General features: G+C 71.2%; 53 protein-coding genes and 4 tRNA genes (2 of these 57 only partly in view). 38 read left to right on the plus strand and 19 right to left on the minus strand.

Annotated elements, in window-relative coordinates; genetic code table 11:
• The 4 genes in view from K7G61_RS13145 to K7G61_RS13160 are tightly spaced (at most 57 nt apart) and all read right to left on the minus strand, a layout consistent with a single transcriptional unit that may run on beyond the window.
• Window positions 1-529, minus strand: partial view of a serine hydrolase domain-containing protein gene (locus tag K7G61_RS13145; RefSeq protein WP_225846958.1) — the beginning only. The gene continues 581 nt to the left of window position 1, outside the view; 529 of the gene's 1,110 nt are visible here — the first part of the coding sequence; the start codon lies at window positions 527-529; its stop codon lies off the left edge, out of view.
• Window positions 526-1,647: an MAB_1171c family putative transporter gene (locus K7G61_RS13150; RefSeq protein WP_225846959.1), complete on the minus strand. Its 1,122-nt coding sequence runs from the start codon at window positions 1,645-1,647 to the stop codon at window positions 526-528. The genes K7G61_RS13145 and K7G61_RS13150 overlap by 4 nt, the downstream gene beginning before the upstream one ends.
• A 3-nt stretch (window positions 1,648-1,650) precedes the next feature.
• The gene (locus K7G61_RS13155) at window positions 1,651-2,136 is read right to left on the minus strand and encodes a toxin (RefSeq protein WP_225846960.1); all 486 of its coding nucleotides are present in this window, start codon (window positions 2,134-2,136) and stop codon (window positions 1,651-1,653) included.
• A 57-nt stretch (window positions 2,137-2,193) separates the two neighbouring features.
• A complete protein-coding gene (locus tag K7G61_RS13160; protein ID WP_225846961.1) occupies window positions 2,194-2,601 on the minus strand; it encodes a helix-turn-helix domain-containing protein in 408 nt (135 codons plus the stop codon).
• A gap of 430 nt (window positions 2,602-3,031) precedes the next feature.
• Between K7G61_RS13160 and K7G61_RS13165 the strand changes: the two genes are divergently transcribed.
• The 3 genes from K7G61_RS13165 to K7G61_RS13175 all read left to right on the plus strand — a co-directional run bounded on the left by K7G61_RS13165 (window position 3,032) and on the right by K7G61_RS13175 (window position 6,723).
• Window positions 3,032-4,615: a LacI family DNA-binding transcriptional regulator gene (locus tag K7G61_RS13165; protein ID WP_225846962.1), complete on the plus strand. Its 1,584-nt coding sequence runs from the start codon at window positions 3,032-3,034 to the stop codon at window positions 4,613-4,615.
• Between the two features lie 351 nt (window positions 4,616-4,966).
• On the plus strand, window positions 4,967-6,070 hold the full coding sequence (locus K7G61_RS13170) for a DUF262 domain-containing protein (protein WP_225846963.1): 1,104 nt from the start codon (window positions 4,967-4,969) through the stop codon (window positions 6,068-6,070).
• Between the two features lie 11 nt (window positions 6,071-6,081).
• Window positions 6,082-6,723 carry an MAE_28990/MAE_18760 family HEPN-like nuclease gene (locus K7G61_RS13175; protein WP_225846964.1) on the plus strand — a complete coding sequence of 214 codons (642 nt, stop codon included), beginning with the start codon at window positions 6,082-6,084 and terminating at the stop codon, window positions 6,721-6,723.
• On the opposite strand, the gene K7G61_RS13180 is transcribed toward K7G61_RS13175, so the two are convergent.
• The gene (locus K7G61_RS13180; RefSeq protein WP_225846965.1) at window positions 6,720-7,235 is read right to left on the minus strand and encodes a GNAT family N-acetyltransferase; all 516 of its coding nucleotides are present in this window, start codon (window positions 7,233-7,235) and stop codon (window positions 6,720-6,722) included. The two genes, K7G61_RS13175 and K7G61_RS13180, sit on opposite strands and share 4 nt — an antisense overlap.
• Entirely contained in the window at window positions 7,232-8,008 is a 777-nt protein-coding gene (locus K7G61_RS13185; protein ID WP_225846966.1) for a GntR family transcriptional regulator, read from the minus strand. The genes K7G61_RS13180 and K7G61_RS13185 overlap by 4 nt, the downstream gene beginning before the upstream one ends.
• Before the next feature lie 381 nt (window positions 8,009-8,389).
• On the opposite strand from K7G61_RS13185, the gene K7G61_RS13190 reads away from it, so the two are divergent.
• The 14 genes from K7G61_RS13190 (at window position 8,390) to xerC (ending at window position 19,436) form a co-directional block, all read left to right on the plus strand.
• A complete protein-coding gene (locus K7G61_RS13190; protein ID WP_225846967.1) occupies window positions 8,390-8,689 on the plus strand; it encodes a hypothetical protein in 300 nt (99 codons plus the stop codon).
• A complete protein-coding gene (locus K7G61_RS13195; RefSeq protein WP_225846968.1) occupies window positions 8,686-8,976 on the plus strand; it encodes a DUF6303 family protein in 291 nt (96 codons plus the stop codon). The genes K7G61_RS13190 and K7G61_RS13195 overlap by 4 nt, the downstream gene beginning before the upstream one ends.
• A complete protein-coding gene (locus tag K7G61_RS13200) occupies window positions 8,973-9,209 on the plus strand; it encodes a hypothetical protein (protein ID WP_225846969.1) in 237 nt (78 codons plus the stop codon). The genes K7G61_RS13195 and K7G61_RS13200 overlap by 4 nt, the downstream gene beginning before the upstream one ends.
• Window positions 9,209-10,069, plus strand: coding sequence for a DUF2637 domain-containing protein (locus K7G61_RS13205; protein WP_225846970.1), 861 nt, complete (start codon window positions 9,209-9,211; stop codon window positions 10,067-10,069). The genes K7G61_RS13200 and K7G61_RS13205 overlap by 1 nt, the downstream gene beginning before the upstream one ends.
• Window positions 10,070-10,089: 20 nt before the next feature.
• A complete protein-coding gene (locus K7G61_RS13210) occupies window positions 10,090-10,476 on the plus strand; it encodes a DUF6251 family protein (protein WP_225846971.1) in 387 nt (128 codons plus the stop codon).
• Window positions 10,477-10,486: 10 nt separating this feature from the next.
• Window positions 10,487-10,951, plus strand: coding sequence for a hypothetical protein (locus K7G61_RS13215; RefSeq protein WP_225846972.1), 465 nt, complete (start codon window positions 10,487-10,489; stop codon window positions 10,949-10,951).
• Entirely contained in the window at window positions 10,948-11,136 is a 189-nt protein-coding gene (locus K7G61_RS13220) for a DUF6257 family protein (protein WP_225846973.1), read from the plus strand. Before K7G61_RS13215 ends, K7G61_RS13220 begins: the two co-directional genes overlap by 4 nt.
• Before the next feature lie 84 nt (window positions 11,137-11,220).
• Complete coding sequence (locus K7G61_RS13225; protein ID WP_225846974.1) at window positions 11,221-13,416, plus strand: FtsK/SpoIIIE domain-containing protein; 2,196 nt, start codon at window positions 11,221-11,223, stop codon at window positions 13,414-13,416.
• 250 nt (window positions 13,417-13,666) lie between these two features.
• A complete protein-coding gene (locus K7G61_RS13230) occupies window positions 13,667-14,497 on the plus strand; it encodes a phosphoadenosine phosphosulfate reductase (protein WP_225846975.1) in 831 nt (276 codons plus the stop codon).
• 85 nt (window positions 14,498-14,582) lie between these two features.
• Window positions 14,583-15,311, plus strand: a complete 729-nt coding sequence (locus tag K7G61_RS13235; protein ID WP_225846976.1) for a DNA methylase — start codon at window positions 14,583-14,585, stop codon at window positions 15,309-15,311.
• Window positions 15,308-16,201 carry a bifunctional DNA primase/polymerase gene (locus tag K7G61_RS13240; RefSeq protein WP_225846977.1) on the plus strand — a complete coding sequence of 298 codons (894 nt, stop codon included), beginning with the start codon at window positions 15,308-15,310 and terminating at the stop codon, window positions 16,199-16,201. The genes K7G61_RS13235 and K7G61_RS13240 overlap by 4 nt, the downstream gene beginning before the upstream one ends.
• Before the next feature lie 319 nt (window positions 16,202-16,520).
• Window positions 16,521-17,798, plus strand: coding sequence for a DUF3631 domain-containing protein (locus tag K7G61_RS13245; RefSeq protein ID WP_225846978.1), 1,278 nt, complete (start codon window positions 16,521-16,523; stop codon window positions 17,796-17,798).
• Between the two features lie 149 nt (window positions 17,799-17,947).
• Complete coding sequence (locus K7G61_RS13250; protein WP_225846979.1) at window positions 17,948-18,172, plus strand: excisionase family DNA-binding protein; 225 nt, start codon at window positions 17,948-17,950, stop codon at window positions 18,170-18,172.
• Between the two features lie 76 nt (window positions 18,173-18,248).
• A complete protein-coding gene (gene xerC / locus K7G61_RS13255) occupies window positions 18,249-19,436 on the plus strand; it encodes a tyrosine recombinase XerC (RefSeq protein WP_225846980.1) in 1,188 nt (395 codons plus the stop codon).
• A 104-nt stretch (window positions 19,437-19,540) separates the two neighbouring features.
• Here the strand turns inward: xerC and K7G61_RS13260 are convergent.
• A tRNA-Pro gene (locus K7G61_RS13260) sits at window positions 19,541-19,614 on the minus strand.
• 105 nt (window positions 19,615-19,719) lie between these two features.
• A complete protein-coding gene (locus tag K7G61_RS13265; RefSeq protein ID WP_225846981.1) occupies window positions 19,720-20,643 on the minus strand; it encodes a metallophosphoesterase in 924 nt (307 codons plus the stop codon).
• A 150-nt stretch (window positions 20,644-20,793) separates the two neighbouring features.
• Between K7G61_RS13265 and K7G61_RS13270 the strand changes: the two genes are divergently transcribed.
• Window positions 20,794-21,252: a GatB/YqeY domain-containing protein gene (locus K7G61_RS13270; protein ID WP_225846982.1), complete on the plus strand. Its 459-nt coding sequence runs from the start codon at window positions 20,794-20,796 to the stop codon at window positions 21,250-21,252.
• 411 nt (window positions 21,253-21,663) lie between these two features.
• Here the strand turns inward: K7G61_RS13270 and K7G61_RS13275 are convergent, their stop codons facing one another.
• Window positions 21,664-23,982, minus strand: coding sequence for a transglycosylase domain-containing protein (locus K7G61_RS13275; protein ID WP_225846983.1), 2,319 nt, complete (start codon window positions 23,980-23,982; stop codon window positions 21,664-21,666).
• 498 nt (window positions 23,983-24,480) lie between these two features.
• On the opposite strand from K7G61_RS13275, the gene K7G61_RS13280 reads away from it, so the two are divergent.
• Complete coding sequence (locus tag K7G61_RS13280; RefSeq protein WP_225846984.1) at window positions 24,481-24,813, plus strand: WhiB family transcriptional regulator; 333 nt, start codon at window positions 24,481-24,483, stop codon at window positions 24,811-24,813.
• Between the two features lie 21 nt (window positions 24,814-24,834).
• Here K7G61_RS13280 and K7G61_RS13285 read toward each other — a convergent pair whose 3' ends face one another.
• Window positions 24,835-26,196: an ArsA family ATPase gene (locus K7G61_RS13285; RefSeq protein ID WP_225846985.1), complete on the minus strand. Its 1,362-nt coding sequence runs from the start codon at window positions 26,194-26,196 to the stop codon at window positions 24,835-24,837.
• Window positions 26,197-26,223: 27 nt separating this feature from the next.
• Entirely contained in the window at window positions 26,224-27,321 is a 1,098-nt protein-coding gene (locus tag K7G61_RS13290; protein WP_225846986.1) for an ArsA-related P-loop ATPase, read from the minus strand.
• 222 nt (window positions 27,322-27,543) lie between these two features.
• Between K7G61_RS13290 and K7G61_RS13295 the strand changes: the two genes are divergently transcribed.
• The 5 genes from K7G61_RS13295 to K7G61_RS13315 all read left to right on the plus strand — a co-directional run bounded on the left by K7G61_RS13295 (window position 27,544) and on the right by K7G61_RS13315 (window position 31,417).
• A complete protein-coding gene (locus K7G61_RS13295; protein WP_073494871.1) occupies window positions 27,544-27,708 on the plus strand; it encodes a DUF4177 domain-containing protein in 165 nt (54 codons plus the stop codon).
• A complete protein-coding gene (locus K7G61_RS13300; RefSeq protein WP_225846987.1) occupies window positions 27,705-28,178 on the plus strand; it encodes a RidA family protein in 474 nt (157 codons plus the stop codon). The genes K7G61_RS13295 and K7G61_RS13300 overlap by 4 nt, the downstream gene beginning before the upstream one ends.
• Window positions 28,179-28,281: 103 nt before the next feature.
• On the plus strand, window positions 28,282-29,280 hold the full coding sequence (locus K7G61_RS13305) for an NUDIX hydrolase (protein WP_225846988.1): 999 nt from the start codon (window positions 28,282-28,284) through the stop codon (window positions 29,278-29,280).
• Window positions 29,277-30,110 carry an MBL fold metallo-hydrolase gene (locus K7G61_RS13310; RefSeq protein ID WP_225846989.1) on the plus strand — a complete coding sequence of 278 codons (834 nt, stop codon included), beginning with the start codon at window positions 29,277-29,279 and terminating at the stop codon, window positions 30,108-30,110. The genes K7G61_RS13305 and K7G61_RS13310 overlap by 4 nt, the downstream gene beginning before the upstream one ends.
• The gene (locus K7G61_RS13315) at window positions 30,107-31,417 is read left to right on the plus strand and encodes a cytochrome P450 (protein WP_225846990.1); all 1,311 of its coding nucleotides are present in this window, start codon (window positions 30,107-30,109) and stop codon (window positions 31,415-31,417) included. Before K7G61_RS13310 ends, K7G61_RS13315 begins: the two co-directional genes overlap by 4 nt.
• A 144-nt stretch (window positions 31,418-31,561) precedes the next feature.
• Here K7G61_RS13315 and K7G61_RS13320 read toward each other — a convergent pair whose 3' ends face one another.
• On the minus strand, window positions 31,562-32,473 hold the full coding sequence (locus K7G61_RS13320) for an acylglycerol kinase family protein (RefSeq protein WP_225846991.1): 912 nt from the start codon (window positions 32,471-32,473) through the stop codon (window positions 31,562-31,564).
• 134 nt (window positions 32,474-32,607) lie between these two features.
• Here K7G61_RS13320 and K7G61_RS13325 point away from each other — a divergent pair, with 134 nt between their 5' ends.
• On the plus strand, window positions 32,608-33,891 hold the full coding sequence (locus K7G61_RS13325; RefSeq protein WP_225846992.1) for an adenylosuccinate synthase: 1,284 nt from the start codon (window positions 32,608-32,610) through the stop codon (window positions 33,889-33,891).
• 92 nt (window positions 33,892-33,983) lie between these two features.
• On the opposite strand, the gene K7G61_RS13330 is transcribed toward K7G61_RS13325, so the two are convergent.
• The gene (locus K7G61_RS13330) at window positions 33,984-35,777 is read right to left on the minus strand and encodes a serine/threonine-protein kinase (protein WP_225846993.1); all 1,794 of its coding nucleotides are present in this window, start codon (window positions 35,775-35,777) and stop codon (window positions 33,984-33,986) included.
• 210 nt (window positions 35,778-35,987) lie between these two features.
• On the opposite strand from K7G61_RS13330, the gene K7G61_RS13335 reads away from it, so the two are divergent.
• Window positions 35,988-36,674 carry a GntR family transcriptional regulator gene (locus K7G61_RS13335; RefSeq protein WP_225846994.1) on the plus strand — a complete coding sequence of 229 codons (687 nt, stop codon included), beginning with the start codon at window positions 35,988-35,990 and terminating at the stop codon, window positions 36,672-36,674.
• 64 nt (window positions 36,675-36,738) lie between these two features.
• The gene (locus K7G61_RS13340; protein WP_225846995.1) at window positions 36,739-37,395 is read left to right on the plus strand and encodes a hypothetical protein; all 657 of its coding nucleotides are present in this window, start codon (window positions 36,739-36,741) and stop codon (window positions 37,393-37,395) included.
• Between the two features lie 43 nt (window positions 37,396-37,438).
• Here K7G61_RS13340 and K7G61_RS13345 read toward each other — a convergent pair whose 3' ends face one another.
• On the minus strand, window positions 37,439-38,170 hold the full coding sequence (locus K7G61_RS13345) for an SLATT domain-containing protein (protein WP_374204122.1): 732 nt from the start codon (window positions 38,168-38,170) through the stop codon (window positions 37,439-37,441).
• Between the two features lie 223 nt (window positions 38,171-38,393).
• Here K7G61_RS13345 and purD point away from each other — a divergent pair, with 223 nt between their 5' ends.
• From purD to K7G61_RS13370, 5 genes are all read left to right on the plus strand, one after another.
• The gene (purD, locus tag K7G61_RS13350; RefSeq protein WP_225846996.1) at window positions 38,394-39,644 is read left to right on the plus strand and encodes a phosphoribosylamine--glycine ligase; all 1,251 of its coding nucleotides are present in this window, start codon (window positions 38,394-38,396) and stop codon (window positions 39,642-39,644) included.
• 195 nt (window positions 39,645-39,839) lie between these two features.
• Window positions 39,840-41,456: a hypothetical protein gene (locus K7G61_RS13355; protein ID WP_225846997.1), complete on the plus strand. Its 1,617-nt coding sequence runs from the start codon at window positions 39,840-39,842 to the stop codon at window positions 41,454-41,456.
• A gap of 72 nt (window positions 41,457-41,528) precedes the next feature.
• Entirely contained in the window at window positions 41,529-44,972 is a 3,444-nt protein-coding gene (locus tag K7G61_RS13360; protein WP_225846998.1) for an NACHT domain-containing NTPase, read from the plus strand.
• 142 nt (window positions 44,973-45,114) lie between these two features.
• The gene (locus K7G61_RS13365) at window positions 45,115-46,620 is read left to right on the plus strand and encodes a N,N-dimethylformamidase beta subunit family domain-containing protein (RefSeq protein WP_225846999.1); all 1,506 of its coding nucleotides are present in this window, start codon (window positions 45,115-45,117) and stop codon (window positions 46,618-46,620) included.
• Window positions 46,621-46,795: 175 nt separating this feature from the next.
• Window positions 46,796-47,779: a phosphoribosylaminoimidazolesuccinocarboxamide synthase gene (locus tag K7G61_RS13370; protein ID WP_225847000.1), complete on the plus strand. Its 984-nt coding sequence runs from the start codon at window positions 46,796-46,798 to the stop codon at window positions 47,777-47,779.
• A 51-nt stretch (window positions 47,780-47,830) separates the two neighbouring features.
• On the opposite strand, the gene K7G61_RS13375 is transcribed toward K7G61_RS13370, so the two are convergent.
• The 4 genes from K7G61_RS13375 to K7G61_RS13390 all read right to left on the minus strand — a co-directional run bounded on the left by K7G61_RS13375 (window position 47,831) and on the right by K7G61_RS13390 (window position 48,777).
• Window positions 47,831-47,906 (minus strand) — tRNA-Gly (locus K7G61_RS13375).
• Between the two features lie 139 nt (window positions 47,907-48,045).
• Window positions 48,046-48,121: transfer RNA gene (locus tag K7G61_RS13380), tRNA-Gly, on the minus strand.
• 30 nt (window positions 48,122-48,151) lie between these two features.
• Window positions 48,152-48,223, minus strand: a tRNA-Gly gene (locus K7G61_RS13385).
• 236 nt (window positions 48,224-48,459) lie between these two features.
• Window positions 48,460-48,777, minus strand: coding sequence for an Lsr2 family protein (locus tag K7G61_RS13390; RefSeq protein ID WP_225847001.1), 318 nt, complete (start codon window positions 48,775-48,777; stop codon window positions 48,460-48,462).
• Window positions 48,778-49,131: 354 nt separating this feature from the next.
• On the opposite strand from K7G61_RS13390, the gene purS reads away from it, so the two are divergent.
• The 6 genes from purS (at window position 49,132) to purM (ending at window position 56,366) form a co-directional block, all read left to right on the plus strand.
• Window positions 49,132-49,377, plus strand: coding sequence for a phosphoribosylformylglycinamidine synthase subunit PurS (gene purS, locus K7G61_RS13395; RefSeq protein ID WP_225847002.1), 246 nt, complete (start codon window positions 49,132-49,134; stop codon window positions 49,375-49,377).
• Window positions 49,374-50,078 carry a phosphoribosylformylglycinamidine synthase subunit PurQ gene (gene purQ / locus K7G61_RS13400; protein WP_225847003.1) on the plus strand — a complete coding sequence of 235 codons (705 nt, stop codon included), beginning with the start codon at window positions 49,374-49,376 and terminating at the stop codon, window positions 50,076-50,078. The genes purS and purQ overlap by 4 nt, the downstream gene beginning before the upstream one ends.
• Window positions 50,079-50,163: 85 nt before the next feature.
• A complete protein-coding gene (gene purL / locus K7G61_RS13405; protein WP_225847004.1) occupies window positions 50,164-52,413 on the plus strand; it encodes a phosphoribosylformylglycinamidine synthase subunit PurL in 2,250 nt (749 codons plus the stop codon).
• A gap of 315 nt (window positions 52,414-52,728) precedes the next feature.
• Window positions 52,729-53,532, plus strand: a complete 804-nt coding sequence (locus K7G61_RS13410) for a maleylpyruvate isomerase family mycothiol-dependent enzyme (protein ID WP_225847005.1) — start codon at window positions 52,729-52,731, stop codon at window positions 53,530-53,532.
• A gap of 124 nt (window positions 53,533-53,656) precedes the next feature.
• Complete coding sequence (gene purF, locus K7G61_RS13415) at window positions 53,657-55,171, plus strand: amidophosphoribosyltransferase (protein ID WP_225847006.1); 1,515 nt, start codon at window positions 53,657-53,659, stop codon at window positions 55,169-55,171.
• A gap of 115 nt (window positions 55,172-55,286) precedes the next feature.
• Window positions 55,287-56,366 (plus strand): phosphoribosylformylglycinamidine cyclo-ligase, encoded by a 1,080-nt coding sequence (gene purM / locus K7G61_RS13420; protein WP_225847007.1) that lies wholly within the window; start codon window positions 55,287-55,289, stop codon window positions 56,364-56,366.
• Between the two features lie 197 nt (window positions 56,367-56,563).
• On the opposite strand, the gene K7G61_RS13425 is transcribed toward purM, so the two are convergent.
• Window positions 56,564-56,687, minus strand: partial view of a DUF3073 domain-containing protein gene (locus K7G61_RS13425; RefSeq protein ID WP_225847008.1) — the 3' end only. 134 nt of this gene lie beyond the right edge of the window; the window shows 124 of its 258 coding nt (coding positions 135-258); its start codon lies beyond the right edge, outside the window; its stop codon occupies window positions 56,564-56,566.

The raw sequence follows: 56,687 nt of genomic DNA on the forward strand, positions 1-56,687 counted from the left end.
TGCGGCCGGTGATACGGCGGACTACTTCCCCGACAAGCCAGCCGAAGGTTTGGGCGTGATAGCCATGAGCGGTGCCGGGTGTCCAAGCGGGCCGCTGGGCGGCCAGGGCAGTGATCATGGGATGCCAGTCCAGGGCCGCGGCGAGGGGGACGGGGGTGTCCAGAGCGGTCAACCCGGCGCGGTGTGAGAGCAGTGAGCGTACGGGGATCTCGGCTTTCGACTCAGCGGCGAATTCCGCCCAGTACCGCGCGACAGGGGCGTCCAGGTCGAGCAGACCACGCTGGACGAGCAGGTGCGCGCACGTGGCCGTAATGCCTTTGGTGGTGGAGAAGACGTACGTCAGGGTGTCGCTTTGCCAGTGCGCGCCGGAGTCGAGGTCCGCAATGCCGCCCCACAAGTCGACCACTGGGCGACCATGCTGATAGACACACAGGGCGGCGCCGACTTCGCGCTGATGGGCGAAATTAGCGGCGAAGGCATCGCGTACCGGTTCGAAACGCGGTGCTACTTGGCCGTGGACAGGGGTCACGCTGCCTCCTTGAGGTGGAATTCCGCCGTCAGCGCCGTGCCGTGGAACCGGGCTACCCGCATCAGGAAGTCGACGTCCTCCCGAAAGCCGGACCCGTCAGGCCAGGGGGAGGTGCAGACTGTGTCGCAAGGGGCCGATCTGGCGAGCTTGGCTCGCCGGGCGACCTCCAGCCAGCAGGCGCTGGCCGCCGCCTCGAGGTTTCCTGCGGTGACACCCCGGATGGCGGCGAAACGGCGTGCCGCGCTCACCATGGCGGGCGTGGTGTAGGCGTGAAGTGCCAGAACCGCGTCCTGGATCTCGATGATCAGCCGGTAGTGCTGCCACCGCACTGCGGTAGTGCACGTCCAACGGGAGGTCTGACCCGGCAACGCGACGGTGGGAACTGCCTCGGTGAGTGCCTGCCACAGCGGCCACAGGCGCCAGAGGACCCACCGTTGTTCCAGGTGCTGTAGGGCGCTCGCGAGGCCTGGCAAGAGCACGCTGCCGGCTTGCAGGAGCAACTCCATCCCGGTGAGGGGCGGGACGTAGGCCAGCAGGGTGGCGTCATGGGTGAACAGGTACGCCGTGAAAAGGCACCACAGCACGCAGCCGAGAGACTGGCTCATCCCGAAGACGCGCAAGCTCCAGCGCAGCATGCCCCGATCGGCTTCGTCGCTGTGCCGCCAGCACACCGCAGCCGAGATCCCGCCCGCAAGGAGGTAGAAGCCGAACGGTAGAAGCCAGTAGAGCAGCGGAAGTTCCGGGGTGGAGATCGTGCTACGGGCGTGCGGGGGCGCAGCGCGGTACAGCCACACGGTTGATGCCATCACCAGCGTGACGACGCAGACCAGCACGGTGGAGTGACGCCGGCGACCCGTAGCGACCAGCACGAAATAGAGCATCACTCCAGCGGAGGCGGTGTGCGTGAGGCTTCGCGTCAGGTCGATCAGGTTGAGATCGCCGATCAGCGCCCCCAACGAAGAGACCACTGCGTCTTGGTAGAGGGTGCTGGTGGCGGCGATGAGGCAGACACCGAGCCACAGCGGACGGTGCCGGGGATTGCGGACCGCACTCGGTGCGCGAGTGAGCGCTGCTCCCCACAGACTGATCAGCCCGGCGGTCTCTGACCAGGAGTACATGAGCTAACGGAACCCCCATGCCGACTCCAGGCTGCCGAGCACGCCTGATGCGGCCGGCATCGTAGACGTAACGTTGACCAAGTTGGCCGCGAGGAGGCTGCCGGTGATCTCAGCCTCCTCCTCCTGGGCATCCGAATAGCTCGTGCGGTGCAGGAGTTCGCGGACGAGGCCCGGTGCCAGGTCCGGGAACAACAGGCTCACGCTGCGGTCGTCGGGCTGGACGACGCCGTGGTGGCAGCAGACCATGTGCCCGAGCTCGTGGGCGATGATGTGCTCTTGGTGATGACGGCTGGTGTTGGCCTGGTATCCGATGACGTCCACCTCGGCGGTGGCGATCCACAGACCGGAGGGATCGCAGGCCCGCACCGCGATGGGCATCAGGATGATGGGCCGACCGCGTCGACCGCTGAGATGTTCGACAAGCTTGGCGATATCGACTTCGACCGGCAGGTCGAGTTCCTCGAGCCGCTTTCTGCAGGCACGCCGCAAGCCGGCCGACCTCTTTCGTTGACGGCGCCGCTCGCTTCGGGAAGCTCCTACCATGACTCAGTTCATTCCCCCGGGCGTACCCTGCTGCCGCTGCTCCGGGCCGGTGGGCTCGTCGGACCGAGCGGCGTACACCTGCATGACTTCTTGAACGATCCGGACAATCGACTGCCGACTGGTGTCGTCCATGCGCATCATCCGCAGTGCCACGTCGCGCACCCCGGCGTCACGGAGTGCGGTGGCCAACGCCAGTTGGGAGTCGACTCGGGTCGCCACGTCTTCGTCGAAGAAGTAGGCGGGCGGGACGCCGAAGAAGGTGGCGAGTGCCTCCAGGTGCCGTTTGGTGGGATTCTCCCGCTGGCCGGTGCGCAACTGCCAGACGTACGTCTTCGAAAAGGTGCCCTGGCCGGCTTCCGTGCAGCCGCGAGCAACCTCCTCGTACGTGAACTCCCGTCGGAGAGGCTGCACCGTTCTGAACAAAGTGTCCAGCTGCTCTGCCAGCGTCCGGCGTCCGCCCTGTCCGTCCATATCCCACCTGCCGTCCGCTGACGTTAGCTGGACCATCACCGTCGGTACGGTATCAGTTGACAGAGAGTGACTGTGATGCAAGACTTTCCAGGAACTTATGTGAACAAGTTCGTAGATCGGCATCCACCACAGCAAACAACGTGGAGTACGCATGGCTGGTGAGCCTTGCGGTCGTTCGCAGCGCGTTGCAGGAGTCCCGAGGGAAGTCGTTGCCTGGATGGACCACGAGCGGTACCCCAACCTCCTCTTGATCAACGCTGACTGCTTCACGGCGCAAGAAGAAGCGGCGGTGACAGCAGCTCTGACAAGGCGGCAGTACAGCGCCCATCAGCTCATGAATGCCTTGGCCAAAGCAAAGGGGTGAGCGCGCGTGGCATACGCGGAGAAGCGAACTGCCAGGGGCAGGACGTACTTCCGAGCGTGCTACCAGCGGCCGGACCGCAAGGCACAGGACTACGTGAAGGACGCGGACGGCCGGGCCGTCCGCTACCCGACCAAGACCACTGCGCAGAAGGCCGCTGAGAAAGCCGAGGCCGACGCGTTCGAGGCGGCGAAGAAGGGCCGGTACGTCCCACCCGAGAAGGAGGCCGTCGCCGCGCGAATCACCTTCGGTCAGTTCGCCCAGGAGCAGATGCAGGACCTGAGCCTCGCCGACTCCACCATGCAGAACTACCCGCGATCCCTGGCGCACTTGCTGCCGGCCTTCGGGGACAAGTCGATCCGGGAGATCACCGAGGGCATGGTGAGCGCCTGGGAGAGGGACCAACTCAAGCAGTTCGCAGCGAGCAGTGTGCGCACGTACCGCTCCCTGCTCCACCGCCTCCTGGCGGACGCCGTCGATGCCGGCCACGCACCCAAGAACGTCGCCGAGCGCCGCCGCGGCCGAGGGCGCCGGCACGGGCGCGGCGGACATCGCGGTCCGGAGAAGGCAATCACCACCATGCTCGGTGCTCTGCTCATCGCCGAGCGCGCCTCCCTGCTGTCCGGCCGGGACGACGAGTTCGTGGCGCAGATCCACAAGACCTACACCGGCATGCGCTGGGGCGAACTCGTCGGGCTGGAGACGCAGTACGCGCGGCAGGAGTCCCGGGCCTTCCGGATCGAGTGGCAGCTCTACGAGCTGGACACCGGCGAGCTGTCGCGGTGCCCGCCGAAGGACGATAGCTACCGCACCATCGACTCACCGCCGTTCCTGTCCCGGCTCGTCGGCGACCACATCACGCGGAGCAAGCCACAGCCCTGCCCGTGCCACGGGCTGACGTACGTCTACAGCGGCCGCGGCGTGGGCGGCACCCGGCGGCCGGGGCCGACGCTGCGCCAGGTCGCCGAACTCGCCGGTGTCTCCACCGGCACGGTCTCCAACGTCCTCAACCGGCCCGAGATGGTGGCCGAGAAGACGCGCGTCCGCGTGGAGAAGGCCATCGCCGAAGTCGGATTCGTCCGCCAGGTCGGCCCGTCGCGGGCGGCTGCGCACTGGCGGCGCTCCGGCCACGCCGCGTGGATCTTCACCCCGGCCGCGACCGGCTGGTACCCGAAGAAGGCCCCCAACGACGCCCACCCCGTACCGGTGACGGGCGGCCCCTTCCCCGGCGTTCCCGTACGGGGCCGAGGGGCGGCCAGTCGCGCGGAAGCGTGCTGGCTGCCGATCAAGGACCGGCTGACCCGGCACGGACTGCGGCACGGGCACCGCACGCTGATGGAGGAGCTGGGGACACCCAAGGTCCTCATGGACGAGCGGATGGGACACGAGGACGGTTCGGTCAGCGCCCGCTACGCCCACGTGACGGACTCGATGCGGGCCGCGCTGGTCGAGGCCCTGACCGAGGTGTGGGAGGAGTCCCTGGACGCCCGCCTGGCACTGTGCCCGCGTTCCCCAGTGCCGGTACTGGACCGGCTGTTGCAGGACCGCACCGCGGCGGGCATGAAACGGCGGACCAAGATCACACCCAGTTGACACCCTGCACCCCGCGACAACGCGATCAGGGCCGGTTCCCCGCGAGGGGAAACCGGCCCTGACCTGCTGCTTTCCGAGTCGGGGTGGCGGGATTTGAACCCACGGCCTCTTCGTCCCGAACAGACTTCAGTGGCTTGAGGTCTCTGCCGGAGGCGGGGGATGCTCCTACACGACTGCCGCTCTCCGTACATGGCCGTCCGCACAGGTCCGTGAGGTGACACCTTGGGTGGCTCCCTCCGTGGCTCCCCCTTTCTGGCGGGCGCAGGACCGCGATCGCCCATGCACAGCATCGCACTGGCCGTACTCATCCGTTCTGTCACTTCTGTGCGTCGACGGTGCTAACATCCAACAATGGCGCTGGAATCCGAACTTGCTACGTATCGTCAGCGGATTACGACCGACTCTTACCCGATGTCTATCAGTGAAATAGCTAATCTCTACCGAGATGGCGAAATGGATATCCATCCTGAATTTCAGAGAATTTTTAGGTGGAGGGCGGATCAGCGAACTAAACTGATCGAAAGCATTCTGTTGGGCATTCCGCTGCCAAGCATTTTTGTTGCCCAGAATGAGGACGGGATCTGGGACGTCGTTGACGGGGTTCAGCGACTCTCCACTATTTTCCAGTTCATGGGAATCTTGCAGAGCGAGCAAGGCTCGCCTTTGCCGCCTTTTATTTGCGAGGCCGCGCCTTTTCTTAAGAGTCTCGAAGGTGTCTCTTATGAGCCGACACCCGGGGCCAGATCCAGCCTCACCCGCGCGCAGCAGCTCGATTTCAAGAGGGCGCGCCTCGACGTTAAGATCATCAAGCGAGAGAGCGACAATAGGGCCAAGTATGATGTTTTCCAACGGCTCAACTCGCTAGGTTCGTTGGCCACGCCTCAAGAGCTGCGGAACTGTCTTCTTGTCAGCCTTAGCAGAAAGCACTTCGAGTGGCTGCAGGAAATTTCTAGTTTTTCGCCTTACCTAGATGCAGTGAATCTACCTGGGCGGTTGCTGGAAGAGCAGTATCATCTAGAGCTGGCGCTTCGGTTTGTCTTTTTGCGAAATCTTCCGGAAGAACAAATCTCTGGAATCGGTAACATCGGTGAGTTTTTGTCTGCGCAGATCCTCACTCTGGTCGAGATGGATGACGCTACTCTCGCCGCCGAGAAGGCTGCCTTCGAGGAGTCATTTGCACTTTTGGACGCCGCCTTTGCTAGTGACGTCATGCGGAAGTGGAATCCAACGACAGGACGCAGCGAGGGGGCTTTTTCATCGACTGCGTTTGAAGCTCTAGCCCTAGGGCTAGGCCGCCTAATGCCGAACGAACATCTTTCTGTCGAGGACGTGAAAGCGGCGCGGACCGCACTCTGGAGGCATCCGGACTTCGCGCCGGGACACGCCACAGGAGTTCGTGCTGACCAGCGAATGAAAAAGACGATCCCCTTCGGTCGGCAGCTTTTTAAGGCGTGATTCGGGGCGACATGGATGCGGCGCAGTTCGTCGACAAGCTTGATCGACAATTGGCGAGACGAAAAGTTGAACTCTCCAATCTCCTTCTCATGGTTAAAGATGAGAACCCAGATCCTGGCCGTCTGAGCTCGGGGGCCCGCTCTGCGGTAGTTCTCGCCTACGCACACTGGGAAGGTTTTGTAAAGCAAGGAAGTAGTTCCTATGTGAAATTCATAAATGCGGCGCAGCTCAGAGTTTCCGATCTAAAATTTCCTCTGCAGGCTGCTTATGTTTCCTCTGCTTTCAAAAGGGCGTCGGAAAGCTCTAAAAGCCGATATCTCGGCGAGTTGCTAGAGGAGATTGATCGACGGAGAAATGATATCTTCTCGGTCGCCCCGGAAAAGTGTATAGATACAGAGAGCAACCTTTCGTCCACTGTCTTCAAGGACGTGGTGAAGGGAGTCGGACTAGATGTACTCCCACTGTATGAGACCCGCAGTATTTTCATTGATCAAAGGATTGTCTTAGCTCGCAATCAAGTCGCTCACGGGGAACTTGTGAGCTTCGATGCCGTAGACGTCCAAGATCGAATCAGCGGTGTGCGGTTATTGATTGACTCTTATGCGACACAGCTCAAAGACGCTGTCGCTTTGGGTATGTACAAGAAAACTTAAACCGAGCGGCTGATTCGGGTAGGGCGCTGAAACAAGGCCCCTGATCCACGGTGTGGAAGGTCCACGACCCTTACCAAGCTGAAACCGTGGTCCGCGTAGTAGCTGTGAAGTTTTACGTTGTCCTTCCATGCATCCAGGCGTAGCCACGACTTGCCCGCTGCCGCTGCCCGCTCCGAAGCCCAGTCCAGGAGTGTGCTACCGATCCCCGTGCCAGCGAACTCGCGCGTGACGGCCATGCGGTGCACGTAAAGGGCGTCTCCTGGCTCGTCTTCCTGCGTCCAGAACTCAAGGTCAGCGTGATCGTCCACTTGTAGCGTGGCCACGGGCTGATCACCTACCGTCGCTAGGAAGACCTCACCACGCTGTAGGGCCCGGCGTATGCGGTCGCTGTGAGGTGGGAACTGCCATTGGTCGATGCCGCGGGAGGCGAGCCAAGCGGATGCCTCCCGCAGCAGGTCTTCGACGATGGGCTGTTCGTCCGGGCGGGCTGGCCGTATGTGCAGGTCGGTCATGCTTCCTCGTTCGGCATCTCTAGCCGGCGCTCGTACGAGATGACGTGGCGGTCTCCCGGGAGCACGGTGGTCGCGACCCGGACGGGCCTGCCTTCCTCCGTGAAGCCGGTTGTGATGTGGTAGCCGACCGGTGTGCCCGGGGGGAGTTCCAGCCGCTTGACCTCTTCCGGCTGGGGCATGCGGACGTACAGCTCATCCAGGGCCCGCACCTGGCGGTAGCCCAGTTCTGCCAGCACTTCGTTGCCGCCTCGCTTTATGTCCTCCGGGCGCATGATCTCGGAGTCGCGGACGATGTCGAGCGGGAAGTAGCTGTCATTGATGTTGAACGGCTCGCCGTCGAGGTACCGGACGCGCTTGCGTACCGCGACCAGGTCGCCAGCCTTGAGCTGTAGACGCTTGGCCACCCCTGCCGGCGGCTCGATGATGCCCACCTCGATGACCTGCCGCGGCTCGCGTCCCTCGGCTGAGTGCTCGGTGGCGAACGCATCCATCTCCGGCGTGTAAGGACGCTTCCGGAACTCTGCCTGCGGCCGGAAGATCATCGGTTGTCGACGCCGTACGAAGTGGCCTTGCGGCCGGGCCGAGACGACAAGCCCTTCGTTGACGAGCAGGTTCAGCGCCTTGCGGACGGTCTCCCGGGACACGTCGTAGTCGCTGCGCATCTCCGCTTCGGTGGGCAGCTTGGCGCCCGGCTCCAGGTCACCGGCCACGATCTGCCTGCGGATCTCGTCCGCAATCTGCTGGTACATCGGGTCTCGCGCGAGTCTGTTCACGGCCACGCCTCCATCAAAGCCGCAGGCTGTCGCCATTGTCCAGTCAATGCGGGCAATGTCCTTGACGACCCTGCCGCAGTCTGCCAACATCCTGACTGTAGCCATTGTACGGACAATGGCTACAACGTTCGTGCCTCAGTCATGCCCGCACCACCCGGGCGGAGACACCGAGGAAGGCGGCACCGCCGCGCGCCCCGGTCTTCGCACGGTCTGACCTTTGACAACTCCATACCGGGCCACCGCCTCCCCGAGTCGAAAAGGCGGTCAGCACGGCTCCGGCCGTGCTTCTGCTCCATCCATCCCCGACCACGGGGCGGCGGGCCTCCCGGCCAAGGACAGCACCGCCGTCCCGTTCCCTCCCGTCCCGTCTGGAGACACGACGTGAAGAACTACGTGGGGCGTCACCACGCCCTGACCCCGAACGACTTCCTCGAACTCGCCCTCGGCACCCCGGTTGACCTCTGGTTGGGGGAGGACGGCGAGACGCCCGAAGAGCAGGCGGCGCGTGAGGCCTCGGCTCGCGACATCCTCGCCGACGACCCGGAACTGTTCGACCGCACCACCGCGCTGGCCGTCGAGACGATCGGCCGCACCATGCCGGAACTGCTCGCCCTGGCCCCGGTCTCCCGACCGGACGCGGCGGTCCGCCGCCGGCGCTCCCGGAAGGGGATCGCCGCGTGAGCACCGACCGGGCCTTGATGCCCTACCGCGGTGGTCGCTGGCTGCTGTTCGTGGTCCTGCTGGGCGTTCCGCTCTCGCAGTACCCGGAGCACCAGTGGCCCGAGGGAACGCCGATTCCCACGCCCGCGCAGCGTCGTGAGGCACTGGCCGCCCTCGGCTACCAGGCCGCGCCCGGCGCGGAATGGGAGTGGGCCGAGATGTCCTCTGACCCCGACACCCGCGACGCCGGACCGGTGGAGCTGTTCGCCGCCATCGACGTGCAGCCGATCGGGGGCGAGCAGCCGTGAACCCGGACTTCAACCCGCGCGGCGCGTTACTGCTGGCCGTCCGCCGTATCCGGCTGCTGGCCGTGCTCGGCGGTCTGGCGTGGGTGCTGGGGGTCACCCCGCCCGCCCCGGTCCGCATCCTGCTCGTTCTCGTCGTCGGCGTCGCCCTGGCCCTGGACTCCCTCGCCGACGCCGGCCTCAGGCCCGCCCGCATCCGCTTGACCGGCTGGGGCCGCCCCGGAGGTGACGAGTGATGACACCCAAGTCGGCACGGGAGTTCCTGACGATCGCCGCGTCCGGCGTCATCGTCGCCCTGACTGCCGCAGCGTTCTGGCTGTCGTACGCGCACCTGCGTTCGGTGGCCGCCACGTACGGCCTTTCCGCTTCCCCTGCTCGCGCGTGGGCGTGGCCGGCGACGCTGGACTTGTTCATCGTTGCCGGGGAACTGCTGCTGCTGCGCGCGTCCCTGACAGGGCGTACGGACTGGTGGGCCATCGGCCTGACGGTCACCGGCTCCGGCGGCAGTATCGCGCTGAACATCTCCGGTGTGGGTGCGCACGCGCACACCCTCGATTACGTCGTCGCTGCCGTACCGCCAACCGCCGCGCTGCTCGCGTTCGGTGCGCTCATGCGGCAAGTGCATGACGCGCTGGCCGCACCCGACGTGCGCACCACGACCGAGACGACCGCCCCGGATACACCGGCCGCGACTGCGGCGGACCCCGTTGCCGTCACCGCGCGGGATGACGCTCCCGCCCCTGGTCAGCCCGCGACCGCTCCGCCCGCCGCAACGGCCACGCCGCCGCGTCCGGCGGCGCGTACGACGCAGGCCCCGTCCCGTGTGCGGCAGGCGCCGGGTGCGGGCAAGACATCGCGTCCGGTGCGCACCGATGACGAGTTGCTTGCGCACCTGCGGGAGCTGCGCACGGGCGCGTCCGCGCCGCTGTCACAGCGGCAGGTGCTGGCAGCGCTCGGCATCGGCGTACCGCGTCTGCGCGCACTGCTGGACGCGCACGGCCTGACCCTCGACCCGCTTCCCGCCCCCGCACGTCCGCTCGCCCTGGTCACCACAGACGACCAGCAGCAGGCGGACGACTCGGCCGCGGCCCTGTGACCACGACAGGAGAACTCTCCATGTCCCACTTGCCCGTACCCCACCAGCACTCGGCCGAGTGCGGTTGCTACCGCACCGACTTGGCGCCGTACCAGCCCAGCCCGTTCGTGTCCCCGCAGGCGGCACAGCCTCAGATCGTCCACATCCACCAGGCTCCGCCGGACCGCACCGTTCAGCGCATGGCTCTGGGCTCCGGTGTCGGCGCCGGCGCGGTAGCGGCCGGCGTCTACTTCGGCCCGCTGCTGGTGGCCGCCATGACCTCGATCGCCATCGACTTGGCCGTCGTCGCGTTCGTCGTCGCCGTGTCCGGTTGGGCCGTGGTCACCGTGGTGCGCTCCATCGGCGGACCCGAGGGCCGCAACGCCGCCAAGACGATCCAGTCGGCCCGCCGCGGTCGCCGTCGCTGAGGGGGCACCGATGGACAACAGCCGTGCCGTGACCTTCACGGCCGTATACGCCGTGCTCACCGCCTCGCACGAGGTGGCCGACCACTGGGTGCAGATCGACACGCAGGCAGGCGCGAAGGGTAAGCCCGGCCGCGCCGGCATCCGTGCCTGCTCGGCCCACGTCGCCACCTACGCCGCCACGCAGGCCGCAGCCCTGTGGGCCGCCAACCGCGTGCTGCGTCTCGGCGTCAGCCCGCGTGCCGCGGCGGCCGGGCTCGCGGCGTCCGCCCTCACGCACTACGTGGCCGATCGGCAGGGCGGGCACTGGCGCGACGAACGCCCGCGCGGCGTCGTCCGCCTCGCCGCCATCACCGGTCACGCGGGCTGGCTGGCGCGTGACCCCGGTGCCGGATACCTGCTCGACCAGTCCTGGCACAAGGGCTGGATAGCCGTTGCCGCCGCCGTCACCGCGGCGAGGAAGGGAGCCGCGCTGTGATCCGGCTGCACCCCGACGACCCGCCGCTGACGGCGGGGGAGGCCGCACGTGTCGCCCTGCTGCTCGGCCGTATGGCCAAGCGCAACATCGCGGGCGAGGAGGTCGACCTGCGCGACTTGCAGCGCAAGGTCGACCGCATCCTCGCTGCCGCTCGCAAGCGCGCCGAGAAGGCCGCTGCCAAGTAGCTCCGCCCCGGAACGGCCGTCATCCGCCAAGACAGCCGGCCGTTCCGGGCTCCGCCCCCTGTGAGGAGAGCAGGAAGCCCCAGCATGACCGAGATCATCAACCTTGACGACCATCGACCCCGACCGATAACCGACCCGTTCGCCAAGCAGGACGCGCGCCCGGCGCCCCCGCTCGAAGGGGTTATGCTGCCCAGCGACAGCACGCCGGACGGCGAGGCAGTCGACCGCCCGGACAACCCGCTGGCGGACTGGCTGACGGTGCCTGACGAACCGGTGTTGCCGCCCTGGCTCGCCACCCCGGCGGCGCTGCGGGCGAACGCCGGCGCGCTGGTCCGCCTCGGTGGCTACCACGCCCGCTACCACGGCGTAAGGCTGCCGAAGTACGGCGTGAAGACCGCCGGGCTTGCCTGCCGCGGCGCGTGGCGGTGCACCGCCCGTCTGTGGCCGGTGCTGACTGCCGCGGACCACACCCGTACGGTCAAGGCACTGGCCGCGTCCCTGGACGCGCGGACCGCTGACCCGGACCTGGCCATCCGGCACCAGGTCGCACACCGCGCCCGGACCGAGGCCCGGCGGTGGCGGTTCGGCTCCGCCGTCGCGGTGGCGACCGGTTGCGGCATGGCGCTGTCCATGGCCACCACGCCGGTTCTGATCGCCACGGCGACGATCCTGCTCGCGATCCTCGCCGTGGTCGGCCGCAAGGGCAGCGAAGTGCCGTTCCTGGACCAGGCCACGCCACCGATCCGCATCGACATGAACGCCCAGCAGCTCAACGACGCGCTGCGCGCGGCCGGCCTGCTCAAGGCCGGCAAGGGCGACGAGGAAGGGCCGAAGGTCTCGTGTGTCATGGGCCCGGTCCGCGACGGCAAGGGGTGGGCCGTGGTGTTCGACCTGCCCCGCGGCGGCGGAAAGACCGCCGCCGACGTGCTCGCCAAGCGCGACGCTCTCGCCGCCGAGCTGGGCGTCGACGAGATCCAGGTCATCATGTCCCGTGTGCGCGCGGCCGGCGGCGGTCACGCGGGCAGGGTGAGCATGTGGGTTGCCGACGATGACCCGTACCTGGGCGACCCGAACCCGTCGCCGCTGCTCAAGGCCCAGACGTTCACCGTGTGGGACCCGATCCCGTTCGGGCAGGACGCCCGCGGCAACCGCGTCTCGGTGCCGGTCATGTGGCAGTCGCTGTTCTTCGGTGGCCTGCCGCGGCGCGGAAAGACGTTCACGCAGCGCCTGATGACGGCGGCCGGGCTGCTCGACCCGTACGTGCGGCACTACGTCGCGGACGGCAAGGGCGGCGCGGACTGGATGCCGATGCGACACGTCGCGCACCGGCTTGTCATGGGCGCCGAGGACGACGCCGTTGAAGCGCTCAAGGCCATGCTCAAGGAACTGCTCGCCGAGATGGAGCGGCGGTTCGCGCTGCTGCGCGGGCTGCCGGTGTCCATCTGCCCCGAGGGCAAGCTGACTCCAGCCATCGTGCAGAAGTACAACCTGCCGGTCATCTTCGTGACGATCGACGAGCTGCAGGAGTACTTCACCGCGATGGAGCGGGAGGACCGCGAGCAGGTGGTCGACGACCTGTGCCGCATCGCGCGGCGCGGTCCGGCCGCCGGGTTCATCTGCAACTTCGCGTCCCAGCGTCCCGACGCCGAGTCGGTGCCGCCGAAGCTGCGGGAGATCATCACCCTGCGGTACTGCACGCAAGTTGTCGACCGCACAAGCTCTGACATGGTGCTGGGCAAGGGCAAGGCAGCACAGGGCGCGGACGCCTCGGTCCTGTCCGAGGAGCACAAGGGGACCGGCGTCCTGGTCACCGGCCCCGCGTCGTTCGTCACCGTGCGGGCCGACTACCTCGACGGCGCCGGCTTCACCGAGATGTGCCAGCGCGGCCGGGCCCTGCGGCAGGCCGCCGGACAGCTGACCGGGGACGCCGCCGGCGACGTGGCCGCCGCCGCGGACCAGGCCGGCGTCACCATCGCGCCCGTCCTGTCCGACTGCCTCGACGTGATGCGCCACGTCGACCGCATGCACACCGTCGACCTGCTCGCCCGGCTCGACAACCTCGACACCGACCGGTACGGCGACTGGGACGCCGAACGGCTCGCCCGCGAGCTGGAGGCCGCCGGCGTCGAGCGGACCGGCAAGCAAGTCAAGATCGGGAACGTCAACCGCGCCGGGTACCGGCGGGCAGACCTTGAAGCCGCCGTGCCGCCGGAACTGCTGCTCGCCGCGCGGTCGACGGGCCCGGTAGACCCGCCCCCCGCTACCTCCCCCACTACCTGACCGGGCTCCGCGCCCCCCGCTACCGGCACCCGCCGAGTAGCGGGGGCGCGCTACCCCGGTAGGGCCCCCGGTAGAGGGGGTCTGACCTGCGAGGTAGTGGCCTGTAGAGGGGGTACGGGCCACCCCGCCCCCACCCCTCAAAACGCTGCTCTACAGGCATGTGCCTGTGCCGTGGGCGAGGGTCTCCCGGCCAAGGACAGCCCATCGCCCACGGTCCTCCCTCCATCCCGAACAGACGGGAGCACCGAGCGTGAACAACCACGCATCCACATCCTCCGCCGAGCTGAGGACGTTCAGCTTCGGCGGGGGCTGGCAGTCCATGACCGCACTGGTGCTCGCTGCCCGCGGCGAACTGGACTACCGCACGTTCATCATGGCCAACGTCGGCGACGACTCCGAGAACCCCGGCACCATCACCTACCTGCACCGGTACGCGATGCCGTTCGCGGAAGCGCATGGGCTGGAACTGGCCGTGGTCGACCGGGTCATGAAGCGCACCAAGGAAGTGCGGACCCTGTACCAGGACCTCACTCGTGAGGGCTCGCGGTCGTTGAAGATCCCCGTGCGGATGTCGAACGGGGCCCCGGGCACCCGCTCGTGCACCGCCAGCTTCAAGATCAAGGTCATCGCCGACGAACTCAAGCGGCGTGGCGCGACGGCGGACAACCCCGCGACCGTAGGTATCGGGATCAGCCTGGACGAGATCGACCGGGCCAACAAGCGTCGCTGTGAGCCGCACGAGCGGATTGAGTATCCACTGTTGGAACGCGGCATCCGCCGTATCGACTGTATCCGGGTCATTCGATCGGCGGGCCTGCCCATCCCGCCGAAGTCGTCCTGCTGGTTCTGCCCGTTCCACCGGCCCGAGGCCTGGCACGAGATGCGCCGTACGGACCCAGCGCTCTTCGAGCGGGCCTGCCAGCTCGAAGAGCTGCTCAACCGCAGGCGCGACGAACTGGGCAAGGACCACGTCTACCTGACCCGGTTCGGCATGCCTCTCAGGCGGGCGATCCCGGATGGGGTCGACACCCTCTTCGATGAGTACGACTCCGGCTGTGACTCGGGCTGGTGCATGACCTGACCAACCCGTGGGCGGCGGTCTCCCGGCCAAGGACAGCCCGCCGCCCACGGTCCTCCCTATCCCGAAGGACAGGAGATCCCCAAGCATGACCCATACGTCGGTTGTCCGGCGACGGCCGTTCAGGCCGTTACTGCTGGACCTGTACTGCTGCGCCGGCGGCGCCGGTACCGGCTACCACCGCGCCGGATTCGAGGTTCACGGCGTGGACATCGCCGACCGGCCCAACTACCCGTTCACCTTCACCCGGGCCGACGCGCTGACCTACCTCGCCGACCTGATCGCGTCCGGCGGGATCCGCCAATACACGATGGTGCACGCCTCCCCGCCCTGCCAGGACAAGTGCACGCTGACCGTGGGCACCAACCGTTCCCGCGGCTGGGGCGGCACCCACACCGACCTGGTGGCGCCCACCCGGGAACTGCTGGACGCCACCGGCCTGCCCTACGTGATCGAGCAGCCCAACGGGCGCGCGAAGATCCGAAAAGACATCAGCCTGTGCGGAGAGATGTTCCGCCTCGGGGTACTGCGTCACCGCAACTTCGAGTTGGGCGGCTGGACCACCGCCCGGCCGAAGCATCCCAAGCACCGCGGCTACGTCCGCGGGATGCGCCACGGTGTCAAGCGGGACGGCCCGTACATCGCCGCCTACGGCAACGGCGGCGGCAAGGGCACCGTCCCCGAGATCCAACAGGCCATGGGCATCACATGGACCGACGTGCGCGAGGAACTGACCGAGGCCATCCCACCCGCCTACAGCGAATGGATCGGCCGCGCCCACCTCGCCACCATGGCGGGAACGGCGGTGGCCGCATGACCGACCGCCTGCTCACCGCCGCACTCGATGCCGCCGAACACGGCTGGCCCGTCATCCCGTTGCGCCCGGGCCGCAAGTACCCCGCCCTGCACGGCGAGGACGCCTGCCCCGGTACCGGCGACTGCGCCGACGGGCACCGGAAGTTCGAGCAGCGCGCCACTATCGACCCGGACCGCATTCGGCGGTGCTGGGCGGCCGGACCGTACAACGTCGGTATCGCGACGGGCCCGGCCGGGCTGCTGGTGGTCGATCTCGACACGCTCAAACCGAGAGACGAGAAGGGCACGCCTGACGGCGTGGCGTCCTTCTTGGCGCTCTGCGAGCGCGCCGGACAGGCCGCCCCTACCACCCGTACGATCCGGACTCCCAGCGGTGGACGGCACCTGTACTTCGCTGCCCCACCTGGCATCCGGCTGGGCAGCAGCGCGGGGACCCTGGCCAAGAAGATCGACACCCGGGCATGGGGTGGGCAAGTCGTCGCCCCGGGCAGCGAGACGCCACAAGGCCCGTACACGGTCCTGGACGACTCGCCGGTTGCAAACCTACCCGAATGGCTACAAAAAGCTGTGAGGGCCCCACAGAAGGCCACGGCGACCCCGTTTCGGCCCATGCTCATCCGGGATGCCCCTCGGCTGGCCGCAGTCGTCCTGGAACGGGAAACCGCAACTGTCGCGGCCACCGCTGTAGGCAGCCGTCAAGCCGAACTGCTGCGCGCCGTGCGGGCCGTGGGCCGGTTTGTGGCCTGGGGAGATCTCGACCGCAGCGCCGTGGAAGCGGCTTTTACCTGCGCGGGCGAGTCTGCGGGACTCCCGTCGGCCGAGTGTCGCGCCACGATCCGCAAGGCCCTGAACTACTCCATTCGCACTGCTTGGCCTCGGGAGACGGCATGACCACCCCGGACCCTCGCCCCGCAGGTAAAAGCCCAACGCACACCCCCGAGCAAATCAGCCCCGCCGAACCGGCCGCGCCTGACACGGCGAGTAGCGCGCCGAAGGACGCCGCCCGTCAGGGCGTCCTTTCAGCTCTTCGTCCTGACTCGCACCAGAGCGACGGACGCCGGCCCACCGCGTGGCTTCACGTCGTGGCTCCGCCGGACTGGCGCGCGATTCCCCGCGGCGAATCGCACTGCGCGTGCGGCCGGCACGTCGAAGCGTTCGGCCGCGCCGAAGTGCTCGCCCTGGTCCACGCACACAACGACCACCGCACCACATGCCCGCTCCGCGCCCCCGCACCCGAAAGGAGGCAGGCAGCGTGACCACCGAGAACGGCGCCTCCCTGCTCGACGAGGTGGAAGCCTTCCACCGCCGCTTCAACGCCTTTCCCACGGAAGCGGCGTACGTCGCCGTAGTCCTGTGGGACGCACACACGCACCTGCTCGACTGCTTCGACTCCACACCCCGGCTCGCGTTCCTCAGCCCGGAACCGGGATCGGGAAAGACGCGCGGGCTGGAGATCTGCGGAACGCTGGTCCCCAACCCAATGGCCGCCGTGAACGCCTCCCCGGCCGCGCTGTTCCGCGCGGTCTCCGGGATGGACGCGGGCCGTCCCACGATCCTCTTCGACGAGATCGACACCGTTTTCGGGCCGAAAGCCGGAGACAACGAGGAACTGCGCGGACTGATCAACGCCGGTCACCGCCGTATCGGGGTGTCCTACCGGTGCGTGGGCGACGGCGGGCAGCAGACCGTACAGGAATTCCCGGTCTACGCCGCCGTGGCCGTCGCGGGACTTGGCTGGCTGCCTGACACGATCCTGCACCGGTCGGTCATCATCCGGATGCGGCGGCGGGCCCCCAACGAGCACGTGGAACCCTTCCGGAGCCGTATCCACGAACCCGAGGGACACGCGCTGCGCGACCGACTCGCCAACTGGGCCGACTCCGTACGCGACCACGTGACCGGTGCCTTTCCCGAGATGCCGGAAGGAGTGACCGACCGGCCAGCGGACGTGTGGGAACCTCTGCTCGCGGTTGCCGACGCCGCCGGGGGCGACTGGCCGCAGCGGGCCCGGGAGGCGTGCGCCGCCCTGGTCGCTGCGGCTGCCGCGGGCGACAAAGCATCTCTGGGAATCCGGCTGCTCACCGACCTGCGAGACACGGTCTTCAGTGGCGCGGACCGGATGCCTACGGCGCAGATCCTCGCCGCGCTCAACGCCCTGGACGAGGCTCCGTGGGCGGACATGGGCGGTAAGCCGCTGGACTCCCGCCAGTTGGCCAAGCGGCTGGGGGAGTACGTCACCGCCGACAACCAGCCCATCAAGGCTCGCAACATGCGCGTGGGCGAGGGAGTGTCCAAGGGCTACTACGCGGCCGATCTTGTCGACGCATGGGCCCGGTACTGCCCCCCTGTGCGGAAGTCCGCTACGTCCGCCACAACCGACGTTCCCGGAGCGTTGACCAGCGGCGACGGCGTAGCGGACGTGGCGGCCGGTAGCCGCTACGACGCCGCTACGGACGACGCTCCCGCTACACCCACGCTGCCGCTGTAGCGCATCCGTCCGCTACGCCCAGCCCCGCCGCTACGCCGAAAGGGTCGTCTGACCTGCGGCGTAGCAGCGGTAGCGGCTGTAGCGGACTTCGGGAGGGGGAGGGCCCCTCCTCCTCCCCAGACCACCGACACCAGCGCGAAGGAGAACCAGTGACCACCGCCGTCACCGACGCTGCTCCGATCACCGTTGCGCGTCGTCTGCACTGCGTGGAAGCGGCTGCCGAACTCATCGGCGTGGGCCGTTCCACCGCTTACGAGGAGATCCGGTTGGGACGGTTGCGAACGGTCCGCGTGGGCCGTCGCCGCCTGATTCCGACCGAGTACATCGAGGAGTACATCGACCTGCTCAAGGCGGAAGCCACCAACGCCGCCTGATTCGCTTCCCACTTCTCCGACGAAGGGCCGCGCTCGCACAGAGCGCGGCCCTTCTGTTTGAAAGGCTCGACGCTGCATGACAACCGAACCGAAGACATCCCGCAAGGCGGGAAACGGCGCGGACTCGATCTACTGGGACGCTTCCAAGAACAGGTACGTAGGCGCGGCCTCCCTCGGCTTCACCCCGTCCGGCAAGCGCCGGCGAGTGAAGGTCCGCGGGAAGACGAAGACGGAAGTACGCGCCAAGCTCCGTGACCTCAAGAAGGAAGTGGAAACGGGCGTCAAGACGCCCGCCAACTACACCGTTACCGACGCTGTGATCGACTGGATCGGCCGGGGCCTCAAGGGGCGCGACGAGAAGACCGTCGACAAGTGCCGGAGTCTTGCCGACAACCACGTCATCCCGTTCCTGGGCAAGGCAAAGCTCAAGGATCTGACGGCGGACGATGTGGACGACTGGTTGGACGACCGGGCCGACGTGCTCGCCACGCGATCCCTGCGAGAGGTCTACTCTGTGCTCCGGCGCTCCATCACGCACGCACAGCGGCGAGACAAGGTGCTGCGCAACGTTGCCGACCTGGTCACCGTCCCGGAGGGACGGCCGGGCCGACCTAGCAAGGCCCTGACGTTGGACCAGGCGAAAGCCGTGCTTGCCGCGGCACAGGGGACCAGGCTGTACGCCTACGTCGTGCTGTCCCTGCTCATCGGCATCCGCACCGAGGAGGCCCGGCCGCTCACCTGGGACCACGTCCACCTGTCGCCCCCGGACGGCACGGTGCCGCACGTGGAGGTCTGGCGGTCCGTGCGCCGGCACGGCGACACCAAGACCCGGAAGAGCCGCCGCACGTTGGCTCTGCCGCAGCAGGTGGTGAAGGTACTGGAGCAGCACCGGACGTGGCAGCAGCAGGAACGCGCGTGGGCAGGGCTGGAGTGGACGACGTCGGGCCTGGTCTTCGCCTCCAGGACGGCGAACGCGCTCGACGCCTCCCACGTCCGGCGCGACTTCAAGGCGATCGTCGTCAAGGCGGGACTCGCACCCGAATGGACGCCTCGGGAGCTCCGGCACAGCTTCGTGTCCCTGCTCTCCGACCACGGCATCCCGCTGGAGGTGATCGCCCGTGTCGTGGGTCACAGCAGCACGGCCACGACGGAAGCGGTCTACCGAAAGCAGCTCCGACCGGTGATCACCGAGGGCGCCGGCGCCATGGATGAGATCTTCGCCGTGGTTGGGGGCGGGGGAGAGGAGGACGGCGAAACCGGCTGATCAGCGGCCGGTGGCTCCCCTTCTGGCTCCCCTGCGCACAAAAAGAAGGTCGGCGGAGCACCTACCAAGTTGGTAGGTGCTCCGCCGACCTGCTGCTTACCGAGTCGGGGTGGCGGGATTTGAACCCACGGCCTCTTCGTCCCGAACGAAGCGCGCTACCAAGCTGCGCCACACCCCGGTGCAACGACGTTTACTTTAGCGGACGGCGGGCCGGAGGCGAAATCCGGTTTCGGGTGGGGGTGGGGCTTGCGGTGCGGCTACGGGGGGTGGCGGGGGTGGGACGTCAGGTGAGGGTGAGGAGGGTGGCCTCCGGGGGGCAGGCGAAGCGGACCGGGGTGTAGCGGTTGGCGCCGCAGCCGGCGGACACGTGGAGGTAGGAGGTGAACCCCGTGGCGGTGTGGGTGGACAGGCCCTTGACCCGGCCGGTGTCCAGGTCGCAGTTCGTGACCAGCGCGCCGTAGAAGGGGACGCAGACCTGGCCGCCGTGGGTGTGGCCGGCCAGGATCAGGGGGTAGCGGTCGGCCGTGAAAGCGTCCAGGACGCGCAGGTACGGGGCGTGGACCAGGGCCAGGTTGAAGTCGGTGTCCGGGTCGGGGCCGCCCGCCACGGCCTGGTAGCGGTCGCGCTTGATGTGCGGGTCGTCGAGGCCGGTCAGGCCCAGGACCGGGCCGTGGTCGAGCTTGACCTTGCCGCGGGAGTTGCTCAGGCCCACCCAGCCGGCCGCGTCGAAGGCGTCGCGCAGGTCGCCCCAGGGGTTGCGGATGACGCCGTGCCCGCCGTGGCTCTTGCCGTTCAGACCGTGCTGGCCGCGGGCCTTCTCGACCAGGTAGCGGCCGGGGTTGCGGAACTTCGGGCCGTAGTAGTCGTTCGAGCCGAACACGTACGTGCCCGGGAACTGCAGCAACGGCCCCAGCGCGTCGAGCACTTCGGGCACGGCGGTGGGGTCCGACAGGTTGTCCCCGGTGTTCACCACCAGGTCCGGGCGCAGCCCTGCCAGCGACTGCAGCCATCGTCGCTTCTTCGTCTGGCCGCTGACCATGTGGATGTCGGAGACCTGGAGGATCCGGATCGGGCGCATACCGTCCGGCAGTACCGGGATCTCCACGCGCCGCAGGCGGAACGATCGGGCTTCAAAACCCGCCGCGTACGCCACGCAGGCCACGCCGGCCGCCGTCACACCCAAGGGGATTCCGTATCGCGAGCGCATGTCCCCATCGTGTCAGAGTCCGGACCGCGCCCGCGCGACAGCCGCCGACAGCCGCCGACCGGGGCGGCGGCGGGGTGGTCCCGTAGGCGGACCGGGGCCGCCCGCGCTTAATGCGCGGCATCCTCAGGGCCGGGGTGCGAAAATCGACGCATGACCACCACGCTCAAGCAGCGCCTGCAGGACGACCTCACCGCGGCCATCAAGGGCCGTGACGAACTGCGTTCCGCCACGCTCCGGCTCACCCTCAGCGCGATCACCAAGGAGGAGGTCGCCGGTGACACCGCTCGCAAGCTCTCCGACGACGAGGTGCTGAAGGTGATCGCCCGGGAGGCGAAGAAGCGGCGCGAGGCGGCGGAGGCGTTCGCGCAGGGCGGCCGGCCGGAGTCCGCCGAGCGCGAGCGGGCCGAGGGCGAGGTCCTCGCGGAGTACCTGCCGAAGCAGCTCTCCGACGAGGAGCTGGCGGAGATCGTCCGGGCCGCCGTCGCGGAGTCCGGGGCGGCCGGGCCCAAGGCCATGGGCGCCGTCATGAAGGTGGTCAATCCCAAGATCGCCGGGCGCGCCGAGGGCGGCCGTGTCGCCGCCGAGGTCAAGCGCCAGCTCGCCGGCTGACCCGCCCGGACCGCCGGTCGCGAGTACCCCCGGTTGCGGCTACCGGTCGCGACCGGTAGCCGCAACCGGCGGTCGCGAGTATCCGGTCGCGAGTACGGCCCGAGGGTACGGAAACGGTCCGGGGTACGGACACGGCCAAGCAGCGGCCCCCGGGCTCACGGCATTCGCCCGGCCCCACGATCACGCCCCGTGCCGCAGCCCCGGGCCCCACGATTAGCGCCCCGGGTCACGGCCTCGGGCCCACGGCCACCACTCGGTTCCACGGCCCGCGCCCGCGGACCCGGGCCCATCGCCACCGCCCGGGCCCATCGCCACCGCCCCCGGCCCACGGCCTCGCCCCGGGCCCACCTGCCCGGGCCCACGTCGGGCGCAGGCCCACGTCAGGCCCAATCCCAGGCCCGGCCGCAGCCCCTACGGCGTTCCTCCCGCGCCCCCGCGGCTGTTGCCGCCGTTCGAGGAGCCGCCGGAGGGCAGGAAGACGGTCGGCAAGGGGTTCGCGCCGGTGGTGCCGCCGGCCGTGCCCAGGGTGGTCGTGCCGGTGGTGCCGCCCGTTATCGGGCCGGCCGTGGTGCCCATCACCGTGACCCCGCCCGGGCCGCCGCCGTGCTTGCCGCCGTGCTTGTTGTTGGTCGGGTTGCCGCCGGGCTTGGCGGTGTCGCCCGGCTTCGGCTTCTTGGCCTTGTCCGGGATGTTCAGCGGCACGGTGACGAAGTCCAGCGCGGGCTGGCCGTCCAGTGCGCCGGAGACGGCGTCCCGCCAGATCGGGGCCGGGCCGTCGGCGCCGTACACCTTCGGGTAGTGGTGGCCGCCGATGGTGATGTCGATCATCCTGGTCTTGTGCCGCGGGTCGCCCATCCACACCGCCGCGGCCATGTTCGGCGTGTAGCCGGCGAACCAGGCCGCGTACCGCTGGTCGGTGGTACCGGTCTTGCCCGCCGTGGGCCGGCCGGTGAGGCCGGCCTGCGTACCCGTACCGTCCTCGACGACGCCCTTCAGCATGGTGTTGATGGTGTCGGCGGTCTTCTGCGACATGGCCTGGTTGCAGATGGACTTGGGCACGGGAAGGCTCTTGCCAGCCGAGGTGGTCACGGACTCGATGGCGATCGGCGTGCAGTACAGGCCGCGGTCGGCGAAGGCGGCGTACGCGGCGGCCACGGTCAGCGGCGCGACCTCGTTGGTGCCCAGGGTCATCGACTGGATCTGCTGCAGCGGCTTGCCGTCGGCGCGCACGATGCCGAGCTTGTCGGCCATCTTCGCGACCGGGCACACACCCACGGCCGCTTCGAGGGACACGAAGTAGGTGTTGATCGACTTCTGCAGCGCCTCGGGCATCGCGTACGGCCCGACCTCGTCCTTCCCCTCGTTCGGGATGTTGCCGCCGGCCGGGATCGTCCTGCCGTCGCAGGTGGTGACGGACGGGTAGGGCATCTCGTTCGGCGACGGGTACGACTGGGCGGGCTGGTAGCCGGCCTCCAGGGCGGCCGCGGCGGTGATCGGCTTGAACGTCGAGCCGTTCTGGAAGCCGCCGCCCCCGCCCATGTCCTGGTCGACCGAGTAGTTGATCTGGGTCTCGTGGGCGCCGAAGCCGTACGGCCGGCTCTGGGCCATGGCGACGATCTTGCCGGTGCCGGGCTGGACCATGGTCACCGCGGCGGCGATCGGGTCGCTCTTGTAGACGTGCTTCTGGATGCCGTCGATGGCCGAGGCCTGGGCCTTGGGGTCGAGCGTGGTCTTGATGGTCAGGCCGCCGGTGTACCAGGTCTTGGCGCGGTCCTCCTTGGTCTTGCCGAAGGCCGCGTTCTGCAGGAAGGTCTCGCGCACGTAGTCGCAGAAGAAGCCCGCGCCGTTGACCGCCGTGATGCAGCCGTTCTTCGGCGAGCTCACCTTGAGGCCGAGCGGGGACTTCTCCGCGGCCTGCGCCTGGGCCCGGGTGATGTCGCCGAGTTCGGCCATCCGGGCCAGGACCGTGTTGCGCCGCTTGACGGCTTCCTGCGGGTCGCTGATCGGGTCGTACCGGGTGGGGGACTGGACCAGGCCGGCCAGCATCGCGGCCTCGGTGAGGCTCAGGTTCTTGGCGTGCTTGCTGAAGTACCGCTCCGAGGCGGCCTCGATGCCGTACGCCTGCTCGCCGAAGAAGGTGATGTTGAGGTAGTTCTCCAGGATCCGTTGCTTGCCCAGCTCCTTCTCGACCTGGATCGCGTACTTCATCTCCTTGATCTTGCGGCCGACCGTCTGCTGGACGGCCTGGGCGACCTTGTTGGGGTCGTCGCCGGCCTCCTCCACGAAGACGTTCTTCACGTACTGCTGGGTCAGCGTCGAGGCGCCCTGGGTGCTGCCGCCGCCGCCGTTGTTGCTCAGCGCGCGCAGGATGCCCTTGAGGTCGATCGCCCCGTGTTTGTAGTAGCGCGCGTCCTCGATGTCGACGATCGCCTTGAGGATGTTGGGGCTCATGTCCGCGATGGGGACGACCGTGCGGTCCCGGGAGTACACGGTCGCGATCAGGCCCCCGTTGGCGTCCAGGATCTTGGACGCCTGGCTCAGCGGGGGCTGGCGCAGCTCACCGGGCAGGTCGTTGAAACCCTTGACCGTGCCCTTCGCGGACAGGCCGAGCGCGCCCGCGGCGGGCAGGGCGATGCCCGCCGCCACGACACCGGCCAGCACGCTGACACCGAGGAACTTGGCGGCTTGCTGGACTGTGGTCAGCCCCCCGCCGGAACGCTTGTGAGCCATGAGGGCAGCCTAAACCGTCCACCTGTGCCATCCGGCGGCCGCCGGCGGATCTGTGGACAACCAGTACGGGACCGTGACATCCGGCCATCCCGCCGGGGCGAGCCGCGCGCCACCGTCCGGGGCTACGTTGCGATTTCCCGGACGGGCGGGCATCTGTTCGCCTACCCTGTAACAGGCGGGGCGCGATCGTCGGGCGCGTACCTGTCGTACTCCTTCACTCTTGTGAGTGATGAGAGGTGTCCGAATTTCCGCATATGCCGGAGGTCTTGGGTAGAGCTGTGGCCGAAATGCCACTGAATGTCCCATAGATCCGATTGTCCAGCCGCTCACTCCGTTGGGTGATCTGCCGCGTACGCATAGTCCTTTCGGGCCATGCAAGATTGGGCCTGAAAGGGCTGTTGCGTCGCGCCTACCTTCCGTAACGTCCTCAACTGGCAACGGCGAATATGCCGGGTGCCGCCGTGGGGGAGCCTCGATTCGGGAGAGGACGGCGCCAGCATGAGTAGCTGGGTAACCGACTGGAGCACGCAGGCGGCGTGCAGGACGACTGATCCGGACGAGCTGTTCGTCCAGGGCGCGGCCCAGAACCGGGCCAAGGCGGTGTGCACCGGCTGCCCGGTGCGGACCGAGTGCCTGGCGGACGCGCTCGACAACCGCGTGGAGTTCGGCGTGTGGGGCGGAATGACCGAGCGCGAGCGCCGGGCACTGCTGCGCCGCCGTCCTACCGTCACCTCCTGGCGAAGACTGCTGGAGACAGCCCGCACCGAGTACGAGCGCAGCACGGGCCTGCTGCCGCTCGGCGACGAGAGCGACTTCGCCGCGGCCGGCTGACCGGTCCCGCGTCCACGTGCCCTACGCGGCCGCTTCCGCCACCCCGGCCAGTCTCAGTCCGATCTCCCGCAGGCCCGCGATGTCATGGACGTCGCCGGGCAGCGCGGTGACATCGACCATGGGTACTTCGGGGTGGACGGAGACGAAGCGGTCGCGGGTACGCCGCTCCCGCGCGACCACCTGCATGCGCTCGGCGTGCAGCCGCAGCAGGCCGGCCGCCAGTCGTTCCGTGGGTGCCTGGCGGTCTCCTTCCGTACGGTCGGTGGGGCCGTCGGAGCCACCGCGGTCAGCTTTCCCATGGCGGTGATCCACAATGCCGCCGCCGTCAAGATTTTCCGCGGCCCCGTCGGGGGCGTTCGCGGCACTCCGGGCGCTCGCGGCGCGCGCCTTCGCCGGGGCGTCCGCCGTGCGCGCCTCCTCCTGCGCCTCCTGCGCGTCCGCCGCCAGGTCCTCCAGCGTCTCCGCAGCGGCCAGCGCACGCTCGGCGGTGAGCTGCGCGGCCCCGCTGCCGTGCACCCGGTTGAGTACGAGACCGGCCAGCGGCATGTCCTCGGCGGCCAGCCGCTCCACGAAGTACGAGGCCTCGCGCAGCGCGTCCCGCTCGGGCGCGGCGACCACCAGGAAGGCCGTCCCCGGCGCCTGCAGCAGCCGGTAGGTGGCGTCCGCCCTGGTCCGGAAGCCGCCGAACATCGTGTCCATGGCCGCCACGAACGTCTGCACGTCGCGCAGCAGGCCCGCCCCCATCACCTTGCTCAGGGTGCCGGTCATCATCGACATCCCCATGTTGAGGAACTTCACCCCGGCCCGGCCGCCGACCTTCGCCGGCGCCATCAGCAGCTTGATGAAGCGGCCGTCCAGGAAGGAGCCCAGCCGCTTGGGCGCGTCCAGGAAGTCCAGCGCGCTGCGGCTCGGCGGGGTGTCGACGATGATCAGGTCCCACGCGTCCTGGGCACGCAACTGCCCCAGCTTCTCCATCGCCATGTACTCCTGCGTGCCCGCGAACCCGGCCGACAGGGACTGGTAGAAGGGGTTCTCCAGGATGGCCCTGGCCCGCTCGGCGTCGGAGTGCTGGACCACGACCTCGTCGAAGGTCCGCTTCATGTCGAGCATCATCGCGTGCAGGGAACCGCCCGCCGACCGATCGATTCCGGCCACTTCGCGCGGGGTGTTGTCGAGCTCGGTCAGCCCCATGGACTGGGCCAGGCGGCGGGCCGGGTCGATGGTCAGGACGACCGCCGTACGGCCGCGCTCGGCGGCTCGAACCCCGAGTGCCGCCGCGGTGGTGGTCTTGCCGACGCCGCCGGAACCGCAGCACACGATGATGCGGGTCCGCGGGTCGTCCAGCAGCGGGTCGATATCCAGCACGGGGCTCTCCAGGCTCACGGTCGGACCTCGCTCGTCTCGCTCATCTCAGCCGTCCTCCCCGGCGCCCGCGCCCGCGCCGGGGGCGGATACCGTCCCGGCCACCGCCTGCTTGCGCAGGCTCTCCGCGAGCCGGTAGAGCCCGCCCAGGTCGACCCCGTCGCCGAGCAGCTCCAACTCGCGTACCGGCAGACCCAGTCCCGCGATCTCGGCGCGCTGCTCGCGCTCCAGCACCACCCGCTGGGCGTGTTCGTGGGCCTGGGCCAGCAGGGGGTCCACCAGGCGCTCGGCGACCCCGCCGCGGCGGGCGCCGCCCAGGCCGGCCTGGGAGAGCGCCTTGGCGACGGCCGCCCGGCGCTTGCCGTTGGCCGCCGCGGGGGGCGTGCCCGTACCGTCGGGGCCCGGGTCGGGGACCACGACCTCGGCCAGCTCGGCGTCCGCCAGCAGGACCGGCCGGACCATGTTGACGATGACCGCGCCCACCGGAAGACCGGCGGCCCGCAGTTCGGCCACGCCGTCCATCGTCTCCTGGACCGGCATCTCCTCCAGCAGGGTGACCAGGTGGATCGCGGTCTGCGGGGACTTCAGCACGCCCATCACGGCCTGGGCCTGGTTGAATATCGGACCCATTCTGGCCAGGCCCGCGACCTCGTCGTTGACGTTGAGGAAGCGGGTGATGCGGCCGGTGGGCGGCGCGTCGAGCACCACCGCGTCGTAGACCGGCCAGCCCGCCTTGTCCTTGCGCCGGACCGCCTCGCAGACCTTGCCGGTCAGCAGCACGTCGCGCAGACCAGGGGCGATGGTGGTGGCGAAGTCGATCGCCCCCATCTTCTTCAGCGCCCGGCCGGCCCGGCCGAGCTTGTAGAACATGTCGAGGTAGTCCAGCATCGCCAGCTCGGCGTCGATGGCCAGGGCGTGCACTTCGCCGCCGCCTGGCGCCGAGGCGATCTTCCGCTCCTCGTACGGCAGTGCCTCCGTCTCGAAGAGCTGGGCGATGCCCTGGCGTTCCTCCACCTCGGCGAGCAGGACGCGCCGGCCCTCGGCCGCGAGGGCGAGCGCCAGCGCGGCGGCGGCCGTGGTCTTTCCCGTGCCGCCCTTGCCGGTCACGACATGGAGCCGGACGGCGGATGACTGTTGAGGGCTCACTCTTGCGAGCCTAACCACAACCCGGCCCGGGTACTCCGGTGGCCGCCGTTGTCGGAGTACGGGAGGGGGGACGAGAGGCCCCGGGGGAGGCGGCACGGGAAGCGGATGGGAGGCGCCGGGGGCAGCCGCACGGGAGGCGGCTCGGCAAGCGGTACGGGAGGGCGCGCGGACGGTACGGGGACGGGTCCGGTGCGCCGCCCGGGGTGGCGGTAAGGTCGCGGCATGGCGAAGAAGTGGGAATACGCGACCGTGCCGCTGCTGGTGCACGCGACGAAGCAGATCCTCGACACCTGGGGTGAGGACGGCTGGGAACTGGTGCAGGTCGTGCCGGGGCCGAACAACCCGGAGCAGCTTGTGGCGTACCTCAAGCGGGAGAAGCAGGCGTGAGCGTGGCCGAGCGGCTGGCCGCGCTCGGGCTGACGCTGCCGGAGGTGGTCCCGCCGCTCGCCTCCTACCAGCCGGCCGTGCGCTCCGGCGCCTATGTGTTCACCTCGGGCCAGCTCCCCATGGTCGACGGCAAGCTCGCGGCCACCGGCAAGGTGGGCGCCGAGGTCTCTCCCGAGCAGGCCCGCGACCTGGCCCGGATCTGCGCGCTCAACGCCTTGGCGGCGGTCCGCTCCGTGGCCGGTGACCTGGACGGGATCGCCCGGGTGGTCAAGGTGGTCGGCTTCGTCGCCTCCGCCCCCGACTTCACCGGTCAGCCCGCCGTCGTCAACGGCGCGAGCGACCTGCTCGGCGAGCTGCTGGGCGACAAGGGCGTGCACGCCCGCAGCGCCGTGGGCGTCGCCGTCCTCCCCCTGGACGCGCCGGTCGAGGTCGAACTGCAGGTCGAACTCCAGGCCGAGTCGGCGCAATAGCGTCGAAGGCGCCGGGGAGCCTTCGGGCGACCCCGCGATCCCCTGGTTCTTCCCGGCCGACCCCCTCTCGAACAATCCCCCGGAGGGACGTAGGCTCCGCCGCATGACCTGGATGAACGGTTCGGCGGTGCCCGCGTCCTGGCCCGAGCGGGTGCGCGCGCTGAGCCGGGGGGAGCTGACCCCGGTGGTCCCGAGGGCCGCCGCCACGGTGCTGCTGCTCAAGGACACCGCGGCGGGGCCCGCCGTCCACATGCTGCGCCGGCGCGCCTCCATGGCGTTCGCCGGGGGCATGTACGCCTATCCGGGTGGCGGCGTGGACCCGCGCGACGAGCGGCCGGTCGGATGGGCGGGGCCCGCCCTGGAGAGCTGGTCGGCGGCGCTCGGGGTGCCGCCGGAGCGCGCCCAGGCGGTGGTGTGCGCGGCGGTGCGCGAGACGTTCGAGGAGTCCGGTGTGCTGCTCGCCGGCCCGGACGCGCACACGGTCGTGGCGGACGTCACAGCGCCCGGCTGGGAGGCGGAGCGGGCCGCGCTGGTCGCCCGCGACCTGGCCTTCGCCGACTTCCTCGCCCGCCGGGACCTCGTCCTGCGGTCCGACCTCCTCGCGCCCTGGGCGCGGTGGATCACCCCGGAGTTCGAGGAGCGCCGCTACGACACGTGGTTCTTCCTCGCCCGCCTCCCGGACGGCCAGCGCACCCGTGACGTCTCCGGCGAGGCCGACAGGACCGTCTGGCTGCGGCCGGCGCAGGCCGTCGAGGGCTACGACCGCGGTGAGCTGACCATGCTCCCGCCGACCATCACCACACTGCGCGCCCTGCTGCCGTACGAGTCCGCCGGCGCGGCACTGGCGGCGGCGCCCGGCCGCGACCTGGCCCCCGTACTCGCCCGGGCCGCGCTCGACGCCCACGGCGGGGTGGTGCTGCGCTGGCCGGGGCACGAGGAGTTCACGCTGGTCTTCCCCGCGGCCGAAGCCGCGCCCGCGCAGGACGCACCCGAACCCGCGCCGGACGCACCCCCACCCGCGCCGGACGCGCCCGGACCACCCGCACCCATAGCGCCCGGACCCGACGCGGCAGCGCGGCCCCCCGCGCGGGAGGCACGATGACCGCCGCCACACTGCCCGGGGAGCCCAGGGAGGGCATCGGAGGGTGGGCGACGGCCCGCGCGCTGTGCGTCCTGGCGCCGAACCCCTCGCCGATGACCCTGGACGGCACCAACACCTGGATCGTCGCCGAGCCGGACTCGCCGCTCGCCGTGGTGATCGACCCGGGGCCGCTGGACGAGCGGCACCTGAAGGCGGTCGTGGCCGCGGCCGAGCAGGCGGGCAAGCGCGTCGCGCTCACGCTGCTGACGCACGGCCACCCGGACCACGCGGAGGGCGCGGCGCGGTTCGCCGAGCTGACCCGTACGCCGGTACGGGCCCTGGACCCGGCGCTGCGGCTCGGCGGCGAGGGGCTCGCGGCGGGGGACACCGTGACCACCGGCGGCCTGGAACTGCGGGTGGTCCCGACGCCCGGGCACACCGCCGACTCGCTCTGCTTCCACCTGCCCGCCGACGGGGCGGTGCTGACCGGGGACACCGTGCTCGGCCGGGGCACCACAGTGGTTGCGTACCCCGACGGCCGGCTCGGCGACTACCTCGACTCCTTGCGGCGGCTGCGGGCGCTCGCCGTCGACGGCGGGGTGGACACGGTGCTGCCGGGGCACGGGCCGGTGCTGTCCGACGCCCGGGGCGCCGTCGAGTTCTACCTCGCCCACCGCGCCAACCGCCTCGCCCAGGTCGAGACCGCCGTCGAGGCGGGCCACCGCAACCCCGCCGGCATCGTCGCCCATGTGTACGCCGACGTGGACCGCGCCCTGTGGCCCGCCGCCGAGCTCTCGGTCCGCGCCCAACTCGACTACCTGCGTGAACACGGACTCATAGAGGTGCCATGACCTCCTCACCCGACACGGACCCCGGCACGGACTCCCGCACGGACCCCGGCACCGGCCGCACCCCGGACGCCGACGGCCGCCCGGACGGCCCGCGACCTGCTGACGCCTTCGACCCCTGGTCGCCGTCCTTCGTCGTCGACCCCTATCCGGCCTACGACGTCCTGCGCGAAGCCGGCCGCGCCCATTGGTTCGCCCGCAGCGGCCAGTGGCTGATCCCGCACTACGCCGACGTCAGCGGCCTGCTACGGGACCGCCGCCTGGGCCGCACCTACCTGCACCGCTTCACCCACGAGGAGTTCGGGCGCCAGGCGCCGCCGCCGGAGTACGAGCCGTTCACCGTCCTGAACGGCGAGGGGATGCTCGACCTGGAGGACCCGGCGCACGGCCGCATCCGCCGCCTTGTGGCGAAGGCGTTCACCCCGCGCATGGTCGAGGACATGGTGCCGACCGTGCGGCGGCTGGCCGCCGAGCTGATCGGCCCGCTGCGCGCGGACGGCGGCGGGGACCTGCTCGCCCGCGTCGCCGAGCCGCTGCCGGTCGCCGTGATCGCCGAGATGCTGGGCATCCCGCCCGCCGACCGCGACCTGCTGCGGCCCTGGTCGGCCGCCATCTGCGGCATGTACGAGCTCGACCCGCCGCCGGAGACCGCCCGGCGCGCGGTCCGGGCGAGCGAGGAGTTCTCGGCGTACCTGCGCGGCCTCATCGCCGCCCGCCGCCGCGACCCCGGCGAGGACCTCATCAGCGCCCTGATCGCGGCCCACGACGACGGCGACCAGCTCACCGAGCAGGAGATGGTCTCCACCGTGGTCCTGCTGCTCAACGCCGGCCACGAGGCCACCGTCAACACCACCACGCTCGGCTGGCTGGCCCTCTTCCACCACCCCGAGCAGCTCAGGGCCCTGTACGAGCGGCCCGACCTGCTGCCCGGCGCCATCGAGGAGATGCTGCGGTACGACACCCCGCTGCAACTGTTCGAACGCTGGGTGCTGGACGACATCGAGGTGGGCGGCACGCTCATCCCCCGTGGCTCGGAGGTGGCCCTGCTGTTCGGCTCGGCCAACCACGACCCGGCCAGGTTCGCCGACCCGCACCGCTTCGACATCACCCGGCCCGCGGCCGACAACAAGCACGTCTCCTTCGGCGCCGGCATCCATTACTGCCTGGGCGCCCCGCTGGCCCGGGTGGAACTCGCCGCCTCCTTCGGCACCTTGTTGCGGGACGCACCCGGGATGCGGCTGGTGGAGGAGCCACCATGGCGCGACGGCTACGTGATCCGCGGGCCGCGGGAGATGCTCGTCACCTGGTGACGGGCCGGACGCTCGTCACCAGGCGCCGTCCGCAAGCCGCCGCCAGGCCGCGGACGACGTGACGGGAGCACGAACGGGGCCGCACGGGAGCAGGAACGGGGGCCGTACGGGAGCAGGAACGGGGAGCCGGGGCGTCGAGGGACGTCAGCGCGGTACGGTCAGCCGCCAGGCGGACGGCTCGACCGTCCAGGTGCGGCTGCGTACCGGGCCGGTGATCGCCGAGTCCGCGCGGTAGCGGAAGTCGCGGCCGGAGACCGTGATGGTGCGCGCCCGCGTGCGTACCTGCGCCGCGCCCTGCGTGCGGCGGACCAGGACCTCGGCGAGCGCGAGCGAGGGGGCGGAGGCGCAGTCGGCGGCGGCCTCGCCGCCGCCCTCCGCTTCCACCTCGGCCTCGGCGGGCCGCTCGGTGACCGACGCGCAGGTGCGGACCGAGATCTCGTGCACCGGCTGGTCCAGGTCGGCCAGCAGCACCCCGTCCGCCTCGACCCGCAGCCGCTGGGCGCGCTGCGGCTGGTGGCCGCCGGCCGGGATCGGCGCGGTCAGGGTGCGTACGAGGGAGCGCGCGGTCCGCTCGACCGGGGTCCACCAGTGGGCGGCGGTCCGGGCCACCGGGTTGCCGCACGGGATGCTCAGGGCGCCCAGCACGATGCCGCCGCTGTCGTCCACCAGCAGGTCCATCTCCCGCGTCTCCCCCTCCAGGACGGCCCGGGCAGCCGCCGGCACCTGGACGGGCACCCCCAGGGCGCGGGCGAGCCCGGAACGCGGCCCGATCGGCACCACCGAGACCGGTGCGTCGCCCAGGGCGCGTTCGCGGCGCAGCGTGCGGACGGTCCGCAGCAAGGCGGCGTCGTCGCCGAGCACCACGGGGTGCCGCCTGCCGCGGTGCGCCAGCGCGCGCTCGGCCTCCTCCGCCGTGTCGGGCAGCACGAACTTCACCGAGGGCGCGCCCGCGCACAGCACGTCCTTGGCGATCCGGACGGATTCGCCGTCCAAGGCGCGCGCCGCGGGATCGATGACGACGAGCAGGGGATGCCCGGCCGGGACGTGAGCCGACACCTTGGTCCTTCCTCAGGTAAAATCTCGGTGCAAGAGCCCCTTGCGCCTTTGCGTCAGGGGCTTCGTCTATTCCGGGGCAGGTTCGACGGCTCTCTGCACGTTGTACGTGCCCCGCCCGGAAGGGGTGTACGCCTGTGCCCGCACTTGTGCTGCTCGGTGCTCAGTGGGGTGATGAGGGCAAGGGAAAGGCCACCGACCTGCTCGGCGGCTCGGTGGACTACGTGGTGCGGTACCAGGGCGGCAACAACGCCGGTCACACGGTCGTCGTCGGCGACCAGAAGTACGCGCTCCACCTCCTCCCTTCCGGAATCCTCTCGCCGGGATGCGTTCCGGTGATCGGCAACGGTGTGGTCGTCGACCCGGCGGTCCTGCTTTCCGAGCTGAGCGGGCTGAACGAGCGGGGCGTCGACACCTCCAAGCTGCTGATCAGCGGTAACGCCCATCTCATCACGCCGTACCACCAGACCATCGACAAGGTGACGGAACGCTTCCTGGGCAAGCGCCGGATCGGCACGACCGGACGCGGCATCGGCCCCGCGTACGCCGACAAGATCAACCGGGTCGGCATCCGCGTCCAGGACCTGTTCGACGAATCGATCCTCCAGCAGAAGGTCGACGCGGCGCTGCACGACAAGAACCAGATCCTGGTGAAGATCTTCAACCGCCGGGCGATCAGCACCGCGCAGGTCGTCGAGGAGTACCTCGGCTACGCCGACCGGCTGAAGGACTACGTCGCCGACACCGCGCTGGTGCTCAACAACGCGCTCGACGAGGGGAAGGTCGTCCTCATGGAGGGCGGCCAGGGCACCCTCCTCGACGTCGACCACGGCACCTACCCCTTCGTCACCTCGTCCAACCCGACGTCCGGAGGCGCCTGCACCGGCAGCGGTGTCGGGCCCACCAAGATCACCCGGGTGATCGGCATCCTCAAGGCCTACACAACGCGCGTGGGCTCCGGACCGTTCCCCACCGAGCTGTTCGACGAGGACGGTGCCCGGCTGCGCACGGTGGGCCGCGAGTACGGCGTCACCACCGGGCGCGACCGCCGCTGCGGCTGGTTCGACGCGGTCATCGCGCGCTACGCCACCCGCGTCAACGGCCTCACCGACTTCTTCCTCACCAAGCTCGACATCCTCACCGGCTGGGAGCGGATCCCGGTGTGCGTCGCGTACGAGATCGACGGCGAGCGGGTGGACGAACTGCCGTACAGCCAGACCGACTTCCACCACGCCAAGCCGGTCTACGAGTACCTGCCCGGCTGGTCGGAGGACATCACCAAGGCCAAGACCTTCGCCGATCTGCCGAAGAACGCGCAGGGCTACGTCAAGGCGCTGGAGGAGATGTCGGGCGCGCCGATCTCGGCGATCGGGGTGGGTCCCGGCCGGACCGAGACGATCGAGATCAACTCGTTCCTGTAGGACGGCGGTACGGGCCCGGGCCCGTACCGGCGAGCCGTAGGTAAGCCCCGCACGCCATGGTGTGCGGGGCTTACTCGTCGCCATGGCGGCGGTCAGCCGGTCTTCTCGTAGGTCAGGGGGGCGCGGCCGCCGTCCAGGTTGTCGCGGCGCAAGTGGGTCGGGTCGACGAGGGTCAGCGTGGTCGGCGGCCCGGGGTTGCACGAGCCGGCCGGGGACCCGCTGACCACCTTGGAGGCGCTCAGCGCCACCGGCGGACCCGAGGAGGTGACCCGCATCGTCCACACGCAGGTGTAGGAAGGGCTGTCGCCGTTCAGCTCTACCGTGCCGTCCTGGTGGATCGTCAGCTTGCGCGCATTGTCGCCCAGGGAGCTGGCGAACGACGTCTCCCAGGTGCCGACCATCGCCGCCGGTATGCCCGACGCCGTCGTCGTCGCGGCCCCCGATGACGTGGCCGTGGGGGAGCGCGGTGGCCGGGCGTCGGCCGCGGACCCCGTCCCGCCGCCATGGTGCCCGCGTACGAGAACGGCGGCGGTTGTCCCGGCGGCGATCACGACGAGGGCGGCCGCCAGCACCAGGAGGGGGCCCCGCCGCTTGGGCGCGGCCGGCGCATTGCCGAAGGGCACGGGCGCCGGCCCGTATGACGGCGGACCGGGGGCGGGCACGGGAGCGGCGACGGGGGCCGGGTTGGGGGCCGAGGTCGACGTCAGGGTCGGGGCCGGGGGCGGGGTCGTCGGCAGGGTGACGGCGGTCGGTTGGGGCGCGGGGACCGTCGGCGGTTCCGCGCCCGGAGCGGGCGTCCCCGTACCGGCCGAACCGGTACCGGCCGAACCCGTATTAGCCGGGCCCGGAGCGGGGGTCCCCGTACCGCCCGTTCCCGCCGTCTCCTCGCCGCCGGGGGCGGGAGGGCCCGTCACCACCGGGATCGAACCGGTCTCCGCCGCCTCCAGTTCCAGCAGCCGCACCGCGTGCCGGCCCAACCGGGCCACGATGGCGCCCGGCAACCACGGCTCGTCCACGTAGTCGCCGGACAGGCCGGACGGGACGGACGGGCCATCCCCCTCCGGAGGCGCGAGAGCCGTCAGCATCTCCTGGACGCGTTCCAGGGAGGGGCGGGCCCCGGGGTCCTTGGCCAGACAGGCCGCGACCAGGCCGCGCAGGCCGTCGGGGACGGCGTGCAGGTCCGGGGGCTCCTGGACGATGCGGAACATCTGGGCGTGCACACCGCTGCTCGCCGCGCCGAACGGCTGCAGGCCGGTGGCCGCGTAGGCGAGGACCGAGCCGAGGCAGAAGATGTCGCAGGCGGGGGTGACGCGGTCGCCGCGTACCTGCTCGGGCGACATGAAGGCCGGGGAGCCGACCATCGCCCCGGTGTGGGTGATCGAGGAGTCGGTGACGGTCTCCAGGGCGCGGGCGATGCCGAAGTCGATCACGCGGGGACCGTCTATGGTGATCATCACATTCGACGGTTTGAGGTCGCGGTGCACCAGCCCTGCCGCGTGGATGTCGGCCAGGGCGTGCGCGAGACCGGAGGCGAGGACGCGGACGGAACGCTCCGGCAGCGGGCCGTGCTCCTTGCCGACGACCTGGGAGAGGGAGGGACCCGGCACGTAACCCGTGGCGACCCAGGGGATCTCGGCCTCGGTGTCGGCGTCGAGCACGGGCGCGGTCCACTTCCCGCCGACCCGCCGCGCGGCCCGCACCTCACGCCGGAACCGGCTGCGGAACTCCTCCTGTGCGGCGAGTTCGGCGCGGACCAGCTTGACCGCGACTGTCCGGCCGCGCCCGGAGCGGGCGAGGTAGACCCGGCCCATACCGCCGGTGCCCAGCCGGCCGAGCAGCCGGTAGCCGCCGATCCAGCGCGGATCGTCGGTTCTGAGCTCGTCCATGACCCGGCACTCCTCCCCCTACGGTGTACGGCGAAGGATAAACGTACGAACGGGTGTGGCCGGGTTCACTCGCCGGACCTCCGGAGGACCCTCGCATATCGTGTGCGAGGGTCATACACACGTGCGAAGACGCGCGGTGACGATGCGCTCGAACGACGCGCTGGAACGACGCGCTCGAACGACGCACGGGAACGACGGACGGGAGCGGCAATGCCGGAGGGTGGCGGATCGCCGGTACGGCGCAGCAGCCTGCGCCAGCAGATCGCCGACGCCCTTCGCGACGAGGTGCTCACCGGCCGCCTGCAGGCGGGCCGCCACTTCACCGTCAAGGAGATAGCCGACACCTACGGGGTGTCGGCCACGCCCGTCCGAGAGGCCCTGGTGGACCTGGCCGCGCAGGGACTTCTGGAGGTCGAGCAGCATCGCGGCTTCCAGGTACGGCGGTTCACCCCCGAGGACTTCCGTTCGCTCACCGACGCCCAGGCGTTCGTGGTCGAGGCGGCCTTCCGCCACCTGTCCGAGCACGGCATGGGCGAACTGCCGCCCGAGTCGCTGGCCTCGGTGCGCCGCCGGGCCGAGGCCGCCGCTCGCGCCGCGCAGGCGGGCGTCCTCGACGTACTCATAGGCTGCGACCTCCGCTTCTGGCGGGAGTTGGCGGCCATGGGCGGCAACCCGCACATCAGCGAGTTCCTCGACCGGGTGAGGGCGCAGACCTGGATCTACGCCGTGCCGCACCTGCGTTCCCTCGCCGACCTGGCCGGAGTGTGCTGGTCGGACCACGTGGCGCTGGTCGACGCCGTGGAGGCGCGGGACACCGGGGCCGCGCGGCGGCTCACCAAGGAGTACAACAGGCACACCCGCGCCCTGATCGAGAAGCTGGCCCCGGCCCGCTCCTGACGCGGGGGCCGCGCTCGCCTTAGGCTGTACGCCCCTACCGGACGGAGAAGGACGGAGAACCTACGTGGCCTGTGACTTGTGGCTGGTGCCGCTCGTGGACGTGCTCTGCCACAGCCCGGAAAACCCTTTTTCCGAGGAACTCGCCCGCTACGACAAGGCCCTCGGCGACGCGGGCCAGCCGCCCGTCCCCGTCTACAGCTACATGCCGGGCCTGTCCGGCGACGTGGCCCCGGTCGCCTGCTTCGACTACGACGCCCTCCACTTCCTGCGCCGCGCCTACCTGCTCAGCCTGCAAGGGCTCGAAGTGACCCCGGTCGACGCGCTCGGCGGCGACTACGAGCAGCTGCTGGAGATGTTCGAGTCCACCGCACAGCGTTCGCACCTGGTGTGGCACTACGACCACGCGGGCGCGTACGTGCCGCTGGACTTCCCCCAGCCGGTGGTCAACGACGAACTCCTGGCCGGCGGCGGCCCGCTGGGCTCCAGCCACGGCCTGCTGCGCGAGCTGGAGTTCGTGGCGCCCGCGATCGGCATCGACCCCGCCAACCCGCCGGCCGCGCCCGCGCCGCCGGAGCGGCACACCAGCCTGGAGGAGCCCGCGGTGACGCCGTCCGCTTCCTACGGCAGCGGCCCCTTCGCCCGCGAGCACCACGTCTGGCTCGGCCTGCACGCGGCGGCGACCCGCTCCCTCGGCCAGGGCTCGATGATCGTCTTCAGCTGATCCGGCCGCCGTACGCACCCCTCGCAGGGCCCGCGCCGCCGGGCTACCGCGGGCTCTCCGGGGGGCGCTGGCGCGGCATGCTGGGGCGCGCCCCCGGGTGGGGCAGGCGGTACGGGTGGGCCGGGGCGTGACCGGCGGCCGGCGCCGACTGGGTCCGCAGCGGGCCCGCGCCGGCCCCGAACTGCGCCATCCAGTCGGCCGTCTCCACACGCACGAGGTCCGTCACGTCCTCGCAGAAGCGCCGCAGCAGCGACAGGCACCGCTCGGCGGCCTCCCCGGCCGTCCCCTCGGCGGGGCCGAGCACCTCGCGCACGCGCTCGGCCGCCCAGTCGAAGCGCAGCGCGTCGAGCCGCCGCTCGATGGCCTGCGCGGCGGCGATGTCGCGCATCCAGCCGGCGGTCAGCCCGAGCACCCGGTCAAGACCCAGGCACACGGCGGCGCCGAGCAGCACCACGTAGCCCCACACGGTGGGGCCGTCGCCCGCCGCGGCCGACGCGAGGGGGAGCGCGATGCCCGCCGCGGCGAGGCACACGGCCGCGAGCCGCAGCGCCCGCGCCCCGCGCCGCTTGCGCACCCGGTCGCGCAGGTACCACTCGCGCGAGCCGAGGGCGCCGGCCTCCGCCCAGCGGTAGACCTCCTCCAGCCGCCGCGCCGGCTCGCCCCAGTCGCCCCGCGGGAACGGCAGCGCCCGCGGGTCCTCGTACCGGTGGTGCAGCGCCCGCCGCTGAGGCTCCTCCCGGGGGTCGTCCCCGGGAAACGTGTCCGGCTGGCCCACTGCCCACTCCCTCGCTCCCTGCGCACCCTGCCCGGCTGTGAAGCTCGCTGATGCCCGCTGAAGCTCTCTTCTTACCGCCGAACGGAGGAGCGCCGAGCCGCGAATCCGGCGAATCCGCCCGTAAAAGCCATGTGATCAGGTATAGGACATCGACCGCGATCCGTCACCATCGCTCGAAAGAGTGAGGGAGGGCGGCGCCGGGCCGCCCATTACCCTGGTGCGCGTGAAGGTCCTCGTCATCGGCGGCGGCGCCCGCGAACACGCCCTGTGCCGCTCCCTGTCCCTCGATCCCGACGTCACCGCGCTGCACTGCGCCCCCGGCAACGCCGGTACGGCCGAGATCGCCCGGGCGCACCCGGTCGACGTGATGGACGGCGCGGCCGTCGCCGACCTGGCCGAGTCGATCGGCGCCGACCTGGTCGTCGTCGGTCCCGAGGCGCCGCTGGTGGCCGGGGTCGCCGACGCCGTACGGGCGCGCGGCATCGACTGCTTCGGCCCCTCCCGCGAAGCCGCCGCCATGGAGGGCTCCAAGGCGTTCGCCAAGGAGGTCATGGCCGCCGCCGGGGTGCCGACCGCCAGGGCGTACGTGTGCACCACCCCGGAGGAGGTCGACGCCGCGCTCGACGCGTTCGGCCCGCCGTACGTGGTCAAGGACGACGGGCTCGCGGCCGGCAAGGGCGTCGTCGTCACCGAGGACCTGGCCGCCGCGCGGGCGCACGCGCTGGCCTGCGGCCGCGTGGTGATCGAGGAGTACCTGGACGGGCCGGAGGTGTCGCTGTTCGCGGTGACCGACGGCGAGACCGTGGTGCCCCTGCAGCCGGCCCAGGACTTCAAGCGGGCGCTGGACGCCGACCAGGGGCCCAACACCGGCGGCATGGGCGCGTACTCGCCGCTGCCGTGGGCCGAGCCCGGGCTGGTGGAGGAGATCGAGCGGACCGTGCTGCGGCCCACCGTCGACGAGCTGCGGCGGCGCGGCACGCCGTTCTCCGGGCTGCTGTACGCGGGGCTGGCCCTGACCTCGCGCGGGGTGCGGGTCATCGAGTTCAACGCGCGCTTCGGCGACCCCGAGACGCAGGTGGTGCTGGCGCGGCTGCGCACCCCGCTGGCCGGGCTGCTGCGGGCGGCGGCCACCGGGCAGCTCGCGGGCCACCCGCCGCTGCTGTGGAGCGACGGTGCCGCGGTGACGGTGGTGATCGCCTCGCACAACTACCCGGACACCCCCCGCACCGGCGACCCCATCACCGGTCTGGCGGACGTCGCGGAGAAGGACGAGCACGCCTATGTGCTGCACGCGGGGACGCGGGCGGAGGCGGACGGGCGGATCGTTTCGGCAGGGGGCCGGGTACTGTCCGTGACCGCGACCGGCGCCGACCTCGCGCAGGCCCGCGAGCGCGCGTACCGCGCGGTGGACCGGATCGGGCTCGACGGCTCCCACCACCGTACGGACATCGCCCGCGCGGCGGCCGGCCTCTGACCAGAGCCACTCCATGGAGTGATGACTCGGCCATACGGATGACTCCCCCCTCGGCCCCGAATTAGGGTGCCCGCAGGGCTCACCGCGGGCGTTGCGGCAATCAGCCGTACGGCATTGCGATGTCGGTGGGCGGTGCGAGAGTTGGGGGGAGGCCGCCACAGGGGCGGTCGCCGCGAGCACAGGGGGTGACCGCCGATGGCCGGAGAGGCAGGCGAGGGCGTCGCGCGCGCCCATGCCCTGGCGGTGCTGCGCATCCGCGGCGCGGCGCTGGGCCTGGCGCTGCTGCCCGCGGCCGCCGCCGTCGTGCTGCACGCGGGCCGGCTGACCGGGCGCCTCGGCCCGGGCTGGGACGCGGCGCGCTGGACCGTGACCGGCGTGGCCCTGGTGGTGCTGCTCGCCGCCGCCGCGATCGGCGCGGTGGTCACGCGGGCCAGGCCGGCGGTGAGCCCCACCGTGCCGGTGAGCGAGGCCGCCGCCCCCGACCTTTACCGGATGGTGCGCGACCTCGCTGACCGGCTCCAGGTGCCGGCGCCCTCCGCGGTCGAGCTCACCCCGGACTGCGACAGCTGGCTGGAGGACCGCCGCGCCGCCCCCGGCGGCCCGGCCCCCACCGCGCCGGTGCTGGTCATCGGCTCGCCCTTCCTGTGGTGGATGCGCGTGGCCGAGCTGCGGGCGCTGCTGGCCCCCGTGGTGGCCGGCACCGCGCCGGCCGCCGACCCCGGGATATCCGCCGCTCGCCGCTTCGTACGGGGGCTCGACGCGGCGGCCGGTGTCGCCGCGGCCGGCCGCCCGGGCCGCACCCCGCTGCGGCCCGCGTACGCCGTCCTCGGCCGGGTCACCCGGCTGCTGCTGCGCGGCTGCGGCCCGTACGCGGCCGAGATGGAGCGGGGGGTCGCCGCGTCCGCCTCCGAGCGCGCCCAGGCGGTGGACTACGGGCTGCGGATCGTCGCGCAGGAGCAGGTCGGGCTCGCGTACGCGGGCTGGGACCGGCTGCTGACCCGGGTCGCGCTGCCCGCCTGGCGGACCGGCCGCTGGCCGTCCCGGCTCGACGCGGGCGTGGTCGCGGCGCTCACCGAGCTCTCCCGCCGGGACCGCCTCGCCGACGGCTTCGAGAGCCGCCTCGGCGAACGGCCCGCCTGCGACCTGCTGGAGGAGCCCGGCGTGATCGACGAGGCCGTCTCGCTGCTGGCCGCCGGGATCTTCCACGGGGCCCCGGCCGGGCCCGGCCCGCAATGGGCGCCGGTCTCCTGGGCGCGCTACCCCGAGGAAGTGGTCGACCGGATCTGGCGCAGCGAGGCCGCCCGGCTGATACGGGTGCTCGACGAGGCGCGCGCGTCCGCCGTCCCGGGCCCGAGCCGCGGTCGCGCACCCGGCGCCGGACCCGCTCGCAACAAGGGCGGCGTGCTGCTCGGCGACGAACCGTCGGGCGCCACCCTCGCCCGTATCATCGACCGGCTCGCGGCGGGCGGCAGCGAGGAAGTCGCCACCCGGGTCAGCGCCCTTGCCGCCCAGGACGAGATCCCGCACCCGGTGGCGCCGTCCCCGGTGGGCCAGCTCCTGCCCCGGCGCACCCACCACGAACTCCTGGCCGACCACGTCACGGCCGCCGTGTGCTGCGCCGCCATCGACAGCGCCGGTGCCACCGCCGGCCTCGACTGGCTCGACGGCCCGACCCTCCTGGTCTCCGACTCCCGCCGCACGGACCTGGCCTGGCCCGTCCTGCGGCTGGTCGAGCACGCCGACCCGGCCCCCCTGCGCGCCTGGCTGTCCTCCCTGGGCATCCGCCCGGACAAGCCGCTGCGGCTGCTCTGAGAACGGCACCGCGCCGGGCACCGGCATGGCAGGCTGAGCCGCGGGTCCGAACCCAGGGGAGGCAGGCGGGGCATGGCGGCGCGGCGGCTGATCGGGTACGGGGACGCGCTGGTGCTGCTGGGGGGCGACCCCGCGGGACTGGCCGCGCTGGACGAGGCGCTCGGCAGCGCGCTCGGGCTGGCCACCGGCGGGGCGAGCGAGACCGTGCTGAACCTGGTGGGGGCGCAGGGCAGGATCCTGCGGCTCGGCCGGGACCTGGTCGCCACGGTGCGCGAGCGGCTGGGGACGGCCGACCGGGCGAGCCGCAGCGAGCGTCTCGCCGCCGCGCACGCCGTCCTCGTGGTGACCGCGTACTTCGAGGAACTGGCGGCGGCCGACCTGCCCTTCGACTGGGCCGAGGCGCGGCTGACCCGCCGCGAGCAGCTCGCCCTGGCGGGCGGCCCCGCGACCGCCGCCCGCGACTTCGTCCACGCCCTCACCGCCGCCGCCCCGCCGATGCCGGCCCCGCACGTGCCGCCGGAGCAGGTGCGGGGCGACCTCGGGTTCTGGTACCTCCGGCTGAGCGGCCGGCTGGAGCGCTTCCTCCGGGGCCTCGCCTTATGGGACGGCATGAACCATGCGCAGCGCGAGCGGACGCGGGAAACCCTCCGGAACACCGCCACCGCGGCCCTGGACCGCTACGAGGAGCTCTACGCCCGCCTGGCCGGTGACGTCCCGGAGTTCGCGTTCTGGACCCACCGGACCGAGCACCAGGCGACCCGGGCGGCCGTACGCGAGGCACTGACCGGTGTGGAGACCCTGCTCGCCGGCCTGTCGGCGGCCGCGGCCCCGGTGGACGTGGCCGCGGCCCTGGCCACCGCGTACCGGGCCGCGCTCGACCGCCTGATCCTGCCGGAGGGCGACACGCTGACCGGGGTCGGCCTGCCCCGGCTCGCGGACGGCTACTTCGACCCGCGCTTCCGGGTACGGGCGGTGGACGGCGGTCCCGGCGTCGGCGGCCCGGGTGCTGGCGGTCCCGGCGTCGGCGGCCCGGGTGCTGGCGGTCCCGGCGTCGGCGGCCCGGGTGCTGGCGGTCCCGGCGTCGGCGGTCCCGGTGCAGGCGGCGACGGCGACGGCGACGGCGACGGCCAGGGCAGCGGCCCCGCGGACGAGTCCTGGTGGGCGGGCGTCGGCGCGCGGGACGACCTGAGCGAGTACCTGGCGGGCGCGTTCACCGGCCCGGGCGCCGCGACAGCGCCCCTCGTCGTCCTCGGCCAGCCCGGCGCCGGCAAGTCGCTGCTGACGACGGTCCTCGCCGCCCGCCTGTCCGCCGGGGGCTTCCTCCCCGTCCGCGTCGTGCTGCGCGACGTGCCCGCGGAGGCCGGCGTCCAGGACCAGATCGAGTACGCGATCAGGGCCGCGACAGGTGAGCGCGCGACCTGGCCGGACCTGGTGCGGGCGGCCCCCGGCCTGGTCCCCGTCGTCCTCTTCGACGGCTTCGACGAGCTGCTCCAGGCCACCGGCGTCAGCCAGTCCGACTTCCTGGAGCGGGTCGCCGCCTTCCAGCGGCGCGAGGCCGACCAGGGCCGCCCGGTCGTCGCCCTGGTGACGACCAGGACGGCGGTCGCCGACCGGGCCCGCTACCCGGAGGGCTCGGTGGTCCTGCGCCTGGAGCCGTTCGGCGACGACCAGATCGCCGCCTGGATCGCGCTGTGGAACCGCGTCAATGAGTGGTACTTCCCCGCGTGGAACCTGCGCCCCCTGCCCGCCGACCTCGCCGCGCGGCACCGCGACCTCGCCGCCCAGCCCCTGCTGCTGCTGATGCTCGCCCTGTACGACGCGACCGAGAACGGCCTCCAGCGCGATGGCGACGACCCGCTGGACGAGGCCGACCTCTACGAGGAACTGCTGACCGCCTTCGCGGCCCGCGAGGTCGGCAAGTCGGTCGTGGCCCCCCGGCCCGGCGAGGTGGCGGCCCGCGTCCAGCAGGAGCTGGAACGCCTGTCCCTCGTCGCCTTCGCCATGCTCAACCGCCGCCGCCAGTGGGTCACCGCGGACGAACTCGCCGTCGACCTCGCCGCACTCCTCGGCCGCGGCGCCCGCCCGGAATCCGGCTTCCGCGCCCCGCTCGACCAGGCCGAGATCGCCCTCGGCCGCTTCTTCTTCGTCCAGCGCGCCCAGGCCGTCAGGGACGCGCGGCACCTGGCCACGTACGAGTTCCTGCACGCCACCTTCGGCGAGTACCTCGCCGTGCGCCTCGCCGTGAACGTCCTGCACGGCCTGCTGGACCGCCCCCCGGCGCTCCTCGTCTCCGGCGACGACGCCCCCGTCGCCGACGACCTGTTGTACGCCCTCCTGTCGTACGTGCCGCTGTCCTCGCGCCAGATGCTGCGGTTCGTGCGCGCCCGCCTCGCCCGCGTCCCTTCCGGCGAACACGCCCGGCTGGCCGACCTGGTGGTCGCGATGCGTGCCGCGGCCGCCTTCCGCACCCGTCACGACCACGCCGGCTACCGGCCCGACCCCGACCGCCCCACCACCTCCCGCCACGGGCTGTACGAGGCCAACCTGGTGCTCCTCCTGCTCGCGCTCACCGGCGGCTTCCCGGCGAGCCGCCTCTTCCCGGAGTCCGACGACCCGCCCGGCACCTGGCACCGCCGCGCCCTGCTATGGCGTTCGGCGTTCACGGAGACGGAGTGGACGGACTTCGCCCTGTCGCTGCGGCTGCGGCACACATGGGCGGGGGAGCGGCGGGAACTGCTGGTGGAACCGGCCGCGGGGCAGCGGGCGCCCGAACCGGTGAACCTGGACTGGGTGTTCCGGCGCGGGCCGGACGCCGGCGCCCGTACCGACGGCTGGCAGCGGGCGCATTGGGCGGACCTGCCCCACAAGTCGGACGTCTCCGGAGGGACGAACGACGCGGTGGTCCAGCACGCCATGGAGCCGGTGTTCGCGACCCTCGGCATGGAGGTGATGACGTTCACCGGCGGCGAGCCCGCCACCTCCGTGGCCCATGATCTGCTGCGGCTGTGCCTGTCCCCGGCCTGGGAGCTCGGGCCGGACGGCCTGGCGGCGCTCTACCGGCGCTGCGCCGACTGGCTGCGGCCCCGAGGGCACCGTCTGCCGGCGCACAAGCTCCTGCTGGACCGCCTCGCCGCCGACGCCGAACGGCTCCCTCCGGAGCTGGTCGCCGACCTTCTCCTGCTGTTGCTGGAGACCGGCGGCGGGAGGGCCGACAACCGGGCGCTGCTGCCGATCGCGGCGAAGGCCTTCCTCAACGACCCGTCCCCCGAGAGTCGCCCCCACCTGCGGCTGGTCATCGACAGCGCGGCCGCGGGCTCCCTGGGCGACGATCCGCACGCTTGGCAGGCCTGGGTCACGCTGCACGACCACGGCCTGGCGGGGGAAGCCTTCATCGTTCGCCCGGCGAACCTGCTGGGCGACTGCAACCTGGGCGCGCTCCCGTCCACCCTCGGGCACGCGATCGAGCGTGTGGCGGCCACCCACTACCCCGGCGTCAACTTCCCGTACCGCGCCTAACCCTGTCCCTTTGTCCGAAAAACTCACAGCAATCCGCACGATCAGTGACCTCGGCAGCGCTGAGTGTGATGTGCTGGCCCAGACGGATGCATAATTGCACTGCTTCCCGGGACGGGGCGGGAGGGGGAGCCGTATGGGCGACATGGGTGAAGACCAGGGACAGCGGCACAACCGCAGACAGCGGCGCTGGGAGTCGGGAGCGCTGGCGCACGGGGTGACGGACCCCTTCGGACTGGGCCCGCTGCCCTGGCTGCGCGGGGCGCCGCAGTACGCGGACGGGTCGGGGCAGGTCGTGCCGTGGTACGTGGACCTGCAGGTGAGCGGCGGGCACGCGCCGCGCAGGCGCGGGCCGGGGCCGCTCGACGCCGAGGACGTGCACCAGCAGATCAAGGGATTCGCCTCCAGCGGGGCCGTGGCACCGGGTGAGGCGATCGACTTCCGCGTCACCGTGGACCCGCCGCAGGAGTTCACCGTGGACGTCTACCGGATCGGGCACTACGGCGGGGACGGCGCGGCCCAGGTGGCCGCGAGCCCGCGGCTGTCGGGGATCGTGCAGCAGCCGCCCCTCACCGCCGGCCGGACGGTCTCCTGCCACCACTGGTGGCAGTCGTGGCGGCTGCAGGTGCCGTCGTACTGGCGGACCGGCGCCTATGTGGCGGTGCTGACCACCGTGGGCGGCTACCGCAGCCATGTGCCGTTCACCGTGCGGGACATCGAGGGGCATCCGGCCGACCTGCTGCTGGTCATGCCGGACGTGACCTGGCAGGCGTACAACCTGTATCCCGAGGACGGCAGGACCGGCGCCAGCCTCTACCACGCCTGGGACGACGAGGGGCGGCTGCTCGGCGAGGAGGAGGCGGCCACCACCGTCTCGTTCGACCGGCCCTACGCGGGCGCCGGGCTGCCACTGCACATCGGGCACGCCTACGACTTCGTCCGGTTCGCCGAGCGGTACGGGTACGACCTGGCGTACGCCGACGCCCGCGACCTGCACGCCGGGCGGATCGATCCGTCGCGCCACCGCGGCCTGGTCTTCCCCGGCCACGACGAGTACTGGTCGGTGCCGATGCGCCGGGCCGCCGAGGCCGCCCGCGCGGCCGGCACCTCGCTGGTGTTCCTGTCCGCCAACACCATGTACTGGCAGGTCGCGCTGGCGTCCTCGGCGTCCGGCGAGCCCGACCGGCTGCTGATCTGCCGCAAGCGGCGGGGCGAAAGCCGCGTGTCCGCGCTGTGGCGGGACCAGGGCGAGCCGGAGCAGTTGCTGCTGGGGGTGCAGTACGCGGGCCGGGTCGCGGAGCCGTCGCCGCTCGTGGTGCGCAACGCCTCGCACTGGCTGTGGGAGGCCACCGGCGCCGCCGAGGGGGACGCGATCCCCGGCCTGGTCGCGGGCGAGGCGGACCACTACTTCCCGCGCGTCCCGCTGCCGGAGGCGACCGAGCGCATCCTGCTGGCCCACTCGCCGTACGAGTCGGCCGACGGCCGCCGCGGCCACCAGGAGACCTCGCTGTACCGCTCGCCCAGCGGCGCGTACGTCTTCGCCTCGGGCACCTTCGCCTGGTCGCCTGCCCTCGACCGGCCCGGCCACGTCGACCCGCGGATCCAGCGGGCGACCGCCAACCTGCTCGACCGCATCTGCAAACGGGAATGAGCCCCGGCCCGAGCTCCCGCCCTGAGCCCCGGCCCCGAGCTCCCGCCCTGAGATCCGGCCTGTGGAAAACCCCGGCCGCCGGCCCGGTTTTCCACAGGCCGGGCACACCCGCGCGCCCGCCGGCCGCCTCGGTGCGGGAGAATCGGGAGCGGAACCACCGAGTGGGAAGGACACCATGTCCGGATTCGTCGACAAGCCAGAGCCGGTACAGGTGCCCGGACTCACGCACCTGCACACCGGGAAGGTGCGTGAGCTGTACCAGAACGCGGCGGGGGAGCTGGTGATGGTGGCCAGCGACCGCATCTCCGCGTTCGACTGGGTGCTGCCCACGGAGATCCCGGACAAGGGCCGGGTGCTGACCCAGCTGTCCCTGTGGTGGTTCGACCAGCTCGCCGACCTGGTGCCGAACCATGTGATCTCCACGGAGCTGCCCGAGGGCGCCCCCGCGGACTGGGCCGGCCGCACCACGATCTGCCGCCCGCTGCGGATGATCCCGGTCGAGGCCGTGGCCCGCGGCTACCTGACCGGCTCCGGCCTGGTGGAGTACGAGCGGGACCGCACGGTGTGCGGACTCGCCCTCCCCGAGGGCCTGGTGGACGGCTCGGAGCTGCCCGCGCCGGTCTTCACCCCGGCCACCAAGGCCGAGGTCGGCGAGCACGACGAGAACGTGTCGTACGAGGAGGTGGCCCGCCGGGTCGGCGCCGAGACGGCCGCGCAGCTGCGCCAGAGCACCCTGGCGGTCTACTCCCGGGCCCGGGACATCGCCCGCGAGCGGGGGCTGATCCTGGCGGACACGAAGTTCGAGTTCGGGATCGTGCCGGAGGGCGCCGCCACGGGAGCGCGGGACGCGGCGGAAGCGACCGCGACCGCGGACACGCGCTCGGCCGCGGAGCCCGGGACGGGCGCCGGTCTGGTGCTCGCCGACGAGGTGCTCACCCCGGACTCCTCCCGCTACTGGCCGGCCGAGCTGTGGCAGCCGGGCCGCGCGCAGCCGTCGTTCGACAAGCAGATCGTCCGGGACTGGCTCACCTCGCCGGCCTCCGGCTGGGACCGGGCCGCCGAGCAGCCGCCCCCGCCGCTGCCCGCCGAGGTCGTCGAGCGCACCAGGGCGCGGTACATCGAGGCGTACGAGAAGCTGACCGGCCTGCCCTGGCAGTGACACCGGACACGACGAAGGCCCCGGTCGAATGGACCGGGGCCTTCGCCTGTGTGGAGCGGACGACGAGATTCGAACTCGCGACCCTCACCTTGGCAAGGTGATGCTCTACCAACTGAGCCACGTCCGCAGGCCGTGCCGTTACTGTACCCGATGCCCCCGCGAACCCGGAAACGAGATACCGGTGACGCGCTCGGCGCCGCGGGGAACGCGGGCCGGGGCCGCCGCACGACGAAGGCCCCGGCCGAATCGACCGGGGCCTTCGCCTGTGGAGCGGACGACGAGATTCGAACTCGCGACCCTCACCTTGGCAAGGTGATGCTCTACCAACTGAGCCACGTCCGCACGTGCTGCGATCACTGTACCAGTGACCAGAGCGGGTGACAGGAATTGCACACTGCCCCTCCCCCCTGGAAGGGGGGCGCTCTACTGCTGAGCTACACCCGCGTAACCCCGCCGGCCTGGGCCTTTCCGGTTTCCCGGCCCCGCCTGCGGCGTGTTCCACACACTAGCGGACGGGTGGGGGTGGCTGTCCAATCGGCTCCCGTGCGACCGCCGTTGCCGCCGTGGCGGGCTCCCCCGAACCCGCCGAACCCGGGCTGACCCCTGCCGGGACCTGACCGGACCGGGCCGTCGCGTAAGCGGGGTCGCGCGCCGGCCCGGATCGGTTGCGACGGCTCGGATCAGCCCGCCTTGTTGAACGCCTCGTACACCTTCTTGGGGATCCGGCCGCGGGCCGGCACCTCGAAGCCGTTCGACTGCGCCCACGCCCGCACGGTGGCGGGAGTCGGCGCGATGGGGGTGCGCTTGTAGGCGCGCCCGGAAAGGGTGCGACGGCGCCCGGCCTCCACGTAGGGGGCCAGGTCGGTGCGCAACTTGTCCGCGTTCTCGGCCGAGAGGTCGATCTCGTACCACTGCCCGTCGACGCCGAATGCGATGGTTTCCGCGGCTTCGCCGCCGTCCAGATCGTCGGCGAGGGTGACCAGTACGCGTTGCGCCATAGGATCGGTCCTTTCTTACGGCATCGGCTGCCGCCAGCGACCCTGGGGGGATGGTCGGGCTCGACTGGTGCGTCGTCGCTGTCGACAAGTTTTCATTTGTCGGTTGTCACGGAATGGGGACGTGGAGGCGCCCGTTGTCGCTGTTAATTCCCGCGGCGGGCACCGCGCAAGCGTCACCGCACCCGGGACCCTATGATTTTCTGCCGCCTTCTCCCAAGTATTTCGTCAGCCGATACATAAACGTGATCCGCGTACTTGGGGTGGTCCGTGGCGCGACCAGGTATATCTACTCGCGTAGATTTTGCCACCGGGTACGCTGAGAGAACCTCACGCACCACACCACCGGGAGCGCCAGTGGCACGCGTCGTAGTCGACGTCATGCTGAAGCCGGAGATCCTCGACCCCCAGGGCCAGGCGGTCCAGCGCGCACTGCCGCGGCTGGGCTTCGCCGGGATCACCGACGTACGTCAGGGAAAGCGGTTCGAGCTGGAGGTCGACGGGCCGGTCGACGACGCCGCCCTCGCCCGCATTCGGGAGATGGCGGAAACGTTTCTCGCCAACACCGTGATCGAGGACTTCAATGTAAAGGTGGAGTCGTGACTGCCCGCATTGGCGTCGTCACATTCCCGGGCAGTCTCGACGACCACGACACCCGGCGCGCGGTGCGCGCCGCGGGCGCCGAGGCCGTGCCGCTGTGGCACCGCGACAAGGACCTCAAGCAGGTCGACGCGGTGGTTCTGCCCGGCGGGTTCAGTTACGGGGACTATCTGCGGGCCGGCGCGATCTCCCGTTTCTCCCCGGTGATGGGGACGATCATCGAGCAGGCGAAGGCCGGAATGCCCGTTCTCGGGATCTGCAACGGTTTCCAGGTGCTCACCGAGGCGCACCTGCTGCCCGGCGCGATGCTCAGGAACACCGCGCTGCACTTCGTTTGCCGCGACCAGAAGCTGACCGTCGAGAGCGCCGGCACCGCCTGGACCGCCGACTACACGGCGGGGCAGGAGATCTCCATCCCGCTGAAGAACATCGACGGCCGCTACACCGCCGACGAGCGCACCCTCGACGAACTGGAGGCCGAGGGCCGCGTGGTGTTCCGCTACGCCACCGCGGGCCCCGCCGCCGAGGGCTACGGCAACCCGAACGGGTCGCTGCGCGACATCGCCGGTGTCACCAACGAGGCCGGCAACGTCGTCGGCCTCATGCCGCACCCCGAGCACGCCGTCGAGTCGCTGATCGGCACCGGCCGCACGGACGGCCTGGCCTTCTTCACCTCGGTACTCAACAGGCTGGTCACCGCATGACTCTCGATACCGGAACGGCCGAGGGAGCGACCGAGCGCCCCAGCACGCGCCACCCGCACCACGACGCGCGAAGGAGTGACCGAGCGTGACCTTGGACACCGTCAAGCACGCCGAGCAGACCCCCGACGCAGGGCAGCCCTGGAAGGAGCTCGGCCTCAAGGAGGACGAGTACCAGCGGATCCGGGACATCCTCGGCCGCCGCCCGACCGGCGCGGAGCTGGCGATGTACTCGGTGATGTGGTCGGAGCACTGCTCGTACAAGTCGAGCAAGGTGCACCTGAGGCAGTTCGGGGAGAAGGCGCCGCGGACCGACGCGCTGCTGGTCGGCATCGGCGAGAACGCGGGCGTGGTCGACGTCGGCCAGGGCTACGCGGTCACCTTCAAGATCGAGTCGCACAACCACCCCTCGTACATCGAGCCCTACCAGGGCGCGGCCACCGGCGTCGGCGGCATCGTCCGCGACATCCTCGCCATGGGCGCGCGGCCGGTCGCCGTGATGGACCCGCTGCGGTTCGGCGCCGCCGACCACCCGGACACCAAGCGGGTGCTGCCCGGTGTCGTCGCGGGCGTCGGCGGCTACGGCAACTGCCTGGGCCTGCCGAACATCGGCGGCGAGGTCGTCTTCGACCCCTGCTACCAGGGCAACCCGCTGGTCAACGCGCTGTGCGTCGGCGTGATGAAGCACGAGGACATCCACCTCGCCAAGGCCTCGGGCGTCGGCAACAAGGTCGTCCTGTACGGGGCCAGGACCGGCGGCGACGGCATCGGCGGGGTGTCCGTGCTGGCCAGCGAGACCTTCGAGGCGAGCGGCCCGTCCCGGCGCCCCGCGGTCCAGGTCGGCGACCCCTTCCAGGAGAAGCTGCTGATCGAGTGCACCCTGGAGATCTTCCGGGAGAAGCTCGTCGCCGGCATCCAGGACCTCGGCGGCGCCGGACTGTCCTGCGCGACCTCCGAACTGGCCTCGGCCGGGTCGGGGGGCATGCGGATCGAGCTGGACACCGTCCCGCTGCGCGACTCCTCGCTGTCCCCGGAGGAGATCCTGATGAGCGAGTCGCAGGAGCGGATGTGCGCGATCGTCGAGCCGGACAAGGTGGACCGGTTCCTGGAGATCTGCGAGAAGTGGGACGTCATCGCCACCGTCATCGGTGAGGTGACCGAGGGCTCGCGGCTGGAGATCCACTGGCACGGCGAGCAGATCGTGGACGTGCCGCCGCGCTCGGTGGCGCACGAGGGGCCGACGTACCACCGCCCGTACGAGCGCCCCTCCTGGCAGGACGAGCTGCAGGCCGACGACGCGGGCGCCCTGCCGCGCCCGGTATCCGGCGAGGAGCTGCGCGCCCAGGTGCTGCGGCTGGTCGGTTCGCCCAACCAGGCGTCCAAGGCGTGGGTCACCGACCAGTACGACCGCTTCGTGCAGGGCAACACGGTGCTGGCGCAGCCCGAGGACTCCGGGGTGATCCGGATCGACCCGGAGACCGGGCTCGGCGTGGCGGTCGCCACCGACGGCAACGGTCGGTACGCCAAGCTCGACCCGTACACGGGCGCGCAGCTCGCGCTCGCCGAGGCGTACCGCAACGTGGCCGCCACCGGCGCCCGCCCGCTCGCGGTCTCGGACTGCCTCAACTTCGGCTCGCCCGAGGACCCGGCGGTGATGTGGCAGTTCGCCGAGGCCACCCGCGGCCTCGCGGACGGCTGCCTGGCCCTGGGCACCCCGGTGACCGGCGGCAACGTCTCCCTCTACAACCAGACCGGGGACACCGCGATCCACCCCACCCCGGTGGTCGCCGTCCTGGGCGTGATCGACGACGTCTCCCGGCGCACCCCGATGGCCTTCGCCGGCCAGGGGCAGCTCATCTACCTGCTGGGCGAGACCCGGGAGGAGTTCGGCGGTTCGGCCTGGTCGCAGGTCGTGCACGGCCACCTCGGCGGGCTGCCCCCGGCGGTGGACCTGGAGCGGGAGAAGCTGCTGGCCGAGATCCTGATCTCCGCTTCCCGCGACGGCATGATCGACGCCGCCCACGACCTGTCCGACGGCGGCCTGATCCAGGCGGTCACCGAGTCCTGCCTGCGCGGCGGCCTCGGCGCCCGGCTGGTCGTCCCCGACGGCCTGTCCGCGTTCACCTTCCTCTTCTCGGAGTCGGCGGGCCGCGCGATCGTCGCAGTCCCGCGCTCGGAGGAACTGCGCTTCACCGACATGTGCGGCGCCCGTGGCCTGCCGGCCGCCCGTATCGGCGTGGTCGACGGCGACGCGATCGATGTCCAGGGCGAGTTCAGCCTCCCCCTGGCCGAGCTGCGATCGGCCCATGAGGAGACGATCCCGGCCCTCCTGGGCTGACCGCCCCGGTCCGACCGCTCGATCTCACGAAGGTGCCCCCGGCCGCGCGCGGCCGGGGGCACCTTCGTGCCGCGAGGATCTGGTGGCCGCCCCCGTACCCCCGTAACGGGGGCGGCCACCAGGGCTTTTGTGGTCAGGACGCTCAAGTCTTCGATCCCGTGGGCGAGACGCACAACTCGGTTCGAGCACAGCCTCATTGACGCCCGCCCCCGCCCGGCCGGCGCGCACGCCCGGGCGGGCGGGCGGGGGTTCGCCGGGGTTCGCTCGCCGCATACTTCCTGGCGGGCTGTCGCGGGCCCTGGCTACGCTCGGCACATGCCCGCAGCCAAGCGCCGTCCGCGCACGTACGACCCCGCCAGGACCTGGGCCGCGCTCGTCGCGCAGACCGGGCATGTACGGGCGGCCGTCGCGGACCTGGGCGAGGAGCAGTGGTCGGCGCCGAGCGGGCTGCCCGGCTGGGACGTGCGGCTGCTGGTCGTGCACATCGTGCGGCAGGTCGAGGCGGTACGCAGGCTGCTCGCGGAGCCGGCCCCGGCGCCGGGCACGAAGATCACCGACCTGGACCACTGGGCCCTGTCCACCGCGGGGATCGCGGACAGGCTGGACGAGGACACCAAGGAGACCGCGGCCCGGACGCCGGACCCGGCGGCCGCGCTCGACGCCGAGGCGGAGCTGCTGGCCGTACAGGAGCGGGAGGCGCTGCGTTCGGACCGCGTCGTGCCGCACGTCTTCTCGTCCATGCGCGCGCTGGACTTCACCGTGACCCGGCTGGTCGAGCTCGTCGTGCACAGCGACGACCTCGCGCGGGCCACCGGGATCGACGTGCCGCTGGACAAGCAGGCCCTCGCGGCGGCCGTGCGCCTCCTCGCCGACGCCCTGGCGGCCAAGGCACCGGGCAACTCGGTGGAGGTGCGGATCCCCCCGTACGCGGCCGTGCAGTGCGTGGAGGGCCCCCGGCACACCAGGGGCACCCCGCCGAACGTGGTGGAGACCGACCCGCTGACGTGGATCCGGCTGGCCACGGGGCGGATGGAGTGGGCGCGGGCCCTGGACGCGGCGAAGGTGGCCGCGAGCGGGGAGCGGGCGGACCTGTCGCCGTATCTGCCGGTCATGGGCTGAGCCGGCCGGCGGACCACAGGACGTATGTCACAGTCCTTTGCCCCCAAGGCGCTACGCGCATAGAACCGCATAATCCAAGGTCCCTCGTTCGGACGAACGGCAATCCTGCCCTAGACTCAAGGGCGTGCGTGGTGACGGACGACTCAGCCACGACCTGCTCCCCGGCGAGAAGGGCCCCCAGGACGCCTGCGGCGTTTTCGGAGTCTGGGCCCCCGGCGAAGAGGTCGCCAAACTCACCTATTTCGGGCTGTACGCGCTGCAGCACCGCGGACAGGAGTCCGCGGGCATCGCGGTGAGCAACGGTTCGCAGATCCTCGTCTTCAAGGACATGGGCCTGGTCTCGCAGGTCTTCGACGAGACCTCGCTGGGCTCGCTGACCGGCCACATCGCGGTCGGTCACGCCCGCTACTCGACCACCGGCGCCTCCGTGTGGGAGAACGCCCAGCCCACCTTCCGCGCCACCGCCAACGGCTCCATCGCCCTCGGCCACAACGGCAACCTGGTCAACACCGCCGAGCTCGCCGAGCTCGTCGCCGCCCTCCCGCAGGGCCCGGGCCGCGCCACGAAGGTCGCCGCCACCAACGACACCGACCTGATCACGGCCCTGCTGGCCGGCCAGGTCGGCGACGACGGCGGCCCGCTGTCCGTCGAGGAGGCCGCCGCCAGGGTGCTGCCCCGCGTCAAGGGCGCCTTCAGCCTCGTCTACATGGACGAGCACACGCTTTACGCCGCCCGCGACCCCCAGGGCATCCGCCCGCTGGTCCTCGGCCGCCTGGAGCGCGGCTGGGTGGTCGCCTCCGAGACCGCCGCCCTCGACATCGTCGGCGCCGGCTTCGTCCGCGAGATCGAGCCCGGCGAGCTGGTCGCCATCGACGAGCAGGGCGTGCGCACCACCCGGTTCGCGACGCCCCGCCCCAAGGGCTGCGTCTTCGAGTACGTCTACCTCGCCCGTCCCGACACCGACATCGCCGGCCGCAACGTCTACCTGTCCCGGGTCGAGATGGGCCGCCGCCTGGCCAAGGAAGCCCCGGTCGAGGCCGACCTGGTGATACCGACCCCGGAGTCCGGCACCCCGGCCGCCGTGGGGTACGCCGAGGCCAGCGGCATCCCGTACGGCTCCGGCCTGGTGAAGAACTCCTACGTGGGCCGCACCTTCATCCAGCCCTCGCAGACCATCCGCCAGCTCGGCATCCGGCTCAAGCTCAACCCGCTCAAGGAAGTCATCCGCGGCAAGCGGCTGGTCGTGGTGGACGACTCGATCGTCCGCGGCAACACCCAGCGCGCCCTCGTCCGCATGCTCCGCGAGGCCGGCGCCGCCGAGGTGCACGTGCGGATCTCCTCGCCGCCGGTGAAGTGGCCGTGCTTCTTCGGCATCGACTTCGCCACCCGCGCCGAGCTGATCGCCAACGGCATGAGCGTGGCGGAGATCGGCGCGTCGCTCGGCGCGGACTCGCTCGCGTACATCTCGCTGGACGCCATGATCGAGGCGACCACGATCCCCAAGGACGACCTGTGCCGGGCGTGTTTCGACGGCCAGTACCCGATGGACCTGCCCGACCCCGAGCTGCTCGGCAAGCAGCTCCTGGAGACCGAGCTGGCCGGCGGCGCGGACGCCGCCGACGCCCTGCGCCGCCCGTAGCCCGCGCCGGCCGGGAACCGTGGACCGCGGCCCCGGCCGCCAGGTGACCGGCCGCCCCGAACCGCCCGTGAACCGCCCAGCAACCGCCCCCGCCCCGAACCGGAAAGTGCCTCTCATGTCCGCATCCCCCGGCGAAACCCCCGGTGCCAGCTACGCCGCCGCCGGCGTCGACATCGAGGCCGGCGACCGTGCCGTCACCCTGATGAAGGAGTGGGTGCGCAAGGCCACCCGCCCGGAGGTGGTCGGCGGCCTCGGCGGCTTCGCCGGGCTCTTCGACGCCTCGGCCCTCAAGCGGTACGAGCGCCCGCTGCTGGCCTCCGCGACCGACGGCGTCGGCACCAAGGTCGACATCGCCCGCCGGATGGGCGTCTACGACACGATCGGGCACGACCTGGTCGGCATGGTGGTCGACGACCTGGTGGTGTGCGGGGCCGAGCCGCTGTTCATGACGGACTACATCTGTGTGGGCAAGGTCCACCCGGAGCGGGTCGCGGCCATCGTGAAGGGCATCGCCGAGGGCTGTGTGCTGGCCGGCTGCGCCCTGGTCGGCGGGGAGACCGCCGAGCACCCGGGGCTGCTGGGCGCGGACGACTTCGACGTCGCCGGGGCCGGCACGGGCGTGGTGGAGGCCGACCGGCTGCTCGGCGCGGATCTCATCCGTACGGGCGACGTGGTGATCGCCATCGAGTCGTCCGGACTTCACTCGAACGGGTACAGCCTGGTCCGGCATGTCTTCTTCGACCGGGCCGGCTGGGAGCTCGACCGCGAGGTCCCGGAGTTCGGCCGCACGCTCGGCGAGGAGCTGCTGGAGCCGACGCGGATCTACTCGCTGGACTGCCTGGCCCTGGCCAGGACCACCCCGGTGCACGCCTTCGCGCACGTGACCGGCGGGGGACTGGCGGCCAACCTGGCCCGGGTGATCCCGGACGGGCTGCACGCCACCGTCGACCGGTCCACCTGGACCCCCGCGCCCGTCTTCGGCACGGTCGGCGAGCTCGGCGGGGTGGAGCGGCTGGAACTGGAGCGGACCTTGAACATGGGGGTCGGGATGGTCGCCGTCGTGCCCCCGGAGTCGGTGGACGCGGCCCTGACCGTGCTGGCCGACCGCGGCGCGGGCGCCTGGGTGGCCGGCGAGATCACGGCACGCGAGGAGGACGCCCCCGCCGCGGAACTGACCGGCGACTACGCAAAGTGACGGTCAGCGCGCGTAGCCGTTGAGTCAAAGGGCGCGCCGGTGTCGAAAGGGAGAACCGCGCGCAGGGAGCGACGAAGGAGCGAGCGAGCACGGTCGACCGTCGACACCGGGTTTGAGCGCCCGGAGGCGAGAGGGCGGCAATAAGGCCGCAACCCGGTCCGGGGTGGCCCCCGGACCGGGTCGGCGAGCGTACGGCGTCAAGCGCGGCGGCGTTGCGAGGAAGGCGACCTGTCCTCGTCCTCGTCGTCCTCGTCGTCGTTGTAAAGATCCGCGTACTGAGCGTACGGGTCGTCTTCGAACTCGTCGTCATCGTCCTCGACA

Origin of the sequence: Streptomyces sp. HPF1205 (assembly GCF_020400825.1) — a bacterium.
Classification (GTDB): domain Bacteria; phylum Actinomycetota; class Actinomycetes; order Streptomycetales; family Streptomycetaceae; genus Actinacidiphila.

Coding starts and splice junctions, on each gene's coding strand:
- K7G61_RS13150 (WP_225846959.1), bottom strand. CDS start 1,647: ATGTACTCCTGGTCAGAGACCGCCGGGCTGATCAGTCTGTGGGGAGCA.
- K7G61_RS13170 (WP_225846963.1), top strand. CDS start 4,967: ATGGCGCTGGAATCCGAACTTGCTACGTATCGTCAGCGGATTACGACC.
- K7G61_RS13175 (WP_225846964.1), top strand. CDS start 6,082: ATGGATGCGGCGCAGTTCGTCGACAAGCTTGATCGACAATTGGCGAGA.
- K7G61_RS13180 (WP_225846965.1), bottom strand. CDS start 7,235: ATGACCGACCTGCACATACGGCCAGCCCGCCCGGACGAACAGCCCATC.
- K7G61_RS13205 (WP_225846970.1), top strand. CDS start 9,209: ATGACACCCAAGTCGGCACGGGAGTTCCTGACGATCGCCGCGTCCGGC.
- K7G61_RS13210 (WP_225846971.1), top strand. CDS start 10,090: ATGTCCCACTTGCCCGTACCCCACCAGCACTCGGCCGAGTGCGGTTGC.
- K7G61_RS13215 (WP_225846972.1), top strand. CDS start 10,487: ATGGACAACAGCCGTGCCGTGACCTTCACGGCCGTATACGCCGTGCTC.
- K7G61_RS13225 (WP_225846974.1), top strand. CDS start 11,221: ATGACCGAGATCATCAACCTTGACGACCATCGACCCCGACCGATAACC.
- K7G61_RS13235 (WP_225846976.1), top strand. CDS start 14,583: ATGACCCATACGTCGGTTGTCCGGCGACGGCCGTTCAGGCCGTTACTG.
- K7G61_RS13240 (WP_225846977.1), top strand. CDS start 15,308: ATGACCGACCGCCTGCTCACCGCCGCACTCGATGCCGCCGAACACGGC.
- K7G61_RS13245 (WP_225846978.1), top strand. CDS start 16,521: ATGCCCGCTCCGCGCCCCCGCACCCGAAAGGAGGCAGGCAGCGTGACC.
- xerC (WP_225846980.1), top strand. CDS start 18,249: ATGACAACCGAACCGAAGACATCCCGCAAGGCGGGAAACGGCGCGGAC.
- K7G61_RS13265 (WP_225846981.1), bottom strand. CDS start 20,643: ATGCGCTCGCGATACGGAATCCCCTTGGGTGTGACGGCGGCCGGCGTG.
- K7G61_RS13270 (WP_225846982.1), top strand. CDS start 20,794: ATGACCACCACGCTCAAGCAGCGCCTGCAGGACGACCTCACCGCGGCC.
- K7G61_RS13275 (WP_225846983.1), bottom strand. CDS start 23,982: ATGGCTCACAAGCGTTCCGGCGGGGGGCTGACCACAGTCCAGCAAGCC.
- K7G61_RS13280 (WP_225846984.1), top strand. CDS start 24,481: ATGAGTAGCTGGGTAACCGACTGGAGCACGCAGGCGGCGTGCAGGACG.
- K7G61_RS13295 (WP_073494871.1), top strand. CDS start 27,544: ATGGCGAAGAAGTGGGAATACGCGACCGTGCCGCTGCTGGTGCACGCG.
- K7G61_RS13305 (WP_225846988.1), top strand. CDS start 28,282: ATGACCTGGATGAACGGTTCGGCGGTGCCCGCGTCCTGGCCCGAGCGG.
- K7G61_RS13310 (WP_225846989.1), top strand. CDS start 29,277: ATGACCGCCGCCACACTGCCCGGGGAGCCCAGGGAGGGCATCGGAGGG.
- K7G61_RS13315 (WP_225846990.1), top strand. CDS start 30,107: ATGACCTCCTCACCCGACACGGACCCCGGCACGGACTCCCGCACGGAC.
- K7G61_RS13330 (WP_225846993.1), bottom strand. CDS start 35,777: ATGGACGAGCTCAGAACCGACGATCCGCGCTGGATCGGCGGCTACCGG.
- K7G61_RS13335 (WP_225846994.1), top strand. CDS start 35,988: ATGCCGGAGGGTGGCGGATCGCCGGTACGGCGCAGCAGCCTGCGCCAG.
- K7G61_RS13355 (WP_225846997.1), top strand. CDS start 39,840: ATGGCCGGAGAGGCAGGCGAGGGCGTCGCGCGCGCCCATGCCCTGGCG.
- K7G61_RS13360 (WP_225846998.1), top strand. CDS start 41,529: ATGGCGGCGCGGCGGCTGATCGGGTACGGGGACGCGCTGGTGCTGCTG.
- K7G61_RS13365 (WP_225846999.1), top strand. CDS start 45,115: ATGGGTGAAGACCAGGGACAGCGGCACAACCGCAGACAGCGGCGCTGG.
- K7G61_RS13370 (WP_225847000.1), top strand. CDS start 46,796: ATGTCCGGATTCGTCGACAAGCCAGAGCCGGTACAGGTGCCCGGACTC.
- K7G61_RS13390 (WP_225847001.1), bottom strand. CDS start 48,777: ATGGCGCAACGCGTACTGGTCACCCTCGCCGACGATCTGGACGGCGGC.
- K7G61_RS13410 (WP_225847005.1), top strand. CDS start 52,729: ATGCCCGCAGCCAAGCGCCGTCCGCGCACGTACGACCCCGCCAGGACC.
- purM (WP_225847007.1), top strand. CDS start 55,287: ATGTCCGCATCCCCCGGCGAAACCCCCGGTGCCAGCTACGCCGCCGCC.